The organism is Saccharopolyspora montiporae, assembly GCF_015209505.1.
Lineage (GTDB): Bacteria > Actinomycetota > Actinomycetes > Mycobacteriales > Pseudonocardiaceae > Saccharopolyspora > Saccharopolyspora montiporae.
Genome location: NZ_JADEYC010000019.1, coordinates 56,551 through 112,420, shown reverse-complemented (window position 1 = coordinate 112,420; position 55,870 = coordinate 56,551). Strand labels below are relative to the sequence as shown.

The following is a 55,870-nucleotide window of genomic DNA, read 5'->3' as shown; positions in this document are numbered from 1 at the left end:
CCAGGACCATGGTCGCGATGATCTCGGCCTCGTCCTCTTCTGCCTCGGCCGAGACCCGGCCGAGCAGGTGGGCGAACGCCGCGGGCGCCAGGTGCGGAGCGCGCTGCCGCGCTTCCTCCGCGGACAAGACGCAGCGGCCACGGTGCTCGGAGATCAGGTGCCCGATCTCGTGCAGGATGATGTGGTCCTGGTGCACACCGCTGGTGTTCTCGGTGTAGCCGATGACATCGCGATCACCGCGGCGCTGCCAGAATCCGGTGCTGTCGCCGACGGTCCAGCGCACCGGCACCAGATCGATGTCGCGGCCGCGGTAGCGCTCCAGCCGGTCGCAGAACTCGTTGATGTCCCACGGGGTGGGCAGACCACCGATCGCCCGCAGCAGGCGCTCGACCCGGGATTCGCACCGCGCGCGAAGGCAGTCCCTTTCCACGATCGCGCACCCCCTGCGGTCTGTCGGTCACGCAGGGGAAGGCTAGCCGCCGGCATCGCGGTTCACTCCGGGGCCGGGCGCATCGCGTCATGCACCCGCGCTGACCTCGGAGGAACGCGGGGTGGTGTCGATGGGGCGGGCGCTGAGCGCGCCGGCCGCAATGGGGACCGGCTCGGGGAGCCGGTGAGACCATGCCCGTCACGCCTGAACTCAAGCTCCACACTCAGGTGAGCCAGCCGCAATGGGGACCGGCTCGGGGAGCCGGTGAGACCGTTCTCGGTTTTCGGGGTGTGTGACCTGGGGTTTCAAAGATCGTTGCGAGCGGTTGCTCGTGGAGATCGCTGCGGGGAGCTTACCTGATCTTGGTCGACTCCGATAGGGCTTTGACCTGTGGTGATGGTGTTCGAGTGGTTCCGCCTGGGAGTGGGGGAGCCGAACCGCTCGCGTGGCCGGGCCAGTGGGGCCCGTGCGGCGGGTGTGGTGCTTGCCGCCGGTCGGAGCGGTGCGCATGTTCCTCCGCGTGATCGTCGGTGCGGTACGTTGCCGGTCGATCATGCGGCGTCACCGCGGGTGGTGCGCTGCGTCGGGTTTCGTCGTGTCGGGAGGGGAGGGGCGCCGGTGCAGCCGGTAGCCGAGGGCGTGGCCGGGTTGACCGAGCGGCTCGTGAGTTTCCGCTTCCCGGGCGGGATCCGGGTGGACGCCGACCGGTTCGGTGTGGTCGCCAGCAGCTTGCGGCACGCGGTGATGCAGCGGGTACCGGATCCGCTGCCGCCCGAGGTGTCCGGGCACGGGGCGCAGGACCGCCCGCACGTCGCGTACCTGCCGCTGCCGGACGTCGGGCACGCGCACGCCCGCGGGGACATCACCGGTGTCGCGGTGCTGTGCCCGGCGGACCGCACGGATCTGGGGCGGGTGATCCACCGGGCTCTCACGTCCTCGCCGGCGTTCGAGCTGCAGTTCTCCGGTGCGAGTCTCCGGCTGCGCGCCGAATCGGAGGTGGGTTCTACGGCGCGGGCGCTGGTCGGGCCCGCTCGAACCTGGGCGACGACGGCGCCGCTCGTGCTGGACCGCTTCCCCGGCAAGGGGAACGAGGGCGCGGAGATCCGCCGCGCGTGCGTGCGCAGCGGGTTTCCCGAACCGGATGAGGTTGGCACCGCGAGCGATTCCTTTCTCCGCGGCGGGATCCGGTTGCGGCGGAACGACTTCCCGCGCCGGGAGCAGCCGCCGCGCCCGTTCTGCCACGTGCGACTCCGCTTCCCGGAGCCGGTGCACGGCCCGGTGCTGCTCGGCGCGCAACGCTACTTCGGCATGGGGCTGTTCATTCCGGCCGACACATGAGTCAGTCCGGGACGCGGCCGACTGCGGCGAAGCACACGGCGCGTTCCGGGTGGTCTTCGGTGGTGACCGGGCGGTCTGGGCGCCATTGCGGGGTGTAGGTCACGCCCGGGTCGACCAGGTCGAATCCGTCCAACAGCGCCAGGAATTCCGCGCGGGTACGGGCGACGAAGCCCGGGTTCTGCGTGTGCGCGTAGGAGTTGATGAAGTCCATCGTCTGGCCGCGCACCGGTTCCGGCACGCCGTCGACCGTCGCGTGGCTCAGCGCGAGCAGGCTGCCCGGTGCGAGGGCGTCCCGATAGCGGGCGAGCAGCGCGACCGGGTTCTCCGCATCGGGCACGAAGTGCACCAGCGCGACCATGAGCACGCACACCGGCCGGTCGAAGTCCAGCAGTTCCCGGGTTGCCGCCGCGTGCAGCACCGATTCCGGGAAACGCAGGTCGCCGTGGATGATCGTGGCGCGGTCTTCGTCGCGCAGCATCATCTCGCCCTGGGTGACCGCCACCGGTTCGTTGTCCGCGTAGAGCACCCGGGCGTCCGGCTGGAATTCGCGGGCGACCTCGTGCACCGCGCCGGTGACCGGCAGACCGCAGCCGATGTCCAGGAATTGCGTGATACCGGCGGTTTCCGCCGCGTAGCGCACAGCTTGCCGGAGGAATGTCCGGTTCCGCCGGGCCACGTCCTTGACGTGCGGCAACAGTTCTTCGGCGCGGGCGGCGAACCGCCGATCGACCTCGAAGTTGTGCGCACCGCCGAGGTAGGCGTCGTACACCCGAGCGGCCGACGGCAGGCTCATGTCCACCGCCGGCGGAACCCAACTCGCCCGCGACGGGCGAACGACGCCCGAACCGCCGCTGTTACCAGGCATGATCATGATCCTGCCAGCCTGCGCAGCCCCGCGTACAGCACCCGACGGAGGGGTGGTTCGGTCCAGGTCCGGCCCTGTCCCGCGTTCGCGGGTCAACTCTCTCGGCTCGCCGGGTGGTAGTGCTGCAGGTCGGTGCAGCGGCGCACCAGCGCGCGCAACGACTCCGGGCTGCCGCGCACCGCGTCGGCCGCGCGGGACCAGCGCGTTGCCCACCGCGGTCGCCTCTCCCGGGTCCCGTTCGCTGCAGGCATCGCAGGGGTACGGAATGTGATCTGCGGCACTTTCCCGATCCCGTTCCGGCCCGGCGCGGTTGATCAGGGTGTCGAGGGACGAGCGCGGTGAACAGCCCGTGTCGCCGCCGGCGGCGGAGGACGGTTTCGATGGCTGACCGAAAATCTCACCGGTGGTGCGGCGCGGTGGCGGCGGTAGCCGCGGTGACCGCCGCGACGTCGGTAGCGCCCGCGGTGGCGAGCGAGCAGGAGCGCCATCAGGTGCTGAACTCCGGTCTGGCCTCGCTGCTGAACGCGACCGCGCGGCCGGGTGCCGCACCGGGCGGCGCCAACGACTGGTCGTGCGTCCCGGCGCCGGAGCACCCGGAGCCGGTGGTGTTGGTGCACGGAACCGTCGAGAACATGACCTACAACGGTTACTCGCTCGCACCCCGGCTGGCGAACGAGGGCTACTGCGTGTTCGCGTTCAACTACGGGCAAGGCACCGGTCTCGGCGTCGGCCTGCCGGGCGCGTATCCGACCGGCGGGACGGCGCCGATCGCAGCTTCAGCCGAACAGCTCAGCGGGTTCGTCGACTCGGTGCTCGCCGCGACCGGAGCCGACGAGGTCGACCTCGTCGGGCATTCGCAAGGCGGCATGATGCCGCGCCAGTACCTGAAGTTCCTCGGGGGCGCCGAGAAGGTGGACAAGCTGGTCGGGTTGTCGCCGTCGAACCACGGCACGGACGTCGACGGGCTGGCGTTGTTGCCCGGCGTCCCGCAACTCCTGCAGTCCGGTCTCGGCGATTCGGTGCGCGATCAGATGCACGACTCGGAATTCCTCGCGGAGCTCAACGCGGGCGGTGAGACGGTCCCCGGCGTGGACTACACGGTGATCCAGACGCGCTACGACGAGATTGTCACCCCGCACACCTCGGCGTTCCTGGACGGCCCGAACGTCAACAACATCCTGCTGCAAGACGGCTGCGAAGTGAACGCGACCGACCACCTCGGCATCTCGTTCGATCGCCGCGCCGAGCAGTTCGTCGTCAACGCGCTCGATCCCGAGCACGCGGCGGAGCCGCCGTGCGAGCCGAGCCCACCGATCAACGGTGCGACGAAGGACGCCATGGCCGCCGACCACCGGTAGGGGCGGCACCAGGGCGGGCCGCAGGCGCTCACGCCCGGCCCGTACTCGTGGGGTGGTAGTGCTGCAGGTCGGTGCAGTTCCGCACCAGAGCGCGCAGCGACTCCGGACTCCCGCGCACCGCCCCGGCGGCCCGCGCCTGGACCAGCACGTTGCCCAGCGCGGTCGCCTCGGTCGGGCCGGCGACCACCGGCCGGCCGGTGCGCTGCGCCGTGAGCTCGCACAGCAGCGTGTTCTGCGAACCACCGCCCACCACGTGCAGCACGGACACCGGTTCGCCGGTGAGCTGCTCGACCTGCTCGATCGCCCCCGCGTAGGCGCGGGCCAGGCTTTCCAGGATGCAACGCACGAACTCCCCGCGGGTGCGCGGGATCGGCTGGTCGTGCTCGTGCAGCCACTGCTCGATCCGGGTCGGCATGTCCCCGGGTGGCAGGAACCGGCCGTCGTCGGTGTCGAAGACGCCGACCCGGTCCGGCGGGACCTGCGCCGCTTCGGCCAGCAGGGGTTCCAGCTCGACCGACGGATCGGCGCGCTGCCAGTGCGCCAGCGATTCGGTCAGCAGCCACAGGCCCATCACGTTGCGCAGGTAGCGGATCCGCCCGTCGACGCCGAGTTCGTTGGTGAAGTTCGCGGCCCGTCCGCGTTCGGACAGCACCGGTCTGTCCACCTCGACGCCGACCAGCGACCAGGTTCCGCAGGAGATGTAGGCGAACGAATCCTCCGCGGCGGGCACGGCCGCCACCGCCGAGGCGGTGTCGTGCGAGCCGACCGCCGTCACCGGCAGCGGCCGGTCCCGCCCGAGGTCGGCGGAGATGTCCGGGGAGACGTCACCGATGTGCTCACCCGGATCCACCAGGTCGGCGAACAGGCTCCGGTCCAGCTCCAACCTGTCGAGCAGCTCCGCGGACCAGTCGCCGGTGCGCACGTCCAGCAGCCCCGTCGTCGAGGCGTTGGTGCGTTCGGCGACCTGCCGCCCGGTGAGCCAGTAGGCCAGCAGGTCCGGCAGCAGCAGCACCCGATCGGCCAGCTCCAGCATCCCGGCCCGCCGGTCCGCGGCCAGCTGGAACACCGTGTTGAACGGCAGGTGCTGCAGACCGTTGTGCCGGTACAGCTCGACGGGATCCACCACCTCGTGCACCGCGGCGACCGCATCGGCGGTGCGCTCGTCCCGGTAGTGGTGCGGGATGCCGAGCAGTCGCCCGCCGCGCAGCAACCCGTAGTCCACGGCCCACGAGTCGATGCCGACCGAGGCCAGATCCGGTTCGCGAACCGCCTGCCGCAGCCCCGCGCACAGCTGCCGGTAGAGCTCCAGCACGTTCCAGTGCAGGCCGTCCCGGGTGCGCACCGGTTCGTTCGGGAACCGCGCTGCGGTGCGCAACCGCACCTCGTCGCGGTCGACGTGCCCGAGCATCACCCGCCCGCTGGTCGCGCCGAGATCGACCGCGGCCACCGTCGTGCCCATGATCGCCTCCCGTTCAGCGCAGGAACGCCGCCGCGACCCCCGCGTCGACGGGGACGTGCAGGCCGGTGGTGTGGTCGAGTTCGCCGCCGGTGAGCGCGAAGACCGCGTTGGCCACGTGTTCCGGCAGCACCTCGCGCTTGAGCAGGGTGCGCTGCGCGTAGAAGGCGCCGAGCTCCTCCTCCGGGACGCCGTAGACCTTCGCGCGCTGCGCGCCCCATCCGCCGGCGAAGATCCCGCTGCCGCGCACCACGCCGTCCGGGTTGACCCCGTTCACCCGGATCGCGTGCTCACCGAGCTCGGCGGCCAGCAGCCGGACCTGGTGCGCCTGATCGGCCTTGGTGGCCGAGTAGGCGATGTTGTTCGGCCCGGCGAACACCCCGTTCTTGGACACGATGTAGACGATGTCGCCGCCGAGTTCCTGGGCGATGAGCACCTGCGCGGCGGCACGGCTGATCAGGAACGAACCCTTGGCCATCACGTCGTGCTGCAGGTCCCAGTCTGCGGATGTGGTCTCCAGCAGCGGTTTGGACAGCGACAGCCCGGCGTTGTTGACGATCAGGTCGAGTCCGCCGAACGCGAGCACCGCGGCGGACATCGCGGCCGACACCGCGTCTTCGTCGGTCACGTCGCAGCGCACGCCGATCGCGGTGTCGCTGGAGCCGATCTCGGCCGCGGCGTCCCGGGCCGCGTCGCCGTCCCGGTCGGCGAGCACGACGCAGGCTCCTTCGCGCGCCAGTCGTTGCGCGGTGGCCCGGCCGATGCCCGAGGCCGCACCGGTGACCAGCGCGATCCGAGTGGCCAGCGGTGCCGGTGCGGGCCGGCGCTGCAGCTTGGCCTCCTCCAGCGCCCAGTACTCGATGCGGAACTTCTCCCGCTCGTCGATGGGCGCGTACGTGGACAGCGCTTCGGCGCCGCGCATCACGTTGATCGCGTTGCGGTAGAACTCGCCGGCCACACGGGCGGTCTGCTTGTCCGAGCCGTAGCTGAACATGCCCACTCCCGGGACGAGCACGATCGCCGGGTCCGCACCGCGCATCGCGGGGGAATCCGCGTCGGCGTGCCGCCGGTAGTAGGCGGCGTAGTCCGCGCGGTACTGCTCGTGCAGCTCCGCCAGCCGCCGCGAGCACTCCTCGACCGTCGCGGTCGCCGGCAGGTCCAGCACGAGCGGCTTGACCTTGGTGCGCAGGAAGTGGTCCGGGCAGCTGGTGCCGAGCTCGGCGAGCCGCGGGTGCTCGGCGCGGGCGAGGAACTCCAGCACCTCCGGGGCGTCGGTGAAGTGCCCGACCTGGCGCTTGTCCGTGCTGGCCAACCCGCGCAGCACCGGGGCGAGCGCGGCGGCCTTGGCGCGCCGCTCGTCGTCCGGCAGCGCCTCGTAGCCGGGCAGGACCGCGCCGAACGGTTCCGGCTCGCCGTGCGCGTCGATGTGCGCGGCGGCGGTGTCGATGATCCACCGCGAATTGCGCTCGCACTCCTCGCTGGTCGTGCCCCAGGCAGTGACGCCGTGCCCGCCGAGGATCGTGCCGACCGCGTCCGGGTGCTCGCGCTTGATGGCCGCGATGTCCTCGCCGAGCTGCCAGCCCGGACGCCGCCACGGCACCCACACCACCGCGTCGCCGAAGATCTCCCGAGTGAGTTCCGGGCCGTCGGCGGCGGTCGCGATCGCGATGCCGCTGTCCGGGTGCAGGTGGTCGACGTGCTCGGCCTCGACGAGCCCGTGCATGGCGGTGTCGATGGACGGGGCCGCACCGCCCTTGCCGTGCAGGACGTGGTCGAACGCGGCCACCATCTCGTCCTCGCGCTCGACGCCCGGGTACACGTCGGACAGCGCGCGCAGCCGGTCCAGGCGCAGCACCGCGAGCCCGCGCGCGGTCAGGGTGCCCAGATCGCCGCCGGATCCCTTGACCCACATCAGGTCCACCGCTCCGCCGGTGACCGGGTCGGTGCCGGTTCCCTTCGCCGAGGCGTTGCCGCCGGCGTAGTTGGTGTTCTTCGGTTCGGCGCCGAGCCGGTTGCTGCGCGCGATCAGCTCGTCGACGATGTCGCCGGAATTCCCGGTGTCCACGGGTTTCCCCTCTCAGATCGGATTGCTCGTCCGGGGCGGGTCAGGCGCCCCAGCCGGCTTGCTGCCCGTCCGCCCGCTGCGCGGCGAGGTGCTGCTGGTGCCCGGACTCGGCGTAGGCGCGCACCGGATCGGCCGGGAACCCGCGCGCGGCGCGCCATTCGGCCAGCGCCGGGCGCACATCGGTCTGGAACGCGTCCATCAGCACCTCGTTGGCGCCCAGCACGTCGTGCTCGGCCTGCGCGCGGCCCAGCGCCTCCCGATCGACGAGCAGCGCCCGCGCCGTCATCTCCTGCACGTTGAGCACCGAGCGCAGCTGGCCGGGGATCTTGTCCTCGATGTTGTGGCACTGGTCGAGCATGAACCGGACCGGCGAGCCCTCGTCGAAACCGCCGCCGACGGCCACCTCGTGCAGGATGCGGAACAGCTGGAAAGGGTCGGCGGCCCCGACGATCAGGTCGTCGTCGGCGTAGAAGCGGGAATTGAAGTCGAACGAACCCAGCCTGCCCAGGCGCAGCAGCTGCATCACGATGAACTCGACATTGGTGCCCGGGGCGTGGTGCCCGGTGTCCAGGCAGGTGACGGCCTGCTCGCCCAGCGCGCAGACCTGGGCGTACGACGTTCCCCAGTCCGGCACGTCGGTGTGGTAGAAGGCGGGTTCGAAGAACTTGTACTCCAGGACCAGCCGCTGGTCCGGCGCGAGCTGGTCGTAGATCTCGGCCAGCGAGTCGGCGATCCGGTCCTGCCGGGCGCGCATCGAATCCTGCCCCGGGTAGTTCGTCCCGTCGGCCAGCCAGATCTTGAGGTCGGTCGACCCCGTGTCCGCCATGATTTCCAGGCACCGCAGGTGGTGGTCGATGGCTGTGCGCCGCACCGCCGGATCGGAGTGCGCGAGGCTGCCGAACTTGTAGATCTCGTCCTGGAACGTGTTGGAGTTGACCGTGCCCAGCTGCACGCCGAGACCTTCGGCGTGCGCGCGCAGCGCCGCGAAGTCCGCGACCTCGTCCCAGGGGATGTGCAGGGCCACCGTCGGCGCCAATCCGGTCAGTTCGTGCACCGTGGCCGCATCGGCGATCTTCTCTTGCGGTGTGCGCGCGGTTCCGGGTGTGCCGAAGACCTTGAACCGGGTTCCGGAGTTGCCGAACGCCCAGCTGGGCAATTCGATCGCCTGCCGGGCGAGGGTGTCGGTGATGCCGTCGAGGCGCGGCGCGGTCATGCTCCTCCTCCGTTTCGGGGTGCTGCTTCGTCGGGTGCGGCGATCCCGCCCGTGCCGCGGATGTCGGCGAGCTGGTCGTCGAGGTGGAAGACCTCGTCGAGAGCGGTGGCGGCTCGGTCGGCCCGGTCGTCGACGTCGATGAACAAGTCGGCCATGTGCGCCTCCCAGCGCGCCGCGACTCGGGAGGCGGCGAGGTACTCGGCGGAGTCCTGCGCGGAGTCGGTCTCGTAGTAGCCGATGAGCAGCCCGTCGGCACCGAGGAACAACGAGTAGTTGCGCCGCCCGCACGCTTCCAGTTCGCGCAGCATCTCCGGCCATACGGCGGTGTGGCGGCGGCGGTATTCGTCGAGCCGGTCCGGATCGACCTGCAGCCGGAAGCACACCCGGGTCACGGCGCGACCGCCTCGTGCTGCCCGGTCGTGGTCCCGTAGCGCTCCTGCTCGATCTGCTGCAGGCTCTTGCCGCGGGTGTGCGGGGTCCAGATGGTGCCGATGAGCAGCGCGGCGCCGAGCAGGCCGAGGATGAGCACGCCGAGTCCGCGCAGTCCGATCTGGGTGAGCAGCACCGGGAACCAGATGCTGAGCAGTCCGACGAGCACCCGGGCGGACAGGAACAGCACGCCCTGCGCGCTGGCCCGGTAGCGGGTCGCGAACAGTTCGCTGGTCCACAGCCCGTAGAACGCCTGCGCCCCGACGCCCGCGGACACGCCCCAGCCGATGGCGAACACCAGCATGGTGGCCGTGCTCGGCGGCGCGTAGATGAGCACGGCCCACGCCGCGATGCCCAGGGCGGCTCCGGAACAGTACAGCCACCGGCGGCTGACCCGGTCGGCGAGCAGCATGAAGCCCAGGTAGGTCGCCGCGCTGGTGCAGCCCCAGACCAGGACCTGCAGCAGGTACTGCTCGGTCACCGAGGTGATGCCCGCGGCGTCGTACACCCGCGGTTGGAAGATGCCGGTTTGCCCGGCCACCGTGTTCCACAGCGCGTAGACGCCGAACAGGAACGCCAGCGCCGTCAGGTTCGCCTTGGTGCTGAACAGGCCGCGCAGGCTGCTGAGGAACGAGACCCGGTCCTGGCCGGAATCCCGCCTGCTGGTCCAGATCCGCGATTCGGGTAGGCCGCGCCGCACCCACCAGGTGACCGCGGCGACCAGGAACAGGTGGGCGAAGATCAGCCGGCTGCCGAGCAGCCCGAGCGGTGCGACGACGACCGCCAGCAGATAGCCGATCATCGGCCCGATGGACCAGGCGAGCTGGGCGGTGCCCACGTGCGCGGCGCGCTGGTGCGGTGGTGCTTCCTCGGCGATGTAGGTCCACGAGGCGGTGACCCCGGCGCCGACCGCGATGCCGGTGAGCACGAACGCGGTGAGCAGCATGCCGTAGGACACGGCGAACACCGCCAGCAGCACGCCGAGCATGTACAGCAGCAGGTCGTAGGTGTAGATGAATTTGCGGCCGTAGCGGTCGCAGAGCGGGCCGCCGATGGCGGCACCGGCAGCGGCGCCGAACGCGTTGGCGCTCAACGACGCCAGCAGGCCGACCGCGAGGTCGTCCAACCCGAACCGCTCCTGCCACAGGGTCAGGCTCGTGGCGATCGCGATGATCGATCCGGCCTCGATGTAGTTGGACATGGCCACGGCGATGGTGGCTCGCCAGCCGGTCGTCCGTTTCCTGCCGATCTGGACCATTCCGCGGTCCTCCTGTCCATCAGCGTTGATGTCGCAGGGCCGATGCGGTGGCCGCACCGGCTTGAATCGTTTTAACAGGCGTTACGGTAAGAGCCGGCCGCGGTGCGGACAACCCCTTTCGTGCGCCGGCCGTCTCTGGTAGCCGGGCGCGTCAGCCGGTCAAGCTCGACCGGCGGACCACGAGCTCGGGTTCGAAGACCACGTGCCGGTGCGCGTGGTCGGTCCCGGCGTCGGCGGGTTCGCCGAGCAGGAGTTCGGTGGCCGTTTCGCCCATCCGGAACGCGGGCTGGCGCACCGAGGTGAGCGGGACCGCGGCCGCTGCGGCGAAGTCGATGTCGTCGTAGCCGACGAGGGCGATGTCCTCCGGCACCCGCACGCCCGCCGCGACCATCGCCTGCAGCACGCCCAGCGCGAGCAGGTCGTTGGCGCAGAACACCGCGGACGGGCGCGGACGCAGGCCCAGCACGCGGGAACCCGCATCGCGCCCGGAGGCGACGTCGAGCTGCGCCGTTTCCACGGTGACGATCGCATCGCGGTCGGCCGCGGCCTCGTCGCAGGCCCGCCACGCACCGCTGCGCCGGTCCCGGCACTGCGCCAGGGTCATCGGCCCGCTGACGTAGGCGATCCGCTCGTGGTCCTGTTCGAGCAGGTGCCCGACCGCGAGCGCGCCGCCGGTGACGTCGTCCACCGACACCGAGCACGCGTCCGCGCCCTCGGCGGTCCGGTCCACGTACGAGTAGGGAATCCCGTTGCGGCGCAACGAGTCCAGTCCCCCCGGAACGGCATCGGTCGGCGTCACCAGCACGCCCCGCACCCGCTGCTCGGCGAACAGCGAGAGGTAGAGCTCCTCGGCGCCCGGGTCCTGCGAGCTGTCGCAGAGCATCATGCCCAGGCCCTCGCGGCGCGCGGCCTGCTCGGCGCCGTGCGCGAGCCCGACGAAGAACGGGTTGCGCATGTCCAGCACCAGCAGGCCCAGGATGCGGCTGTGCCCGGCGCGCAACTGGCGGGCCGACTCCGAGCGCACGTAGCCGAGCCCGTCGATGGCCTCCTGCACGCGGCTGCGCGTGCTCGCCGAGAGCAGTTCGGGCCGGTTGAGCGCGTTGGACACGGTCGCGATGGACACGCCTGCTTCGCGCGCGACGTCCTTGATGCTCACGGTGCGCCCACCGCTTCCGTTCGCCGGCAAACCGGGCCTCCGAGTTCCTCGCGGGACGTGGTGCATCCTACCGCGCTGTGTAACGATTCAATCGTGCTCAGCGGCGGGGGAGGCCGACGGCGAGCTCCGTGGCGGCGCGGTGCAGCGCCGGCAGGCAGTGCCGCAGCTCGTCGAGGGAGCTGCGGAAGGACGGGGCCGCCGAGGACAGCGCGGCGACCGCGGTACCGCCGGGGTTGAGCACCGGGACGCCGACGGCCAGGATCCCCGGTTCGTGCTCCTCGTCGGCGAGGGCGTGGCCCCGCTCGCGCACCTGCGCGATCTCGGCGCGGAACTGCGCGCGGTCGGTGATGGTCTTCGGGCCGCACGCGGGGAGTTCGAGCTCGGCCAGCAGCTGCTCGCGCTGCTGCTCGGGGGCGAACGCGACCAGGCACTTGCCCATCGACGTGCAGTGCAGCGGGCCGCGCCTGCCCGGTTCCCCGGTGATCTGCACCTGCTGGACGCCTTCGACGTAGTGCACGTAGAGCTGGTCGTGGCCGTCGAGCACCGACATCAGCGTCGGCTCGCCGGTCCGCTTGCTCACCGCTTCGAGTACCGGCGTGACGACCTCGGTGAACCCGCGCGCGTGCAGCACCCGCTGCCCGAGCTCGAACAGGCGCAGCCCCAGGCCCCACCGGCGCTGCTCGTCGAGCACCGCGAACTGCTCCCGCGCCAACGAGTTCAGCAGCCGGTGCGTGGTGCTGACCGGGTATCCCGCGCGGCGGGCCAGGTCGGACAGCGTCGCGCCGCGCGGTTCGTCCCCGAGCAACACCAGCAGGTGCAGCGCTCGGGCCACCATGTCGCCGCGCGCCGGTGCTGGTTCGGCCGGTTGGTCCACCACCGGAAACTCCTCCTGTGCGCCGTGACCGGTATGTCCGGACCCTACCCGCGGGCGCGTTGACACCGGGCTGCCGGACTCCCTAGCGTTTTCCGCGATCAAAGAAAGTTTACCGCGACGCGGGAAACAGGACGAGGGAGTCCGGTTTGACCACACCCGTGGACCTGGGGCGGCAGCGCTGGATGCGGTTGCTGCCGGTGGCGTTCGTGACCTACTCACTGGCCTATCTGGACCGGTCGAACTTCTCCATCGGGGTCGCCGGCGGGATGCAGGAGGAGCTCGGGCTCTCCGGCGCGATGTCGTCGATGATCGGCGCCTCGTTCTTCCTGGGCTACTGCCTGTTCCAGATCCCGGGCACCATCTACGCCGAGCGGCGCAGCGTCCGCGGGCTCATCTTCTGGTGCACCCTCGTCTGGGGCCTGCTCGCCGCGGCGCAGGGGCTGCTCAGCAGCCCCGCGCTGCTGCTCGTGGTGCGTTTCCTGCTCGGCGCGGCCGAGGCGGCGGTCCTGCCGGCGATGGTCGTGTTCCTGGCCCGCTGGTTCACCAAGCGGGAACGGGGCAGCGCCAACGCGATCCTCATCCTCGGCAACCCGGTCACGGTCATGTGGCTCAACGCCGTCTCCGGCTACATCGTCGAGCTCAGCAGCTGGCGCGAGATGTTCATCATCGAAGGACTTCCCGCCGTGCTGTGGGCGTTCGTGTTCCGCGCTCTGGTCTCCGATCACCCGCAACAGGCGAAGTGGCTCCGCAGCCGGGAGAAGGAGGCCGTGCTGGCCGCTCTCGACGAGGAGCGAGCGCACGCCACTCCGCCCAGCACGTTCGCCGCCGCCTTCCGCTCCCGACCGGTGGTGCTGCTGTCCGCGCAGTACCTGCTGTGGAGCATCGGCGTCTACGGACTCGTGTTCTGGTTGCCCAGCATCGTGACTGCCGGTACCGGGCAGGGGATCGGGATGAGCGGGCTGCTGTCGGCGATCCCGTTCGCCGTGGCAGCGCTGCTCATGGTGATCAACTCGCGGATGTCCGACCGGGCCGGTACGCGTTCGGCCTACGTGTGGCCGTGGCTGGTGGCCGGTGGTGTCGGCTTCTACCTGTCCTACCTCGTCGGGCCGGACAACTTCTGGATCGCGTTCGTGCTGCTGGTGGCTGCCGGTGGCGCCATGTACGCGCCGTACGGGCCGTACTTCGCGCACGTCGCCGAAGTCCTGCCGCGCAACTTCGCCGGTGCCGGCATCGGCTGCGTCAACACCGCCGGTTCGGTAGGCGGGTTCCTGGGTACGTACCTGGTGGGTTGGCTCAACGACGCGACCGGGGGCACGGCGGTGTCGTTCGTCATGATGGCCGCGACGCTGCTGCTGGCCGCGCTGATCACTCCGTTCGTCCGCGCGAGCCGTTCCCGGGGCAGCGCAGCACCGGTGCGCGGGACGGCCTGAGAGCCCGGGTGCGCCGTCCCGCGCACCCGGGCAGCTGGTTCAGGAATCCAGGAAGGCCAGCATGCCGACCACGGCCGCCTCCACCATGCGCGGCAGCGTCGGGCCCGGATCCGGTGCGAACAGCGGCGAGTGGTTTCCCGGCACGTCCTCGGCCAGCTCCCGCGCGGCCGCGTGCACGTCGGGATTCGTGCCGCCGATGAACCAGAAGCAGGACGGCACGCCGATCGCCTCGCCCAGCACGCCGAAGTCCTCGCTGCCCATCAGCGGTTCCTCGGCCGCCGACACCCCGGAACCGCCGCGGTGCTCGGCCAGCGCCGCCATCGTGCGCGCGGTGGCCTCCTCGTCGTTGATCAGCCGCGGGAACCGGGACAGCTCGGTGATCGTCGGCTCCGGCGCGCCGGACGCCTCGGCCTCGGCAGCGATGATCCGGCGCAGCGAGGCCAGCACCCGCTCGCGCACCCGCTCGTCGAACGTGCGCACGTTGAGGGTGAACACGGCGGAGTCCGGGATGATGTTCTCCTTGAGGCCGCCGGAGATGCGCCCGACGGTGACGACCGCCGAGCGCGCCGGATCGACCTCGCGCGCGACCACCGCCTGGATGCGGGTGATCGTGTGCGCCACCTGCACGATCGGATCGATGCACCGCTGCGGCTGGGACCCGTGCCCACCGCGGCCGAACATGGTGACCTCCCAGGAGTCGGCCATCGACGCGGCGGTCCCGGTGCGGTAGTGCACCTCACCGGCCGAACCCGGACCGACGTGCTGGCCCAGCACGACCTCCGGGCGCGGGGCGCGGTCCCAGAGCCCGTCGTCGACCATCGCCCGCGCACCGGCCGCGGTCTCCTCGCCCGGCTGGAAGATCAGCACCGCGGTGCCCGACCACGCTTCGCGGGCGCGGGCCAGCAGCCGTGCGGCGATCAGCAGCGAGCTGACGTGCGTGTCGTGCCCGCAGCCGTGCATCACGTCGGTGGTGGTGCCGTCCGGCAGCGTGCCGGTGGCGGTCGAGGCGTGATCGAGCCCGGTCTGCTCGGTGATCGGCAGCGCATCGGTGTCCGCGCGGAAGGCCACGACCGGTCCGGGGCCGTTCTCCAGCACGCCGACCACCCCGGTTCCGCCGCAGCGGAAGGTCGGCACGCCCGAACTGGCCAGGTGCTGCTCGATGAGCTCCGCGGTGCGGTGCTCCTGCATGGACAGCTCCGGATGGGCGTGCAGGTGCCGGTAGAGCCGGTTCAGCTCGTCGTCGAGTTCGTCCAGGCCGGCCAGCGCGGTTGCGGCGGCAGTGCGGGTCGCGGTCATCGCAGGGCTCCCATCGGTCGGTGTCGCCGGTCGTTCGCCGCCTCGCGGCGGGCAGATCACGCGCGCACCTCGTCGGCGCGCGCGCTGTCCGGATCCCGGGTCTTCTCGCGCAGCAGCACCGACAGCACCACCGCGGCGATCGTGCTCACCGCCATCGCGTAGGACGACGCCGACGGAATCGCGCCGACCAGCCCGTACACGCCGAGAATCCCGCACAACAGCGCGATCGGAACGGTCCGGCGCTGGTGCAGCGCGCCGAGTACCGCCTGCACGAGCACGGGTCCGAAGATGGCGGGCACCACGTAGTCGAACGCCTGCTGGATCCCGGCCGGGATCACCGAGACCAGCCAGCCGCCGAGCAGACCGACGAACACCGCCAACGAGACCAGGTGCACCGCGGTGGCACCCACGATCGCGACCACGGCGGCGAGTTCGGCGCGCGGCGTGCCCTGCCGCGCACCGATCGCGGTCTGGGCCGCCAGCGCGGAGGGCAGCAGCTTGTTCGCGATGTTGCCGATCATGAACGCTTGGTACGTCGCGGCCTGCCCGAGCATCGGGTAGTAGGTGATCGGTTCGGCGACCCACAGCACGCCGAACACCGCGGCCACCGACAACCAGGCCTGCAGCACCGGTTCCCAGCCGGGCCAGTGGCCCAGCCCGAACATGAAGTACGCCGGGGCCAGCAGGGAGAAGGCGAGTCCGGCCAGCATCGTGGCCTGGCCCCAGCGGGCGGTGGTGGTGTGGAACGAGTCCATCGCGGGCTCCTCGGGTGCTCGGGAATCGGTGCCGGTGCGCGCGGGTCCGGTCAGGTCGCGGCCGCGGCCACTGCCAGCGCGGCGACCATGGAGATTCCCAGCGACCACTCCTTGATCCAGCGGGTGCGTAGCCGCGCGTTGAGGGCGTGCAGCGCGAGCATCACGCCGGCACCGGCGGTGAACGCGACCAGGTGGCCCGTGGACTTCTGCGTCTCGGCCAGGCCCAGGTAGCAGAAGGCCCCGATCATCCCGGCGCTCGGCGCGATCGCCATCACCGCCGGGTTCAGCGCGCGCACCTTGCGGTCGGTGCGCCGCAGCAGCGGGGTGAACACCAGGGTGGTCACCATCCAGGCCGCCCCGCCCGCGCTCATCGTGAACAGCACCAGGGCGAACACCGTGTCGTCGTAGCCCGGTCCGCCGAGCTCGACGCCCACGGCTCCGGCCGCGGTCTGCGCGGCCAGCGTCTCGAAACTGGCCGAACCGATCAGCCCGATGCGCACCAGCACCGCCGGGGTGCCGAAGACCGTGAGCAGGGTCAGCGCGATGAACACCACCGCGGCCGACGGGCCGATCGCCGAGACAGCGCCGGTGCGCAGCGCGGTGGTCAGCTCACCGCGGGTGATCTCGGCGCTGTCCGCCGCCCGCCGCGCCGCGCGCAGGTACACCACCGACTGCACGACGATCACGCTGAATACGCCGAGCACGGCCAGCCACAGCACCGGCGAACCGGTCAGCGCAGGTGCGTTCATCGTCGACCTCCTCGTTCGGGGCGCTCGCCGGGATCCGGCCCGCGCTTCGGTTGACGGGGAGCATGCGGTGATTCGCCACCAACGCCTTGAAATCGCAGGAATCTTCATTTGGAGTGGTCGGCATGCACGATTCTGCTGGCTTGGACGAGACAGACCTGGCGTTGGTGCACGCCCTGCAGCTGAATCCCCGCGTCTCCTGGGCGAGCCTGGCCGCCGTCCTGGACGTGGATGCCTCGACGTTGACGCGCCGCTGGTCACGGCTGGAGCGGGAGGGCCTGGCCTGGTTCAGCTGCTACCCGCTGGGCACCAAGGAATGGACCGGGCACCACTGGGAGGCCGGCGCGCTGGTGGAGGTCGAGTGCGTGCCGGGACGGCGCAGCGCGGTGATGGCCGAGCTGGCCGGCAACGCGTTCGTGTGGAACATCGACGCGACGTCCGGCAGCCGCGACCTCATGCTGACCGTGCTCGCGGCCAGCATCGTCGAGCTCGATGAGCAGGTGCTCGGTGCCGTGGCCGCGATCCCGGGGGTGCGCGCGACCCGCACGCACTTCTTCCGCTCGGTGATCCGCGACGGTTCCGGCTGGCGCCTGGACGCGCTGTCCCCGGCGCAGCAGCAGGTGGTGCGCACTGAGGGGCCCGTGTCCCCGGCCACCCGTCCCGCGGGGCGCGATCTGGAGGTGCTGCGGCTGCTCGGCCCGGATGCCCGGATCAGCGCGGCCCGCGTCGCCGCCGGGTTGGGTTGTTCGCCGGCCACCGCGGGCCGGTTGATCCGCCGTGTGGTCGAGTCCCGGTTCGCGGCGGTGCGTTGCGAGGTCGCCCATTTCGTCGCCGGATGGCAGGTCGCGGCGACCTTGTGGCTGGACGTGCCGCAGCGTGATCTGCAGGGTGTGGCCCGCGCGATCTCCCGGCTGCCGGAGATCCGGCTGTGCGCGACGGTGGGCAGCGAGGCGAACCTCGTCGCGCAGGTCTGGCTGCACCGGCTGGAGCACCTGGACCGGTTCGAAGCGCTGCTGGCGGCGCGGTTCGTCGGCACGCGCGTCCTGGATCGCTGGGTGACGCCGCAGTTCGGCAAGCGGCTCGGCCACCTGATCGGCCAGGACGGCAGGCGCACCGGATACGTGCCGGTGATCGCCGAATCGACCCTCGGGTAAGCGAGGTCAACCCCGCGGCGCGGGACGCCAGGACGGCTTGTTCCCGGTGTCCTCCAGCTCCCACCCGCCGCCGGGGTGCAGCCGGTCGTCGTAGTAGAAGACGTGCTCGGGCAGCGGGACGGACATCCCGCCCGCGTCGACGAACGCCTCCCGGGCCGCGTCCCGCAGGTCCGCGCTCGGCACGCCGAACGAGTCCCGCGCCAGCAGGGCGATCCGGTCCAGCGCGTGGTGGCCGAGGAAACTGTCGTAGACCAGGCTGTGCACCCGCTCGCGCGGTATGCGCATCCGGGAGAGCACGTTGACCGGCGGCGGGTCCGCGGTGCCGCCCGGCCGCAGCTCGTCGTCAAGGTACACGGCGCCGTCCCGGTAGAGCACCTCGCTGCGGCTGCCGTCGGCGGCGCAGCGCACGACCGCGTTCTGCCCGTGCATCTCCAGCAAGCAGCCGGTGGCCAGCGCGCTGCGCACCCAGGTGCGCACCAGCGGGACCACCAGCCGGTCGGCCACCCAGCGCAGGGGGTCTTCTCCGCTGCGCGCCACGAGCTGCTCCAGCAGCGCGGGATCCTGCGGGCGCAGCACATCGCGTCCGTACAGCGCGAACAGCGGGACGACGACCTCCCCGTCATCCGGCGGGAAAACCTCCCCGGGCGGGGCCGCCTCCCGCACCAGGAAGCCCCAGGAGTGCTCGGCATCGTCGCCGAGCACCGCGCCGGCCGTCTCGGGCAGCACCGGGATGCCGGCCGCGGTCAGCTCGCCCGTGGTCCACAGCGCCAGCGCGATGAACGGCCTGCGCAACCGGCGGGTGAACCGGGACAGGCGCTTGGGGTAGTGCAGTTTGACGAAATGCGGTGCCGGTTCGTGCGCACCGATCCGGTGCACGAAGACCGTGCGGGCGTTGGCCGAGGGGCTCACCAGCAGGTCCGGGCCGCGTCGGCGCTCCAGCAGCGCGTCGCGTCCCGGCAGGTCCGGTGCGGACAGGGCTTCGGGGTGCACCGGCAGCAGGAACTCCCCGTCGGCGAGGTAGTGCGCGGCGGCGGGGGAGGGGATTCCGCTGCCGAGCACCGCTCCTTCGGCGGCGGGGATGCGAAACGTCGGTGCGGTGAATGCGTCCGGCGCCCGCTGCGGGTGGTAGTCGTCGGCGATGTCCATGTCCGCGGCGAACCTGCTGTAGTCGCGGGTCCCCGCACCCAGGTACCGCTCGGCGTATTGCCAGGTCTGCCACCGGTCTGCGGCCGGATCCAGGAGCATGCCGCCATCGTTCCACGCCGTGCTGCGGCAGGCCGCCCGCCGCGGCCGGGATGTCGCGCGGGATTCAGCCCGGATCCTGCGCGTTGGACCGCAACCGGTCGAGCAGTTCTTCGAGCTGGGCGGTCTGCTGCTCGTCGAGTCCGCGGTGCAGCTGCGCGTCGAACTCGGTCGCGGCGCGGCGCATGCGGTGGAACGCCTCCTCGCCGTCGGGGGTGAGCTCCACCAGGTGCACGCGGCGGTTGCCGGGATCGCGCCGCCGGGTGAGCAACCCGCGGGACTCCATCCCGTCGAGGTGTTGGGTCAGCGTGGCGCCGCGGATGCCGACCGCTTCGGCGAGTTCGCGCTGGTTGGCCACGGTGCGGATCTTCAGCGACATCAGCACCAGCCAGCTCGGCCGGGAGCCTCCGACGGCGGCGAGCGCATCGTCGAACGCCTGGCTGACGGCCTTGGCGGTACTGGCCAGGCGCAATCCCAGCGGTGGTCCGGCGGGCGGTGTCGGCATACGGCGAGCCTAGCAGGGACCATAAGGCAACGAACGCATTGACGCCGAACCGTTCGGTACCTAACATTGTCGGTGTCCGGACCGGCACCGGATACCGGTCCGTTCCGCGCGGAGGTGCGCGATGAGCACCGCCACGACATCAGCACCGGTCTTGGATCGGCTCGGTCGCTGGGCGGCCGCCGAGGCCGCGGGCGACACCCGGGCGCTTCGAGACCTGCTCACCCGGGATTTCGCCGGGATCGGTCCCTACGGATTCGTGCTCGACCGCGGGCAGTGGCTGGACCGCTTCGACTCCGGAGACCTCGTCAACGAGGAGTTCGCGGTGCACGACACCGGTGTGCGCCACCTCGGGCAGGACGTGGCGCTGGTGACCGGCCTGCTCGACCAGCACGCCGCGTACCGCGGGCAGGCGCATCCGGGCCGGTACCGGTTCACCGCGATCCTGGTGCCGGACGGCGGTGCGTGGCGGCTGACTCACGTGCAACTGTCCCCGGTGCCCGGTCGGTAGGCGACGGGGAGGTGACGACCGTGCGCACCGCCACGACCGCCCCACCGCCACGGGTCGACCGGCGCGCGCAGCCCGCGCGCCGGCTCGGGAAAGTGCAGCGGCAGATCGTCCTGGTGGTGCACATCCTGTCGGCCGCGGTCTGGATCGGGCTCGATGTCGCGTTGGCCGTGTTGGTGGGCACCAGCCTGCTCACCGCGGATCCCGAGCTGGCCGCCGCCGGTTTCCGGGTGCTCGTCCTGCTGGCGGTGTGGCCGCTGCTCCTCGCCGGTTTCACCTGCCTGGCCAGCGGAATCGTGCTGGGGATCGGCACGAAGTACGGGCTGCTGCGCTACTGGTGGGTGGCGCTGAAACTGCTCATCAACGTCGTGTTCACCGCGCTGGTGCTCGTGTCGCTGCGCCCGACGGTGCTCACCGCGGCCGACCAGGCCCGGCAGCTGGCGGTCGTCGTGGATCCCGGAATGCTGCGCGCGCTGGTGTTCCCGGTGATCGTCTCCGCGATCGGGCTGACCGGTGCCGTGCTGCTGTCCGTGGTCAAGCCGTGGGGCCGGATTCGCGCGCGGCTCAGCCGATGAGCGCGCTGAGCAGGGCGGCGGTGGCGAACCCGACGACCGATAGCAGGGTCTCCAGCACCGTCCACGTCTTGAGCGTCTCGGCCACCGGGATCCCGAAATACCGCGAGATGATCCAGAATCCGCCGTCGTTGACGTGCGAGGCGATGATCGAGCCGGAGGCGATGGCGATCGCGATGAGCGCCAGCTGCGGCTGGGAGAGGTCCGCGCCGGCCAGCAGCGGCGCCACGATACCGCCGGTGGTCACGATCGCCACCGTCGCCGAGCCCTGCGCGATGCGCAGGCCGGCGCTGATGACGTAGGCGGACACGAGCATCGGCAGCCCGACCGCCTGCAGCGAGCCGGCCAGCGCGTCACCGACCCCGGTGGCCTCCAGCACTTCACCGAAGAAGCCGCCTGCGCCGACCACGAGCAGGATCATGCCTAACGGCTTCAGCGAGGCACCCGTCAGCGACGACACCTCCTGGGCCGACATGCCGCGGCGGAAGCCCAGCAGCCAGGACGCGCACAGCACGGCCAGGGTCAGCGCCACCACCGGGTTGCCGAGGAAGGTCAGCGCAGTGCGCACCGGACTGGTCTCCGGCAGCGCGATGCTGGTGAACGTGGCGCCCAGGATCAGCACCATGGGCAGCCCGATCACGAACGCCACGGTGCCCAGCGCGGGTTCCGGGCGTCCGGCGTCGGTGTCCTGCTCGTCGGTGGCGAGCATGTCGTCCGGGACCGGCAGGTGGATGCGCTTGCCGATCCAGGCGGGGAACAGTACGCCGGCGATGGCGAACGCGGGCAGCGCGCACACCGCGCCGAGCAGGATCAACCAGCCCAGGTCCACGCCGAGCAGCCCCGCGGCCACGACCGGACCGGGATGCGGCGGCAGGAACGCGTGCGTCACGGACAGCCCTGCCGCCAGCGGCAGGCAGTACAGCAGGATGGACCGGCCGCTCTGCCGGGCCGCGACGTAGACCAGCGGGGCCAGCACGAACACCCCGATGTCGAAGAACACCGGGATGCCGAACACCAGCCCGGACAGGCCCATCGCCAGCGGTGCCCGCCGCTCACCGAACGCGCGCAGCAGCCGCCGGGTGAGCAGCTGGGCGCCACCGGAGGCCTCCAGCAGCGAACCGAGCACGCTGCCGAGCCCGACGATCGCGGCGATGTGCCCGAGCGTGCTGCCGATTCCGCTCTCCAGCAAGGAATCCCCGCTGTCCTGGGCGTTGCCGACGAGCTCCTCGACCGGGATGCCCGCGGTGAGCGCGATGAGCATCCCGACGACGATGAGCGCGATGAACGGCTCCACCCGGAGCCGGATGATGAGCAGCAGCAAGACGGCGATGCCGGTGGCGCTGAGCGTCAGCAGGCCGGCGGTGTCCTGTTGCAACCAGTCGACGAATCCGGGCATGGGTGTCTCCGGTGGGTGCGGGGGAGAGGGGCAGGATGTGCGGGAAAGTGGACGGTCAGCGGCTGCGGCGCAGCGCTCGCCCGGGCTGGGCCCCGGTGCGGTGCCCGTCCTCGATCACGGGTACGCCGTTGACGAACACGTGCGGGATGCCGGCGGCCTGCTGGCGCGGGTTCTCGAAGGTGGCGGTGTCGGTCACGCGGTCCGGGTCGAAGAGCACGAGATCGGCCGCGCAGCCTTCCCGGATGCGGCCGCGGTCGGTCAGGCCCAGCCGGTCGGCGGCGCGGCCGGTCATGTGCTGGACGCACTCTTGAAGGCCGAGCACACCGAGTTCGCGCACGTAGTGGCCCAGGTAGCGCGGGAACGTCCCCCACGCGCGCGGGTGCGGGCGGTCGCCGACCAGCAGGCCGTCGCTGCCCGCGGTGTGCACCGGGTGCCGCATGATCGCGCGGACGTTGTCCTCGTGACCGACGTGCATGAGGCAGGACGTGCCGAGGCGTTCGGCCACCAAGGTGTCGAAGTACAGGTCGCTGGGCCGGATCCCGGCCACCCGCGCGGATTCCGCCACGCTGCGGCCGACGAGGTGCCCGTGCCGCTGCGCGTCGCGGACCCCGTTGATCTCGATGGTGTCCCAGTCGATCGGCACGCCGTGGCATCCGTCGGCGCCCTCGACCTCCATGACCGTGCGGATGCGGTCGCGCTGCACCGGATCGCTCAGCCGCTGCAGCGCGGCCTCGACGCCGCCTTCGGCGACCCAGCTGGGCAGCAGGGCGTGCAGCGAGGTGCACCCGGGCAGGTAGGGGTAGCTGTCCAGCGTGATGTCGCACCCGTCGGCGATCGCGGAGTCCAACATGGACAGCAGGTCGCCGGCGCGCCCCGCGTTCGGGCCGAAGTTCATGGTGGCGTGCGCAAGGTGCAGCGGGCAGCCGGAACGCCGGGACACCTCGATCATCTCGGCGTAGGCGTCCAGCGCGCCTGCCCCGTAGCTGCGGTGGTGCGGGCTGTAGAACCCGCCGTGCTCGGCCACGACCGCGCACAGCGCGGCTAGTTCGCCTGTTCCCGCGTACATGCCGGGCGTGTAGGTCAGCCCGGAGGACATGCCGAACGCGCCCTCGGCCAGCGACTGCGCGAGGGTCGCGCGCATCCGGTCCAGCTCGTCCTCGGTGACCGGTCGGTCCTCGTAGCCGGCGCAGAGCATGCGCAGCGTGCCCTGCGGCACGAGGTAGGCCGCGTTGGCGGCGATCCCGGCGTCCAGCCGGTCGAGGTACTCGGCAACGCTGCGCCAGTTCCAGTCGAATCCGGGCGGATCGTCGTTCCACCCGGCGATCTGGGTGCGCAGCGTCGCCAGCACCGCGTCGTCGACCGGCGCGTAGGACAGCCCGTCCTGGCCCAGGACTTCCAGCGTCACGCCCTGGGAGACCTTCGCGGTGTGCTCGGGTTCGGCGAGGATCTGCAGGTCCGAGTGCGCGTGCATATCGATGAAGCCGGGCGCGAGCACCAGCCCGGACGCGTCGAGGGTGCGCCGAGCCGACAGCGCGCCCGGGGCGGCGATCTCGGCGATGCGGCCGCGGTCGATCCCGACGTCGGCGGTGCGGCCGGGAGCGCCGGTGCCGTCCACGACGAGCGCTCCCCGGATGGCGATGTCCACGGTCGTTCCTCCCGATCGGTCAGAAGAAGGTGCGCACGAGGTCGGTGACCCGGTCGCCGTCGACGACCGGGATGAGCGGCCACTTGTCGAACACCGTGCAGGGATGGGACAGGCCGCAGCCGATCCAGTCGCCCACCTGCAGGTCGGTGCCGGGCGGGGTGGCCAGGAACGCGTGCTGGTCGGCCAGCGAGGTCACCCGGTACGCCCCCGGCGCGAGCGGTTCGATCCCGCCGTCCGGTCGGCGCCGCACCTGCGGTTCCGGGAGGTGCTGGTCGAACGAGACGTCCCGGCGGCCCATGGTCAGCAGCGCCAGCCCGGGTTCGGGCTGCGAGGTGACCTGCGCCCAGATCCGCAGGGCCGGGCGGAACGGCTGCTCCTCGCCCGCGAGTCGGTGCGGCCTGCCGAACGGGGACATCCTGCGGTACAGCCCGTCGTCGTGCGTGAGGTAGGCGCCGCTGCGGATCACCGGCACGACCGGGGACGCGGTGTGCCACTCGGCGGTGAGCGCCTCGGCGACCTGGTCGAAGTAGGAGCTGCCGCCGCAGGTGGCGATGATCTCCTCGCGCCCGGTGAACAGCCCGGCCCCATCGATCCGTTCGGCGAGGTCGCGCAGCCCGGCCAGGTAATCGTCCACAGTGGACGTGTCTTGTTCGGTGAGGCCGTGCGCCATGGCCGCCTCGTAGCCGCCCACCCCAGCGAGGTCGAGCACGGGGCTGTCCGCCACGGCCGCGGCGACCGCCATCGCATCCCCGGTACTGCGTGCCCCGGTGCGCCCGTGCGCGCCGCCGAGCTCGACGAGCACCGGCAGCTGCCGCCCCGCTCCGGCGGCGGTGAGCGCCTCGGTCATCAGCCGCACGCCGGCAGTCGAATCGACGAAGCAGCACAGCTCGAAACCGGGATCGCGGTCGAGCTCGGCGGCCGCCCACGCCAGTGCGTGCGGATCGAGCAGCTGGTTGGCCAGCAGCACGCGGCTGACGCCGAAGGCCCGGTAGACGCGCAGCTGGGCCGCGTTGGCAGCGGTGATCCCCCAGGCGCCGTGCTCGATCTGGCGCTGGAACAGCTGCGGAGCCATCGTCGTCTTGCCGTGCGGGGCCAGCTGCACTCCGGCGCGGGTGCACCAGTCGGCCATGGTGCGCAGGTTGTGCTCCAGGGCCGCGTCGTCGAGGACGAGCAGCGGGCCGATGAACCCGGCGTCGGTGAGACCGGGCTGCTGCTGGAGGAATTCGGCGACCGTGGTGCCGAAGGCCGCGCTCGGCATGCCCTTGAACCGCCAGTCGATCCGTTCCGCGCGAAGTCCGCGCAGCGCGTGCTGATCCAGTGAAGCCGTCCGCACAGTCGCTCCCAGGTGGTGGCTATATTGCATAGAGCGCAACGCCCGTTGCGCATGTTGATGGAGACTGTGTAGCATTCGGCCACCGGGCCGTCAACGAAGGAGCTGCATGGACGAGGAGCGGGCGATCTCCCCGCGTGCGGACGTGGTCTGCCTCGGTGAGACGATGGCCTTGTTCGTGCCGGATGCCGCCGGGGAGCATTGGCGGCGCACCGCGGGCGGCGCCGAGTCCAATGTGGCCTGTCACCTCGCCCGGTCCGGAGTGCGCAGCCGCTGGGTCAGCGCGGTCGGCGACGACCCGTTCGGCCGGGCCGTCCTGGACCTGGTCTCCGCATCCGGCGCCGACACCTCCGGAGTTCGGGTGGATCCGCAGCGGGCTACCGGGCTGTACTTCAAGGACCCCGACCCGTCCCGCGGCCGGGTGCACTACTACCGGCGTGGTTCGGCGGCCTCCGCGCTCGGGCCGGACCTGCTCGGCGAACTCGACCTGTCCGGTACCGCGCTGCTGCACCTGACCGGGATCACCCCGGCGCTGTCGCCGTCGTGTCGCGCGCTGGTCGAGGAGTCGCTGGAGCTGCCGCGCGGACCGGAGGTGTCCTTCGACGTGAACTGGCGCCCCGCGGTGTGGCGGGGGTCCGATGTGGACGATCCCGCCGATCTGCTGCGCCGACTGGCCGACCGGGCCGGTACCGTGCTCGTCGGCGACGACGAAGCCGCCGCGCTGTGGGGCTGCCGCACGGTGACCGAGGTCCGTGCCGTGCTGCCGGGGCCGCGCGCCCTGGTGGTCAAACACGGTTCGCGCGGTGCCACGCTCGTCGAGGACGGTGCGGAGGTGTTCCAGCCCGCGCTGCGGGTGCGGGTCGTGGATCCGGTCGGGGCCGGGGACGCCTTCGCGGCCGGGTACCTGGCCGCCACGCTGTCCGGGCAGGACCGCAGGCACCGGCTGCGCGCCGGGCACCTGCGCGCGGCGGCGGTGCTCTGCACCGGTGACGACATGAGCGCACCGCTGCCCGCCGCCGACGTGCGGCGCATGCTCGCCGCCGACGCACCGGCCTGGAGTTCGGCCGTGATCGAGGAGGGGAGGCTCACCGGATGAGCCAGAGTCTGGAACGCGGGTTGACCGTGCTGGGCGCGCTCGGCGACGGACCGCAGACGCTGGACGGGTTGGCCACCGCGGCCGGGGTGCACAAGTCCACCGCGCTGCGCCTGCTGCGCACGCTGGAGGCCAACCGCTTCGTGCGCCGGGAGGGCGCGCACCACTACCGGCTCGGCAGCGCGCTGTTCGACCTGGCCAACCGCGCGCTGGAGGACGTCGACGTGCGGGACGCCGCGCGCGGTCCCATCCGCGAGCTGGCCGAGAACACCGGCCACACCATCCACGTGGCGGTCCAGGAGGGCGACGAGGTCGTCTACGTGGATAAAGTGGACAGTCGGCACGCGGTTCGCATGTACTCCCGGGTGGGCAGGCACGTGCCGCTGCACTGCACCGCGGTCGGCAAGGCGCTGGTCGCCGAGTGCCCGCCCGCGGTGCGCGAGCAGCTGGCGCACCGGATCGAATACCCGCGGATGACGGCGAGCACCGTCGGGTCGGCCCCGGAGTTCCTCGCCGAACTCGACCGCGTGCGCCAGCGCGGATTCGCCGTGGACCGCGGCGAGCACGAGGACTTCATCCACTGCATCGCCGCCCCGGTGCGCGATGGCAGCGGAGAGGTCGTGGCAGCGGTGTCGTTGTCCGTACCGCAGGTGCTGCTCGACATCGACGGCCTGCTGGCGCTCGTCGACGACCTGCTGCGCACGACCGGGCAAGTGTCCGCCGAACTGGGCGGACGGCACGAACCGACCAACGGAGAGGAAGACCGATGACCAGGACCGTGGTCCGCACCGACAACGCCCCGACACCACCGGCCGCGATCCCGCTGTCGCAGGGTGTGCGCAAAGGCGGCATCCTGCAGGTCTCCGGGCAGACCGCGGTCGACCCCGCCACCGGCAAACCCGTCCCGGGCGGGGTCGCCGAGCAGACCGAGCAGGCGTTGCGCAACGTGATCGCCATCCTGGAAGCCGACGGATCCGGGTTGCAGGACGTGGTGATGCTGCGCGTCTACCTCACCGATGTCGCGCAGTTCGCCGAGATGAACGAGACCTACGCGCGGGTGGTCGGCGAGCCGTTCCCCGCGCGCACGACCGTCTACGTAGGACTGCCGGAAGGCCTGCTCGTCGAGATCGACGCGCTGGCCATCGTGGAGTGACGCCGCCCGGTTCCGGGACGCGCTGCGATGTGCGGGTCCCGGAACCGGTGTCACCAGGCCGTTTTCGGCTCCGGCCACCAGCCGGCGCGGGTCATCGGCGTCGCGGGGGAGCCGGTGATCCGGGAGACCGCGTCGGTGACCGCGGACAGCTCCCCGCCGGCGATGGCCTGGTACCAGGAGATCCACGCCTCGATCTGCGCCCCGCTCTCGCCCCTGCGCCACCGCCACGCGAACGCGTCCTCCAGTGTCTCCGGCACGTAGCGGTAGGGCCGCCCGGTGGCCTCGGCGATCCGCTGGACACCCTCCGCCAACGTCAGCGCCTCCGGGCCGGTGACCTCCAGGATGCTGCTGTCGTGCTCGGTGCCGTCCTCGGCGGCCAGCGCCGCGATGACCGCGGCCAGGTCGTCGTGCGTGACGAAGGCGACCCGACCCGTTCCGCCGGGTCCGCGCACCACGAGCTCGTCATCGGCCAGCGCCGCCGGGGTGGAGGCGTAGAAACCGGCGCGCAGCACCGTGTGCCGCACACCGGATCCGGCCAGGTACTGCTCGGTGAGCCAGTGGTCGCGGGCGTTGCGGTAGGTCGCGGTCGGCGAGGCGCCCAGCAATGAGACGTACAGCACCCGCTGCACGCCGACCGCCGCAGCGGCCTCGACGGCCGAGGCGTGCTCCTCCAGCCGGCGGCCGGTCGGATGCGCGGACACCAGCACCAGCGTCGACGCGCCGTCCAGCGCGGTCCGCATGTCCGCGGTGTCGAGGTAGGCAGCCGGGCCCCGCCGTTCGGCCCCGGGCAATTCCGGCAGTCGCGCCGGGTCCCGGCCGACGAGCAGCTGCGGAACGCCGCGCTGCGCCAGCCGCGCGGCCACCCGGCCGCCCAGCGCGCCGGTGGCGCCGGTCACCGCCACCGCGGGCCGTTCCGGTGCAGTCATCTGCTTCCCTCCGTTCCCTCCGTCCGAACACGACATTCGGGACCCGCGCAGGTTCCGGGCCCGAGTGTAGGTCCGGATGATCGCGCCCGCGGCCGCCGGCGGCGAGGTTCGGCCGCCGGGGCCGCCGGGCGGCGCCGGTACGGTGAACCCGGACCGGCGCGCCGGCCGCACGCGGCGCGACCGCACCGGTACCGGGCGTGCGCAGCGGGGAGGATCGCGCGTGGAGCGCAAGCAGCTGGAGTACTTCCTGGCCATCGCCGGGCACGGCAGCTTCACCGGTGCCGCCGCCGCGCTGCGCGTCGCCCAGCCCTCGCTGTCCTACGCGATCCGCGCGTTGGAGAAGGAGATCGGCGTCCCGGTGTTCCGCCGCCTCGGGCGCGGTGTGGCGCTGACCCCCACCGGCGAGGCGTTGCTCACCCCGGCGCGGCAGATCGTGCGCGAGTTCGCCAAGCTGCACACCGAAGCGCTGCGGGTGACCGAGCTCGCCTCCGGTCGGCTGGACATCGTGGCGGTGACCACGCTGACCGTGGACCCGCTGGCCTCGTTCGTCGGCGAGTTCCGCAGCCGCTACCCCGGCGTGGAGATCAACATCGTGGACCCGGAGAACTCGGCCGCGGTGGTGGACGCCGTGCGCCGCGGCGACTGCGAGCTCGGGCTGACCGAGATCGACATCCCGGCGGAGGGCATGGAGGTCCTGGACTTGCCGGAGCAGGAGATCTTCGCGGTGTTCCCGCCGGACGGCCGGTCCCGCGGCCGGACACCGGTGCCGGCCCGGGAGTTCGCCAAGCACGACGTGGTGACCACGCCCACCGGTACGACCACGCGCAGCACCATCGATGCCGTGCTGGCCGATGCGGGCGCGAAGGCCCGGATCGCGGTCGAGGTCACGCACCGCGCGGCGATCGTCCCGTTGGTGCTGGCCGGTGCCGGGGCGAGCATCCTGCCCAGCCGGTTGGCGCACGATGCCGCCGCGCTCGGTGCGGTCATCGCGCCGCTGGATCCGCCGGCGACCCGGCACGGCGTGGTCGTGCACCCGTCCGGACCGCTGTCCCCGGCGGCGCAGGCGTTCGTCGACCTGGTCCGGGAGAGCTGCTGAGCCGGTACCGCGACCGCGGCGCGGGCCCCGGCCACACCGAGCCAAAGAGAGCCTCTATGGCTTCGTTCCGAAATCCGTCTAGGTCCGCCGACTGGATCGCGTTGATCCCGGTGCGCCCCCGTGGCAACCTCTTCCGAGATCGCAGCCGCGGCAGTGTTCGGGAGAACGCGCCGCTGGGCGCAGTGCGGGACGGCAGCTCGACGGGGAGCCGCCGGGCGGTGCATCCCGGAGCGGGTGCTCGCCCCCGGGCCGGACAGGAGCCGCCGAACGAATCGTGACCTCTCGTTCACACTGCGCGTGCTGCGCGGCAACACGAGAAGGATGGTTCATGGCGTCGCGGACGCGCACACACATCGTCGCCGCACTGGCGGTGATCGCGCTGGTGGTACCGGCCGGGTGCAGCTGGGAGAAGGGGTTCCAGGGCGCCGAGCCCGAGCCGGACGAGGTGCGCCTGGTCCAGCAGCCCTGGGAGGACCTCGTCGTGGAGAACGAGATCGTCCGCCAGGTGCTCGGCGAGCTCGGCTACCGCACCCGGGTGCAGGAGCTCTCGGTACCGCTGGGCGCGCAGGCGCTGGCCAACGACCAGGCCGACGCCTACCTGGGCAACTGGTGGCCGAGCCAGGAATCGGTGTTCGAGCGCCACCTGGCCACCGAGAAGGTGGACGTGGCCGGAACGATCGTGACCGGCTCGGAGTACGCACCCGCGGTGCCCGAGGCCGTCGCCGAGAAGTACGGCGTGCGGTCGCTGGCGGATCTGGACGAGAAGGGCGACCTGTTCGACCGGCAGATCCTCGGTATCGAACCGGGCAGTCCCGGCAACGACTACATCGCCAACGCCATCGAGGCCGACGCCTACGGGCTCGGCGATTGGCAGCTGGTGCAGTCCAGCACGGCCGCGATGCTCAGCGAGGTCGAACGCCGGGTGGACGAGGGAAAACCCATCGTGTTCCTCGGGTGGAAGCCGCACTGGATGAACCTGGAGTGGGACCTGCACTACCTCGACGACCCGGAGCGCGTCTGGCCGGGCGCCGGCGGGATCCGCACGGTGTTCAGCGAGGACTTCGCCGCCCGCGAACCGGACATCGCGCGGTTCCTGTCCCAGATCCGGGTCGATCAGGGCACCGCGTCGACCTGGATCCACCAGCTCAGCAAGGAGCAGATCCCGAAGGAGAAGATCGCAGCCGACTGGATTCGTGCGAACCCCGACGAGGTGCGCAGCTGGCTGCGCGGGGTGCGGGCCGCCGACGGCGGCCCGGCCGCGGGCTGAACGCGCACCGGACCGATTCCCGCAACGCGACCCGGTGATCCGATGTGGACGCATCCGATCCCGGAATGAGGCGCACCGCGCGAATTCTCGCGCGCAGCATCGTGCTGCGACCGCGAACCGCGGCAGTGCGCGAGGAGGACACCATTGCTCCAGGCGATGAACGTGACCAAGGTGTTCGGGCTGCCCCCTGGCAGGGCCCGAGACCTGCTGCGCGGCGGTGGGGGAGACCACCGTGCGGCGGTCATCGGGGCCGGCGGGGTCATGGCCGTGGACGACGTCTCATTCGACGTCGAACGCGGTGAGATCTTCGTCATCATGGGGCTTTCCGGATCCGGCAAGTCGACGCTGATCCGGATGGTCAACCGGCTGGTGGACAGCACGGCGGGCGAGATCCGCTTCGACGGCGAGGACATCGCCGCGATGAACCGCACGCAGCTGCGCGAGCTGCGCAACCGGCGCTTCAGCATGGTCTTCCAGCACTTCGCGCTGTTCCCGCACCGCAGCATCCGGGACAACGCCGCCTACGGACTCAAGACCCGCGGGGTCGCGCGCGGTGCGCGGCTGGAGCAGGCCGACCGCGCGCTGGAGCAGGTGGGTCTGCACACCTGGGGCGATGCGCGCCCCGACGAGCTCAGCGGCGGCATGCAGCAGCGCGTGGGCCTGGCCCGGGCGCTGGCCACGGACCCGGACGTGCTGATCATGGACGAGCCGTTCAGCGCGCTGGATCCGCTCAACCGGCGCGCGATGCAGGAACAGCTGCTGGACCTGCAGACCCGGCTGGGCAAGACGATCCTGTTCGTCACGCACGACCTCAACGAGGCGATGCGCATCGGCGACCGGATCATGGTGATGCGGTCCGGTTCGGCGGTGCAGCTGGGCCGCGGTGCGGAGATCATCTCCGAGCCGGCCGACGACTACGTGCGCGAGTTCATCGCCGATGTGGACCGCACCCGCGCGCTCACCGCCGGTGCGGTGATGACCGAACCCGCGGTCACCGCGGATCCGGGGGAGACCGGGGCCGACGTGCGCGAGCGCCTGCGGCGCGCCGGTACGCCCGCGGCCTACGTGCTCGACGAGCAGCGGCGGATCACCGGAGTCCTGCACGCCGCGGACCTCGGCGCCCACGAGCGCCCCGCGGCCGAGCTGGCCGACCAGGAGTACGCGCGGGTCCCCGTCACGGCGCCGCTGGCCGACTTCTGTCACCTGGCGGGTCGGCACAGCGCGCCCGTGGCCGTGGTCGATGACGAGCGCAGGCTGCGCGGCGTCGTCGAGCGTGCGGCGCTGCTGGATGCCATCGCGTCCCCGACCGAGGAGGCCGCCCGTGCCTAGGATTCCGCTCGGTGAGCTCATCGATGCCGCCATCCAGTGGCTGACCGTGCACGCCGACGGCCTGTTCGACGCGGTCTCGGCGGTGCTGCTGTTCCTGGTCAACCTCGCCTACGGGGTGCTGGCCGCACCACCGGACCTGGTGCTGGTGCTGCTCCTGGCGCTGGTGGCCGCGTGGAGCACGCGCCGCGTGCTCAGCGGGATCGCCGCGGCGGCGGCGTTCCTGCTGGTGCTCGGCATCGACCTGTGGACGCAGACGCTGCAGACCCTCGCGGTGGTGCTGGTGGCCGCGCTGGCGGCCGTGCTTTTCGGCGTCCCGCTGGGGATCCTCGGCGCCAAGAGCGCCCGGGTGAGCGCCGTGCTGCGCCCGGTGCTCGACTTCATGCAGACGCTGCCGGTGTTCGTCTACCTGGTCCCGGCGGTGTTCTTCTTCGGTATCGGCGTGGTTCCCGGTATCGTGTCCACAGTGGTCTTCTCCATCCCGCCCGCGGTGCGGCTCACCGAGCTCGGCATCCGCCAGGTGGACGGCGAAACCGTCGAGGCGGCACACGCTTTCGGTGCCCGGCCGCGCCAGGTGCTGCGCGAGGTGGAGATCCCGCTGGCGTTCCCGTCCATCATGGCCGGGATCAACCAGGTGATCATGCTGGCGCTGTCCATGGTCGTGGTCGCCGGGCTCGTCGGAGCCGAGGGGCTCGGGTCGGTCGTCGTGGAAGGGGTCACCCAGCTCAGCATCGGTTCGGCCTTCGAGGGCGGTATCGCGGTGGTGATCCTGGCGATCTACCTGGACCGGGTCACCGGTGCGGCGGGCCGCGCCCGGCCGCGGTCCGGGCGTTGGTCCGCGCGGCTGCGGCGGCGCACCGCCCCGGCGAGCTCCACGACGTCGGACATCGACGGAACTGATCGGTAATCGATGCGGTGCGGTCCGGATCCGGGCCCGCACCGCACCTTCCGCCCGACCGGGCGGAGCGCACGAACATCCCGCGAACAGGAGTCCCCATGCCCGAGCGGCCACCCGACCGCACCCGGCTGCCGATCGCCGACGACCACCAGCCGGACGCCACCTCGCTGGACGTGCGCGACCAGGACCCGGCGTTCGAACCTCGGCAGCCGGTCCGCGCCCCGAAGGGGGCGCCCAACGTCGTCGTCGTGCTGCTCGACGACATGGGCTTCGGCGCGCCGAGCGCCTTCGGCGGACCGTGCCGGATGCCCACCGCCGAGCGGCTCGCCGACGGCGGGCTGCGCTACAGCCGCTTCCACGTCACCGCCATCTGCTCGCCGACCCGGCAAGCGCTGCTGACCGGGCGCAACCACCACTCGGTGGGCATGGGCGTGACGACCGAGATGGCGAGCTCATCACCGGGTTACACGGGAATCCGGCCGCTGAGCGCGGCCACCCTCGCCCAGACCCTGTCCGGCAACGGCTACAACACCGCTGCCTTCGGCAAGTGGCACCAGACCCCGGCCCGCGACGTGAGCGCTGCCGGCCCCTTCGACCGGTGGCCCACCGGGGAGGGTTTCGAGAAGTTCTACGGGTTCCTCTGCGCGGAGATGAACCACTGGTACCCGGTGCTGTTCGACGGCACCAGCCCGGTCGAACCCGAGCGCAAGCCGGAGGACGGCTACCATCTGTCCGAGGATCTCGTGGACCGGGCCATCGACTGGATGCAGGACCAGCGCTCACTGAAGCCGGACAGCCCGTTTTTCATGTACCTGCCGTTCGGCGCCACGCACGCCCCCTACCACGTGCCGCGCGAATACCGGGACAAGTACCGCGGCAGCTTCGACCACGGCTGGAACGAGCAGCGCGAGATCACCCTGCGCAAACAGAAGGAACTCGGCGTGGTGCCGCAGGACGCCGAACTGGCACCCTGGGCGGAGGGGGTCCCGCACTGGGACGACCTCTCGGCCGCCGAGCAGCGTTCCGCCGCCGCGCTGATGGAGCTCTACGCCGGGTTCGCCGAGCACACCGACGACCAGGTGGGACGTCTCGTCGACGCGCTGGAGGAAGCCGGCTCGCTGGACGACACGCTGTTCGTCTACGTCCTCGGCGACAACGGGGCCTCCGCGGAAGGGGGGCTCGGCGGCACGCTCAACGAGCACCGGTTCGCCAGCGGCATCCCGGACACCCCGGAGTTCATCCTGGACCACCTGGACGAGCTCGGGGACGCCACCACGCACGCGCACTACCCGGTGGGCTGGGCGCTGGCGATGAACACGCCGTACCAGTGGACCAAGCAGGTGGCCTCGCACTTCGGCGGGACCCGGGACGGCATGGTGGTGCACTGGCCGAACGGCATCGCCGAGCCGGGCGGGGTCCGCGACCAGTTCCACCACGTGATCGACATCGTGCCGACCGTCCTGGAGGCGGCGGGCATCCCGCACCCCTCAGCGGTGGGCGGCGTGGCGCAGCAGCCCATCGAGGGCACCAGCATGCTCTACAGCTTCAACGAACCGCACGCCCCGGACCGGCACCGGCTGCAGTACTTCGAGATGGTCGGCAACCGCGGGATCTACCGGGACGGCTGGACCGCGGTCACCCGGCACGGCACGCCGTGGGAGATGGTCCAGGACGGACGCCGCTACTTCGACGACGACGAGTGGGAGCTCTACGACACGAACACCGACTGGACCCAGGCGCACGACATCTCCGCCGAGCACCCCGGCAAGCTCGCGGAGCTCAAGCAGCTGTTCCTGGTGGAAGCCGCGCGGCACAACGTGTTCCCGCTCGACGACCGGATGACCGAGCGGGAGAACCCGCAGGAGGCCGGCCGGCTGGACCTGATGGGCGACCGGCGCTCGGTGACCTTCCACGCCGGCGCCAAGCGGCTGACCGAGGAGACCGCACCTAACGTCAAGAACCGCTCGCACGTGCTCACCGCGCAGGTGACGGTGCCGGACGGCGGTGCCGAGGGCGTGCTCCTCGCGCAGGGCGGCCGGTTCGGCGGCTGGTCGGTGTACCTGCACGAGGGTCGGTTGTGCTACGCGTACAACTACTTCGGGCTGCAGGTGCACACCGCGCGGTCCGCGGATCCGGTGCCCGCCGGGCCTCACGAGCTGCGCGTCGAGTTCGGCTACGACGGCGGGGGAGTCGGCAGGGGCGGTACCGCCGCGCTGTCCGTGGACGGTGCCGCGGCGGGCGAGGTGGTCGTGCCGGCCACGATCCCGTATTACTTCGCCTTCGACGAGACCTTCGACATCGGCGTGGACCGGGCGTCCCCGGTCACCGATGACTACCCGGTGGTGGACAACGCGTTCACCGGAACCCTGCACCGGGTGCGCGTCGACCTGGGCGAGGACCTCTACGACGATGCGGACGCGGCGCAGCAGCGCGCCCTGTTCCGAGCCGGCCATGAGTGAGGGGTGCTGCAGCCCGGGAACCGGGCGCTCGGTCCCGGACGTGCCCGCCGCGTCCGGGACCGCGGGCAGCACGCGCGGCATGGTCGCGCTCGGTGGCGAGTCGTTCCTGATGGGCTGCGCCGACGAGCACGCCTACCCGGAAGATGGGGAGGGGCCGCCGCGCACCGTGCACGTGGACGCGTTCTGGATGTCGGTCGCGGTGGTGTCCAACGCGGATTTCGCCGCGTTCGCCGCGGAAACCGACTACCGCACCGATGCCGAGCGGTGGGGCTGGTCGTTCGTGTTCGCCGGGCTGCTGCCGGACGACTTCCCGCCGACCCGCGGGGTCGCCGCGGCCCCGTGGTGGCGGCAGGTCGAGGGTGCGCGCTGGGACCGCCCGGAAGGCCCGCAGTCCGATGTGGACACGAGGTGGGACCATCCGGTGGTGCACGTCTCCTGGCGCGACGCCCAGGCGTACTGCGCGTGGGCGGGCCTGCGGTTGCCGACCGAGGCCGAGTGGGAGTACGCCGCGCGCGGCGGGCTGCGCGGGCAGCCCTTCCCGTGGGGCGGCGAGCTGGAGCCGGGCGGCGTGCCGCGGATGAACGTCTGGCAGGGGGTGTTCCCGCAGCGCAACGATCTCGCCGACGGGTGGTACGGGACATGCCCCGTCGACGGGTTCCCGCCGAACGGCTACGGGCTGCACAACACCACCGGCAACGTCTGGGAGTGGTGCGCCGACGAGTTCGCGGTGCCGCAGCGCCCCGACCCGGCGCACGCGGGCCGGCGCAGCGCGCGCGGCGGATCGTTCCTGTGCCACGAGTCGTACTGCCGCCGCTACCGGGTCTCGGCCCGGCAGGGGCTGACCCCGGACACCACGACCAGCAACACCGGCTTCCGCTGCGCGCGCGACGCGTGATCGGTGCAGGCGCCACCGGGCCACTTTCCAGGTGCGGCCCGGTGGCAGCCGGTACATCGGCGATACCGCCCGCAATGTTTCAACAGCGTGTTGACGGCCGCCGCGGTCGTTTCGGAAGTGATCCGGCGCACTCCTCACTCGAACGGGGAATAGCGAGCTCCGCGGTCGACTTGTGGCCGGACGTGATGAACACCGCCCGGTATTGCCTGCTGACCGCGCGGGCGCACGTCGACCTGCGCCGCCAGGCGAGCGCGCTGTAGTCGCCGCCTGCGAATCCGCCGTGCTGCGGATCGCCCGGCGCCCCCGCTCACCGCCCGACCGCGCATCCGGCGGGTCGGCGAACCCAGGAGACACCTGTGTCCACTTCGGACGAATCCGCGGCGCCTGCCGCCCGGCGCCCGCGGATCAGCCCGCGCGCCTTCGCCGTCGCCATCCTGACCTCGCTCGTGCTCGGTGCCGTCCTCGGCTGGGCCGCGCGCCGCACCGACGCCGAATGGCTGGTCACGACGCTGGACCTGGTCGGTTCGACGTTCACCGACCTGCTCACGTTCACCGTGCTGCCGCTGATCTTCACCGCGATCGTCGTGGGGATCGACAGCCTCCGCGCCGTCGGCGGCGGCCGCACCGCGGCCCGGCTCGGCGGCAAGACCGCGCTGTGGTTCGCGATCACGTCGCTGGTCTCGGTCGTGATCGGGCTGCTCGTCGCCACCGCGTTGCGGCCGGGTGCGGGGGTGCGCCTCGTGCCGGATGACGCCGATCTGCGCGAGGTGTCCGACCAGGAGGCCGGTTCCTGGTCGGACCTGGTCACCGGTCTCGTCCCGGACAACCTGATCAGCGCCTTCGCCGACGGCGAGACGCTGCAGGTCGTGTTCATCGCGCTGCTGATCGGCGCGGCCTGCTACGCGCTCGGGGACACGGCGAGGCCGTTCGTCGAGGTCAACCGGTCACTGTTCGAGGTGATCCAGCGCGTGCTCGGCTGGATCATCCGGCTGGCGCCGCTGGGCACGCTCGGGCTCATCGGCAACGCGGTGGCCACCTACGGCGGGGAGTTCTTCGCCCCGCTGCTCCGGCTCACCGCGGGGACGTACCTGGCGTGCGCGGTGGTGCTGTTCGGCGTCTACCCGGTGCTGCTGCGCGGCATCGCCCGGGTGAGCCCGCTGCGCTTCTTCGCGAAGAGCTGGACCGTCCTGCAGTTCGCCTTCGTGTCCCGTTCGTCCAGCGCGACCCTGCCGCTGAGCAGGCAGGCCGCGGAGAACCTCGGCGTGCACCCCTCGTACGCGAGCTTCGCCGTGCCGCTGGCGACCACCACGAAGATGGACGGGTGCGCGGCCGTGTACCCGGCCATCGGCGCGGTGTTCATCGCGGACCTGTTCGGCATCCCGCTCGGCTGGCCGCAGTACCTCACCATCGTGCTGGTCGCGGTGTTCGGCGCGATCGCCACGGCCGGCGTCACCGGCTGGTTCACCATGCTGACCCTGACGCTGGCCGCGCTGGGCTTCCCGCCGCAGGTCGTGGCCACCGGCATCGCGGTCGTCTACGCCGTCGACCCGATCCTGGACATGATGCGCACCGCGACCAACGTCGCCGGGCAGATCGCGATCCCGACCGCGGTGGCCCGGACCGAAGGACTGCTCGACGACGAGGTTCTCGCCAGCCCGTCCGGACCACCGCTGCTGGAGCAGCCGGCCGGGACCCGCGGCTGAGCGCTCAACCGCGGGCCGGCTCGGGGGTCTCCGCAGCGGTCTCCCGGTCCTCCTGCCGGCGTTCCCGGTGATGCGCGGACCCGGTCAGCACCGCGAGGCCCAGGCCGACCGCGGCGAGCACCGCGCCGATCCAGGCCGGCGAGGTCAGGCCCCATCCCGCGCCGATGCCCAGCCCGCCGAGCCAGGCACCACCGGCGTTGGCGAGGTTGAACGCCGAGTGGTTGGACGCGGCGGCCAGGGTCGGCGCGGTGCCCGCGCGGTCCATCACGAACACCTGCAACGGGGCGGTGACCCCGAATCCGGCGGCACCGAGCACGATGATGCCCAGCACCGCGGTCAGCGGGGTGTGCACGGCGAACGTGAACAGCACGAGCACGACCGCCAGCGCGGCCAGCGAGCCGTAGATCGTCGGCAGCAGGGCGCGATCGGCCAGCGGGCCGACCAGCAGCGATCCCAGCGTCATGCCCACGCCGAACAGCGCCAGTACCACCGGGATCGCACCGCCGTTCAGCCCGGCCAGCTCGGTCATCATCGGCGACACGTAGCTGTAGACGGCGAACACCCCGGCGAACCCGAAGACCGCGGTGGTCAGCCCGAGCACCACGGGGCGCCGGCCCAGCGCGGAGAGCTCGCTGCGCAGACCACTGCCGGGTGCGGCTTCCACCCGCGGGACGAACGCGGCGACCCCGAGTGCGGCGAGACCACCGAGCGCGGCCACGACCAGGAACGCCGCGCGCCAGCCGAGCAGTTGGCCGAGGTAGGTGCCGCCGGGCACGCCGACGATGTTGGCCACGGTCAGGCCCAGCAGGACGCGGGACACGGCGGTCGCCTGCTTGGCCGGGCCGACCAGCCGGGCCGCGACCAGGGTGGCCAGGCCCAGGTACGCGCCGTGCGGGAGCCCCGCCACCACGCGGGCGGCGAAGACCGTCGCGTGCTCGGGGGCCAGCACGGTGGTCAGGTTGCCCACCACGAACAACCCGAGGAACAGCAGCAGCGCGCTCTTGCGCGGCAGGCGGGTGCTCAGCGCGGTGAGCAGGGGTGCGCCGATGACGACCCCGAGCGCGTAGGCGGAGATGAGGTGGCCTGCCGAGGACAGCGGCACGCCGAGATCGGCGCCGACCTCGGGAAGCAGGCCCATGATGACGAACTCGGTGGTGCCGATGGCGAATGCGCCCAGAGCCAGGGCGAGCAGCGCCACAGCCATGCGGTGTCTCCTCGTCGAACGGTGGGTTCGGCACGGCGGGCAGCAGTGGTGCGGGCCCGGCATCCACGGCGGTCCCGGCAACGGTTTAGCACGTGCCAAATCCAGGGTCGCAGCTCGCGCCCCGCGCAGCCAAACCCGCGGGCTGTGACACCCCTCGCTCCGCGGCCGGTGTGGATCCGCAGCGGACCGGCGCGGATACCATCGCCGGCGCGGGGCGGTGCGGCCCCCGCATCCGACGAGCCTGGAGGCGCCGATGGCCGACGGCGAGCCCGCGCGCGGCGGAAACCGTCCTCGCGGCAGGCGCACGACCATGGCCGACGTCGCCGCGCACGTGGGGGTGTCCCGGCAACTCGTCTCGCTGGTGCTCGGCGACCGGCCCGGCCCGAACCCGAAGACCCGCGAGCAGATCCTGCGCGCCGCCGAAGATCTCGATTACCACGCCGACACCGCCGCCCGGCTGCTGCGCAGGCAGCGCAGCCGCCAGCTCGGGGTGCTGTTCACCATGGAGCACGCCCTGGACGCGCACATCGTGGAAGGCATCTACACCGCGGCCGCGCGGTTCGACTACGGCGTCGTGCTCAGCGCGATGCTGCCCGCCCGCAGCCTGCGCGCGGCCCTCGACGACCTGCTCGGCCTGCGCTGCGAAGCCCTGGTGCTCATCGGACTGTCCGCGGAGGCACCCGCGCACCTGGCCAAGATCGCCGAGCAGCTCCCCGTCGTGGAGATCGGCCAGCACACCGGCGCCGCGGGCACCGACAGCGTGCGCACCGACGACGTCGCGGGAGCCCGGCTGGCCGTCGACCACCTCGCCGGGCTCGGCCACCGGGACATCCTGCACGTGGACGGTGGTGAGCTGCCCGGGGCCGCGGAACGCCGGCGCGGCTACACCGACGCGATGCGCGCCCGCGGGCTCACCGAGCACACCGAGATCCTCGGCGGGGACTACACCGAGGAGTCCGGCGCCCGGGCGGCCCGCGCGCTGCTGGACCGGGACCGGCTGCCGACCGCGGTGCTGGCGGGCAACGATCCATGTGCGCTCGGGCTGCAGGAGACGCTCGTGCGCGCGGGAGTGCGCGCGCCGCAGGACATTTCCATCATCGGTTACGACGACAGCAGCACGGCCGCGCTGTCCTTCCTCGACCTGACCTCGGTGCGCCAGGACGCCCAGCAGTACGCGGACCTGGCGGTGCGCTGCGCCGCCGAGCGCCTCGACGACGGCCGCACCGCGCGCCGGGACATCGTGCTGTCCCCGACGTTGACCGAACGCGGCAGCACCGGCCCGCCGCGCCCGTAGCGGGACCTGCGCTCACGGACGCGGATCGGCCGGGGCGCCGACCCGCAGCAGCAGGTGCGCCACCCCGCCGATGCGCAGTTCGGCCGCGAGCTCCTCGCGCACCGCCGGGAACCGCAGCGGCCGGGTGATCATCGTGGCCACGAGTCCGATCCGCACCGCCTCCAGCCAGGCTTGCTGCGCGGCGGCACCGGCGCGCAGCTGGTCCAGCGGACCGTCGATGAGCGAACTGACGACCAGCACCGAACCACCTAGCGCGGCTTGATCCGGATCCCGCGGGTCCGGGATCCGCGGCGTCATCGCGGTGAGCGGTCCGGCATCGGCGAGCTGCCCGCTGCGCGGCGGCGGGATGTCGAGTTCCCCCGCGGCTTCCTCCACCGCCTCCCAGCCGGCCCGCTGCAGCGCCCGGGCCAGCACCTCGTGCTGCTCGGCGCCGGTCACCCAGATCGCCCGCCGTCCCGCGGCCGCCCGCACGTCCTCGCGCAGCGGAGCGGGTACCGGAGGAGCCGACAGCACCCGGTGCTCGTCCGGATGGGTCTGCATCGCCCGGGCCAGCTGCCGGTCGGTCTCGTCGGGGACATGCCGGTGCGTGGGGGTCACCGTGGCCGCCGTGTGTTCTTCGTCGGCGTGCCAGCGCACCCGGGAGTCCCAACCGAGCAGCCGCATCGCCACGCTCAGGTTCGCCGCCGCGGCCCCGCAGGACAGCCGCCGGTCGCGCGCCTGCCAGTCCCGCTCGCGCGGTCCGTCCGCGGAATGCTCGCTGAGCACCACCGAACGGCCCCGCCGCTGCGGCGACCACGGGCGCTCGTCGACGCCCGGCGGTAACCGGCGCAGCGCGTCGAGCAGCGCCGGCTCGTCCGCTCTGGGCCAGGGGCCGCGTTCGCGCCCCCGCTCGCGCCGGTGGAACCAGTGCATCCGACGACCAGCACCTCTCGCGTCGGGCCAGGAGACCACCGTGCCGGTTGGGCGTGTGTCCGGACAGGGGCATTCGTCCCGGCCCTGACCAGGCATCCCGCCATCGTGTGAAGATCGGCTCAGCGCACGCCGTCCGGCAGGCCCATCTCCTCGCGGAGCACGCGCCGGACCTCCTGCTCATCCGTGAGTTCACGGGTGCGCGCGGTACCGGTGTGCTCATCGGTGATGGTGAGCTCGCGCCCGGACAGCGAGCGGTGCACGCCCGGTTCGGTGCGCTGCACGGCCGGACGGTCGCGGAACGGCGAGCGCGGGTGGGTGGCGATGTACCAATTGGCCACGTCCAGATCGATCCGCGCCGCGGGTTCGGCGCTGAGCGCGTACTGCGGGACCCACCGGTCACCCGCGCGCGCCTCCAACACCCAGCTGTCGTACCCGTCGGCACCGGGCCACCGGCTCAGCCGGTGCCGCCGGGTGCCGGCAGCGCGTTCGGCGCCCGCGGTGAACGGGAGGGGCTCGATCGGCGCCCCGATCGAGCCGAACCCGACATCGGTCAGGAACCGGGTGTCTTCCCCGGGGACGTCGACCAGCAGTGCCGCGTGGGTGCGCGGCCGCGAGGCGGGGTCGTCGGTGCCGACGAGCACCCGGCCGGTGAGTAGCCGCACACCGAATCCGACTCGTTCCAGCACGGCGGCCAGCAGCAGGTTGTGCTCGAAGCAGTAGCCGCCCCTGCCCCCGCGCACCAGTTTGTCCTGCAGGTCGGCGAGCGCGAGCGAGGGCACGGATCCGCCGACCACGTCCAGGTTCTCGAACGGGATGCTCATCAGGTGCCCGCGCTGCAGCGCGGACAGGGTGCCCAGGTCCGGGGCGTCCGGCGGGCCGGGGAACCCGATGCGCTCCAGGTAGGCGGGAAGGTCCAGTGCGGACGCGGTCGGCGCGGTCATCGGTGGGCGTGTTCTCCTCTGCGTCTCCCCGGCGGCGCTGCTGCCGCCTCCTCTCGTTCTACTCCCGCCTGGACACCGCGGTCGAGTGTGGTCCAGGCCGCCTCGGCGGGCGGTGCTAGCGTGCGAGTACTGGGAACGTGCCGATGGAAACGTGGAAAGGGTGGTGGCGATCGTGCAGGTGGCGGTCCTCGGAGCTACCGGAACCGCCGGGGCCCGGACGTTGGCGCAGCTGCGTGGACGCGGGATCGCGGCGACCGGGTTGTCCCGCGCGTCCGGTGTGGATCTGCTGACCGGTGCGGGGCTGCACGAGGCGCTGGCTGAGGCGGATGCGGTGATCGACGCGTCGCAGCCGCTGCCGTCCGACGGTGGGTCGGGGATGCGCGAGGCGCTGGCCGCGGCCACCCGCAACGTGGTGCGCGCGTGCGCCGACCAGAACGTGGGGCACCTGGTGTTCCTGTCGATCCTCGGCATCCACGATCCGCGGCTTGCCGGGTTCGAGTACTACGCGGGCAAACGGGATCAGGAGGCGGAGCTGGCGGACAGCCCGGTGCCGGTGACGCTGGTGAAGACCACGCAGTGGCACGAGTTCGCGACCAACCCGTTCGCCGTGTCGTTCGGCGCGGACGAGGTCGCGGTGCAGGACTGGCTCGTCCAGCCGGTGGCCGCCGACAGCGTCGCCGGAACCCTCGCCGACGCCGCGGTCGGCGATCCGGACACCGCGACCCGGCGCATCGCCGGTCCGGAGGTGCTGCGGCTGCCTGAGCTCACCGAGCGCGTGCTGGCCCGTACCGGCGATCCGCGCCCGGTGCGGAGCGTGCCCGCCGACCCCGTCGCGCTCGGCGAGGGTGCGCTGCTGGCCGGGGATGACGCGGAGATCCTGCCGCCGGACGTGCCGACCTGGCTGGCGGGCGCCTCCGGCTGAGGCGGGGGCGTCAGTTCTGCTGCTTGTCCCGCGTCTCGTCCTCCGCGGCCGCGCCGGAGCGGTCGGTCGCGGAGCCGCCGCCCGCGGGCAGCGCGTCGGCGCTTTCGGACCGTTCGCTCTTCGCGCGCTCCTCGTCCTGGCTGAGCCCGCGGGCCTCGGCCTTGAGGACCCGGGCGGACTGACCGAGGGAGCGGGCCATCTTCGGGAGCTTGGAGGCGCCGAACACGGCGACCAGAACCAGCACCACGATGAGGATTTCCCAGGTACCAGGCATGTGAACCTCCGTGAAGCGCGGATACCCGCCGGATCCTACCCGCTGCGTTCCCTCGGGGATCCGCCAACCCGCGCCGTGACCCGAAAATCGCGCGCCTATGTCCGAAACACGCCGGAATGTCCGGCATCTCGATGTCCGGCGAGTGCGCTGGTCGGGCCCGGCGCGGAACGAGGCGGAGTCAGTCCGAGCCGGGGACTGCCATCTCGCCCAGCAGCGACCAGTCGTCCTGGTCCACCGTCGTGTTGACCACCCGGGGCGTGCGCACCAGGTACGGCGGCAGCGCGTCCTGGGCGGCCTTGAAGTGGTCGGACTGCACGTGGGCCGCGCCCGCCTCCCCGTCCCGGAAGGCTTCGACGAGCACGTACTCGGTCGGGTCTTCGACGCTGCGCGACCAGTCGAACCACAGGCAGCCGGGCTCGGCGCGCGTGGCCCGAGTGAAGTCCGCGGCGATCTCCGGCCACCGGTCGGCGTGCTCGGGCACCACGGAGAACTTTGCGGTAATGAAGATCATGGGTTCCTCGATCCGTCGGGGTCGGGCCCACGGTAACGCACCCCGCCGCTCCGTCGGTCCACCGAGGACCGCCGGGTCGATCCACAGTGGATCCGACCGTCCCGATCGCGCGGTGGTCGCCGCGGAGCGCGGCGTTCTGCGTTGCGCCCGGCCGCACGGGTCGTCGATGCTGCCGGGATGGCGATTCGACTGCGCGCGCTGGAACGCGACGATCTGCGGTTCGTGCACGGGCTGAGCAACAACTCGCAGATCATGTCCTACTGGTTCGAAGAGCCGTACGAGGCGCTGGTGGAACTGCAGGACATCTACGACCGGCACATCCACGACGTCCGGGAGCGCCGCTTCGTGATCGAAGTGGACGGGGAGCGCGGCGGGCTCGTCGAACTGGTGGAGATCGACTACATCCACCGCAACGCGGAGTTCCAGATCATCGTCGCACCGGACCACGAGGGGCGCGGTGTCGCCGGCCGGGCGACCCGGATGGCGCTGGATTACGCCTTCTCCGTGCTGAACATGCACAAGATCTACCTGCTGGTCAGCACGGAGAACCCGAAAGCCATCCACATCTACCAGAAGGCGGGTTTCCGGACCGAGGGCGAGCTGCGCGAGGAGTTCTTCGCCGGCGGGCGCTACCACAACGCGCTGCGGATGGGTGCTTTCCAGCGTGATCACCTCGGGCGGCAGTAGCCCGGGTGTTTGCGCCACGGCGGGTGGGGGAACACCGCCGGTCGGAGATCGAGAGCACAGGAGGTGCGCATGACAGCCGATATCACCGGTCGCGCGGTCGCGTTCCTGGTCGCGCCGGAGGGCATCGAGCAGGTCGAGCTGACCGAGCCCTGGACGGCGGTCGAGCAGGCGGGCGGCGATCCGGTCCTGGTGTCCACGCAGTCCGGCCGGGTGCAGGGCTTCCACCACCTGGACAAGGCGGACACGTTCCCGGTGGACGCGGTCGTGGGCGAGACCGGCGCGGACTCCTACGACGCCCTGGTGCTTCCGGGTGGCGTGGCCAATCCCGACTACCTGCGCACCGTGGGCGACGCGGTGCGATTCACGCACGCGTTCTTCGAGCAGGGCAAGCCGGTCGCGGCGATCTGCCACGCGCCCTGGCTGCTCGTCGAGGCCGACGTGGTGCGCGGACGCACGGTGACCTCGTTCCCGAGCGTGCGCACCGACCTGGTCAACGCCGGAGCCGAGTGGGTGGACCGCGAGGTGGTGACCGATCGCGGGCTGGTCACCAGCAGGACGCCGAAGGACCTGGCGGCGTTCAACGCGAAGCTCGTGGAGGAGATCGCCGAGGGTGAGCACCGGGCCCAGGCCCGCAGCGCTGAGCGCGTCTCGGCAGGGCCGGCAGGCGGTCACAGCCGGAAGTAGGTGTGCTTGTCCTCCGGCACGAGGTCGAGGTACTCGCGGTGCCCGTCGATGAAGCTGCGCACGAACGGGCAGTACGGCAGCACCGCCAGTCCGCGGCGCCGCGCCTCGTCCAACGCACCGCGCACCAGGGTGCTGCCGAGGCCGCGCCCTTCGAACCGCGGGTCGATCTCGGTGTGGATGAAGGCGATCGCCCCGCGCTGCAGCCGGTACTCGGTGAATCCGGCGACCTCGTCCCCGGTGCGCACCTCGAAGCGGTGCTGTTCGGGGGCGTCGACGACCTCGGTCGGGGGCACGTGACCTCCTCGGGGATCGGTGCCGCTCACACCGCGGTTCGCACCACGACGACCGGGCAGGCCGCGTGGTGGGTGATGTAGGCGGTAACCGATCCCAGCAGCGCTTTGCTGAACCCGCCGCGCCCGCGGTTGCCCAGCACCAGCAGTTCGGCGTCCTCGGCACTGCTCAGCAGCGCCTTGGCCGGGTGGCCGTTGGCCACCTCGCGCCCGATGGTGATCCCGCCCTGGTCATCGGCGACCTCGGCGATGACCTCGCCGAGGATGTGCGCGGCGTTGGTGTTCAGGTCGTCCCGGCTGGGCGCGGCTTCCCAGCCGTAGATCGGCGGCGCGTCCCAGGAGATCACCGCGGACACCCAGCCACCGGTGAGCCCGGCTTGCCGGAGGGCCCAGCGCAACGCCGCTTTGGACGGTTCCGAGCCGTCCACACCGACCACGATCTTGCCGCCCGATGCCGCGCTCATGAGCACCTCCGGTCGAGCACCTGTTCCGATGCGAGCTCACTGTGCCCCGAACCCGGGCACGGCGCACGGCGGATGGGCCGCGGTGCCGCTCACCGGGTCAGTCGCGCGAAGTCCGCGGGGGCGATGTTGCCCCCGGAGAGCACGACCCCGATCCGCTCGCCCGGCTGCGGCCTGCCGCCGAGCAGCGCCGCCACCGCCACCGCCGCGCTCGGTTCGATCACCAGCTTGAGCCGTTCGAACGCCAGCAGCACCGCCGCGCGCACCTCGTCCTCGGGCACGGTGCGGATCTCGTCGATCAGCCGCCGGTTGACCTCGAAGGTCAGCTCGCCCGGTTCCGGTGCGGCCAGTCCGTCGGCGATGGTGTCCGGGACGGGGATGCGCACCCGCCTGCCCGCGCGCAGCGACCGGCTGGTGTCGTCGGCGGCCAGCGGTTCGGCGGCCACGATCCGCAGATCGGGCTGCACCGAGCGGGCGGCCGTGGCACAGCCGGCGATGAGCCCGCCACCGCCGACCGGGACCACCAGCGCGTCCAGCGGCCCGGCGTCGGCGAGCAGTTCCAGCGCCGCGGTGCCCTGCCCGGCCATCACGTCCGGGTGGTCGAACGGCGGGATGAGCACCAGCCCGCGCTCGGCCGCCAGCCGCCGCCCGATCGCGGTGCGGTCCTGGGTGTGCCGGTCGTAGGTGACCACCTCGGCGCCGTATTCGCGGGTGGCGGCGACCTTGCCCGCGGGGGCATCGGTGGGCATGACCACGACCGCGGTCGCACCCAGCAGCCGGCAGGCCAGCGCCACGGCCTGGGCGTGGTTGCCGGAGGAGTACGCCACGACGCCCGCGCGCCGCTGCTGCGCGTCGAGCCGGGCGATCGCGTTGTAGGCGCCGCGGAATTTGAAAGCTCCTGCGCGCTGCAGGTTCTCGCATTTGAAGAACACCCGGGAACCGGTGAGCTCGTCCACCGCGCGCGAGGTGTGCACCGGGGTGCGGTGGGCGGTCCCGTCCAGGCGCCGGGCCGCCGCCCGCACGTCCTCGGCGCGCAGCACGGCGTCCACGTCGTTCCTCCCGCGGTCGTCGATCACCAGCTCCCCGGGCCGCCGCTGAAGCGCTCCGGGATGCCCGCGGTGGCCAGGTCGACGGCCTCGCGCACCAGCTCCAGCATCCGCTCGGCGTCCCGGCGCGGATCGGCGCACATCGCCTCCAGACCGATCCGCAGGCCGGCGAAGACGACGCCGACCAGCACCCGGGGGCGGAGGTCCGCGGCGGGGTCCAGGTCCTGCCGCCGGGCGATCTCGGCGGTGAGCTGCTCCTCGACTTCGGCGCTGCGCCGCAGGTTGCCGGCCAGCAGGGCCGGGTTCTTGGTGATCAGGTGCTGGGTCAGCAGGTACCGGTGCACCCCGTCGCCGTCCGCGGCCGCGTGCAGCATCTCCAGCACGGCTCCGCGCAGCGCCGCCAGCGGCGGTTCGGCCGCCGGCCTGCCCGCCAGCGCGTCGACCACGAGCACGTCGAATTCCGCGCCCTTGGCCAGGGCGAGGTCCTCCTTGCTGGCGAAGTAGCGGAAGAAGGTGCGCGGGGAGACGTCGGCGGCCGCGGCGATCTCGTCGACGGTGGTCGATTCGTAACCGGACCCGGCGAACAGGTCCAGTCCGGCGTCGATCAGGGCGGCGCGGGTGCGCTGCTTCTTGCGGGCGCGCAAGCCGTCCTGATCGGTCGGGGCGCTCATGGGGCCATTGTGCACCACGGCGTCGACTGCCAAAAGTCAGTGTCCGCCATGTGGCAGAAACTGCCAGAATTGATACGGTGGGCCGCGTCGCAGACCCGCTAGGAGTGATGATGAACAACGGCCTGGAGATCCGCCTCGCCGCCCGCCCGCAGGGATGGCCCACCCGGGAGACCTTCGACGTCGCCGAGGTCCCGGTGCCCGAGCCCGGCCCCGGGCAGATGCTGGTGCGCAATCTCGTGATGAGCGTGGATCCCTACATGCGCGGCCGGATGAACGCCGGCAAGTCCTACGTGGCCCCCTTCCAAGTGGGCTCGGCGTTGGACGGCGGCGCCGTCGGGCAGGTCGTCCAGTCCGATGCGGAAGGATTCGCCGCCGGTGACTTCGTGCTGCACTCCGCCGGATGGCGGGACTACGCGGTGCTGGACGGCCGCTCCGCGACCAAGGTCGACCCGGACATCGCGCCGCTCAACGCCTACCTGTACGTGCTCGGCATGCCCGGGATGACCGCCTACGCGGGGCTGGTCGACGTCGCGCGGCAGCAGGAGGGCGACACCGTGTTCGTCTCCGGCGCGGCCGGTGCGGTCGGCTCGCTGGCCGGGCAGATCGCCAAGCTGCGCGGCGCGAAGCGGGTGATCGGCAGCGCCGGCTCCGCGGAGAAGGTCCGCTACCTCACCGAGGAGATCGGATTCGACGCCGCGTTCGACTACCACGACGGCCCGGTCGCCGAGCAGCTCGCCGCAGCCGCACCCGACGGCATCGACGTCTACTTCGACAACGTCGGCGGCGAGCACCTGGAAGCCGCCATCGGCGCGCTCAACGACTTCGGCCGCGTCGCCGAGTGCGGGATGATCTCGCAGTACAACAACGCGACGCCCGAACCCGGCCCGCGGAACATGTTCATGCTGGTGAGCAAGCGCCTGCGGCTGGAGGGCTTCATCGTCGGCGACCGGATGCACGTGCAGGACCAGTTCCGCGCCGACGTGGGTGGCTGGCTGCGCGACGGCAAGATCAGCTACCGGGAGACCGTCGTCGACGGCCTGCGGTCGGCCCCGGACGCGTTCCTCGGCCTGCTGCGCGGGGAGAACACCGGCAAGATGCTGGTCAAGATCGCCGATCCCGCCTGATCAACCGGCCGCCCGCCGGGCTATTCGGCCGGGTGGGCGGCCAGCCAGTCCTGCCAGGTCGTGGTCCCGCGCCTGCCGGACGGCGCGGTCATCCGCTGGGCAGCTCGCTGCATCCGAGCCGGCGCAGGGACTTTCAGCACCCGCGGCCGGTTTTCCCTGGCGCGGCACCACATCTGCAGCGCCTGGCCCAGCGTCAGCAGCTCGGGCCCGCCGAAATCCTCGACGCGGCCGGCAGGGCCTTCGAGCAGCCGCTCCACGAGAAACGCGGCGAAATCGGCTGCGTCGACCGGTTGCACCGGCAGCGCCGCGGGCAGCGGCAGGAGCGGCAACCGGCCGGCCGCGCCCAGCATGCGGTCCACCAGCCAGTGGAACTGGGTCGCGCGCAGGATCGTCCACGGCACCTCCGAGATGGTGACCAGTTCCTCGGCGGTGTGCTTGAGCTGCAGGTAGGGCAGTGCGGGCCGGTCCACGCCGACGATCGAGACGTATGCGAAGTGGTCCACCCCGGCCTGGGCCGCCGCGTCGAGCAGCCGACTCGTTCCGTCCACGTCGACGTCCGGCGGACTGCGCCGGAAATCCACCGGGCGCAGGAAACCGCGCTGCGCGGCGGGCGAGAACGTGGCCGCGTGCACGACGGCGTCCACCCCGTCGACCGCATCGGCGAGACCCTCCCCGGTGACCAGGTCGCCGCGCACCTGCTCGCCCGCGCCGCCGGTTCCGGGCCGGCGCGTGAGCACCCGCACCCGGTGAGTCGGCGCGAGCAGCTGCACGACCTCGCTGCCCAGATGACCGGTTCCCCCGGTGACCAGCACCGTCTGCATAGCGCACCACCCCGGTTCGACTGTCCCACCGCCCCGGGGACCGCGCGACGCGTCCGCCGCCTCCCGCGGGCCGAGCGGCCCGAGCGGGCGAACCGCGCGCGTCCGCACCACCACGGACGGCACCCGGATGCCGCAGTCACGTGTGGTTGACTTCACTCGTCCGGCCACTAATGTGGTTCGTGCGCCGCGCGGGGTTCCGCCCGCCGCACGATCGTTCTGCACCGCGATCACCGCTGCGCGACCGCCGACCGAAGCATCCGACTCCCTGGCCGCACCCGGACGAGGAGGCGCTCGTGGCGAAGAAGACCACCGTCAGCATCCTGCACTGCGGATCCATGCACGCCGATCTCACCTGGCTGCTGCTGGCTCCGGGAAAAGCCATGCGGCGCAGGCAGGACCGGCACCTTCCCGCACCGTGGACCGAAATCCCCACGCTGTGCGCACTCGTGGACACCCCGGATGGAAAACTGCTGTGGGACACCAGTTGCCCGCGCGACTGGGAAACCAGGTGGGAACCGACCGGCCTGCAGGACTTCTTCCCCTACGACGCGGTCGGCGAGGAGGAATACCTGGACTCACGGTTGAGGCAACTCGGCCTCGGGCCCGGCGACATCGATTACGTTGTCCTATCGCACCTGCACTTCGACCACGCGGGCGGGATCGACCTGTTCCGCGGAACCGGGGCGCAGCTGGTGTGCTCGACGCGGGAGCAGGAGTTCGCCTTCGGCTTCGACGGACCGTTCCGCGGCGCGCACCTCAAGGCCGATTACGCCGCGGACGAGTTCGCCACGGTCGACGGTGACCAGGAGTTCCTGCCGGGTGTCACCCTGCTGCAGACGCCCGGGCACACCCCGGGATGCATGTCCATGCAGGTCGACCTGCCGGACACCGGCACGATGATCTTCACCTCGGACGCGGTCTACATGGGCGAGAGCTACGGACCGCCGACCGTGCCCGCCGCCATCGTGGACAACCTGGAACAGTTCTACTCATCGGTGGAGAAGCTGCGCGGGATCGCCGAACGCACCGACGCCACCATGGTCTTCGGCCACGACCCCGACCAGGTCCACCAACTGCGCACCGCTCCGGAAGGGGTCTACACGTGACCGGCGAGACCGAGGAAACCATCTTCACCTGGGGCGCTCCCCCGCTGAAGTTCGGCGCCGGCGCGGCCGACGAGATCGGGTTCGACCTGCGCCAGTACGACGTCCACCGGGTGCTGGTGGTCACCGACCCCGGCGTGGCCGCCACCGGGATCCCGCAGCGGGTGTCGGAGAACCTCAAGCGCTTCGGCATCGCTGCCGAGCTCTACGACCGGGCGCACGTCGAGCCCACCGACGAGAGTCTCGTGCAGGCCGCTGACGCCGCCGCCGACCGCGGGCCGTGGGACGGGTTCGTCGCCGTGGGCGGCGGATCGGCCATCGACACCGCCAAGGCGGTCAACCTGCTGACCAGTCGGCCCGGCAGGCTCATGGACCACGTCAACAAGCCGGTCGGCGCGGCCCTGCCGCCGGACGGTCCGCTGGCCCCGCTGGTGGCGGTGCCCACCACGGCCGGGACCGGGTCGGAGAGCACCGCGATGTGCATCCTGGACGTGCTGTCCATGAAGGTGAAGACCGGCATCAGCCACTGGCGGCTGCGCCCGGCGATGGCCGTCGTCGACCCGCTGCTGACGCTGGGCCTGCCGCCGGAAGTCACCGCCGCGGCCGGCATGGACGTCGTCTGCCACGCCCTGGAGTCCTACACGGCGCGCAGCTACACCGACTTCCCGCGCAAGCAACCGGAGCAGCGCGTCACCTACTGCGGGTCCAACCCGGTCTCCGACCTGTGGTGCGAGAAGGCACTCGCGCTGATCGCCGGATCGCTGCGCCGCGCGGTGCACGACGGGAGCACCGACCTGCAGGCGCGCTCGGACATGATGCTGGCCGCGACCTTCGCCGGGATGGGGTTCGGCAACGCCGGGGTGCACCTGCCGCACGCCAACGCCTACCCGGTCGCGGGCATGGTCACCGACCACTTCCCGCCCGGATACCCGTCGGACGAACCGATGGTCCCGCACGGGCAGGCGGTGTCGCTGACGGCCCCGGAGGCGTTCCGGTTCACCTATCCGGCCGCCCCGGACCGGCACCTGCGCGCCGCCGAACTGCTGGCTCCCGGGCACGGGAGCACCGACGACGCCGAGCGGCTGCCCGCCGCGCTGACCGCGTTGATGCGCGATATCGGCATGCCCAACGGAATCGGCGCGGTCGGCTTCGGCGAAGGCGACGTGCCGCAGCTCGTCGAGGGAACCATGAAGCAGCAGCGGCTGCTGGCGACGAGTCCGCGGGAGGTCGACGAGGAGTCCGCCGCCCGGGTCCTGACCGGGTCGATCAGCATTTGGTGAGGAGCGGCCATGCCGATCCACGAGTACCGGTGCGCCTGCGGACGCCGATTCGAGGGCCTGCTGCGCCGGACCGATTCCCCCGATCCCGCGTGCCCGGGCTGCGGGGCCGCCGCGCACCGGATCCCCTCCGCGGCCGCGCTGTCCGGGCAGGCCGACCCGGGCCCGTCCCGCGAGCAGATGCCGCAGACCTGGCGCGGGACCTACTGCGGCGACCGCGAGTACGTCACCGGGCTGCGCCGCCGCTGGGAGCGGCGTGCCGAGCTCGAACAGCGACACCCGGAGCTGGCCGGCGACACCCGGCCGGTGCACGCGCACGAAGGCCGCTTCCACGGCGCGCCGCTGCGCAGCGGTGATCCGCTGCCCGCCGAGCCCGGTCACCGGCACGCGGAGGGAACGTGAGCATCTACGACGAGCGCCCCTGGCTGGCCCACTACGACCCCGGCGTGCCCGCCGACCTCGACCCCGGGTTCACCGATGTGCTGCAGATGTTCGCCGACTCGGTCGCCCGCGCACCGCACGCCGAGGTGCTCCGCTACTTCGACGGGCGGATCAGCGCGGCCGAACTCGACCGGCTCGCCGACGCATTCGCCTGCGCGCTGCTGGACAACGGGATCCGCGCCGGCGACCGCGTCGGGCTGTACCTGCAGAACGTCCCGCAGTTCGTGATCGCGATCCTGGGCACCTGGAAGGCCGGGTGCGTCGCGGTGGCGATCAACCCGATGAACAAGCACCGCGAGCTCGCCGGGCTGCTGCACGACAGCGGGGCGAGCGCGCTGGTGTGCTTGGAGACGCTGTACCGGGACGTGGCCGCCGAGGTGCTGCCGGAGACCGACGTGCGGTGGACCGTCACCACGTCCGAACTCGACCACCAGTCCCGGGACGATCCGCGCGCATTCGGTGCTGTGCGGCGTATTCCGGGACTGCCGACCGCGGACATGGCCCGCCTGCTGGAGGAATACCGCGGCCGCCGGCCGCCGCCGGTGCGCTTCGCGCCGGACGACGTCGCGGTGCTCACCTACACGTCCGGGACGACCGGCCCGCCGAAGGGCGCGATGAACACCCACCGCAACGTGGTGGTCAACGCGCACGTCTATCGGGACTGGATCGGCCTGGACGGCGGCGACGTCATCCTGGGCGTGGCGCCGCTGTTCCACATCACCGGTCTGATCGGGCACATCGGGCTGAGCCTGCTGCTGCCCGCACCGCTGGTGCTGACCCACCGGTTCCACCCCGGGCTGACCGCCGAGACCGTCCGCGAGCACGGCGTGACGTTCACGGTCGGCGCGATCACCGTGTTCATCGCGCTGCTCAACGACCCGGAGGTGCGCGCGCAGGACCTGGCCGGGCTGCGGAAGGTCTACTCAGGCGGCGCGCCCATCCCGCCGAGCACCGCCGACGCCTTCGAGCAGCACTTCGGCGCCTACATCCACAACACCTACGGGCTGACCGAGACGAGTTCGCCGGCCACGGATGTCCCGCTGCGCGCCAGAGCTCCGGTCGATCCCGCTTCCGGGGCGCTGTCGGTGGGCGTGCCGGTGTGCAGCACGGTGATGCGCGTCGTCGACGAGCGGGGTGCCGACCTGCCCGCGGGCCGGATCGGCGAGATCGTCGTGCAGGGCCCGCAGGTCGTGCCCGGGTACTGGAACAAGCCGGAGGAGACCGCCGCGGCGCTGCCCGGTGGTGCGCTGCGCACCGGCGATGTCGGCTACATGGACGAGTCCGGCTGGTTCTACCTGGTGGACCGCAAGAAGGACCAGATCAACGCCGGCGGGTACAAGGTGTGGCCGCGCGAGGTCGAGGACGTGCTCTACGAGCACCCGGCGGTACGCGAGGCCGCGGTGGTGGGGGTCGCGGACGACTACCGTGGGGAGACCGTGCAGGCGTTCGTGAGCCTACGCCCGGGCCGGACCGCCTCGGCCGAGGAGCTCATCGAGTTCTGCCGCGGACGCATGGCCGCCTACAAGTACCCGCGCCTGGTGGAGATCCGCGACGAGCTGCCCAAGACGCTGACCGGCAAGCTGCTGCGCCGCGCGCTGCGCGGGACGTGAGCACCGGGGGCGGTCACCGCGCGAGGTGGAAACCCCGGTACCCCTCGTCGGCCACCTCCCGGCAGATTTCCCGGTAGGTGCCGACCCCGCCGATGTAGGGCAGGAAGATCCTCGGCTTGCCGGGGATGTTCGCACCCATGTACCAGGAAGCAGCCTGCGGGTACAGGGTTTCGCCTGCGACCTCGTTGACGTGCGCGACCCACTCGTCCTCGGCGCCCGGATCCGCCTCGGTGCGGGTGAGCCCGCGGTCCCGGAGATGTTCGAGGTGCTCGGCGATCCACTCCACGTGCTGCTCGATGGACACGATCATGTTGCTGAGCACCGAGGGGCTGCCCGGTCCGGTGATGGTGAACATGTTCGGGAACCCCGCGCCGGCCAATCCGAGGTAACTGCGCGGTCCGGCGGCCCACTTGTCGCGCAGCAGGCTGCCGTCCGCGCCCCGGATGTCGATGCGGTTGAGCGGGCCGGTCATGGCGTCGTAGCCGGTGGCGAACACGAGCACATCGAACGCGAATGCGCGGTCCCCGACCTGCACGCCGCCGTCGGTGATCCGGCTGATCGGCTGTTCGCGCACGCTGACCAGGTCCACGTTGTCCCGGTTGTAGGTCGCGTAGTAGTCGGTGTCCACGCAGATCCGCTTGGTGCCGATCGGGTGGTCGGTGGGGCAGAGGAGGTCGGCGGTGGCGGGATCGTCCACGATCTCGCGGATGCGGGCGCGCACGAACTCCGCGGAGATCTCGTTGGCCGCCGCGTCGGTGAGGGTGTCCGGGAAGGCCGAGGTGAACGTGGTCCCGCCGTGCCCCCATCTCCGGTGCAGCTCGGATTCCACCTGCCGGCGGGGGAGTTCGGTCGCGTTGTCCGGCAACTGGTCCTGCAGGATCCCGCTGCGCGAATGCCGCGCCTCATCGCGCAGGCGAGCGTAGTCGGCCTTGACCGCGGCTTGTTCGGCGGGATCCAGCGTCCGGTTCCACGCCGGGATGCTGAACTGCGCGGTGCGCTGGAAGACGGTGACCTGCCGGGCCTGCTGCGCGATCAACGGGATGGCCTGGATCGCCGAGGAACCGGTGCCGATGACGCCGACCCGCTTGCCGCCGAAGTCGACGTCGCGGTGCGGCCACCTGCCGGTGTGGTAGGACTCGCCGCGGAAGTCGTCGATACCGGGGAAGTCCGGTGTCTGGGTGGCCGACAGGCAGCCCACCGCGGTGATCAGGTGACGCGCCGTCGTGCTGCCCCCGGCGGTGCGCACCCGCCAGCAGCGGTGCCGCTCGTCGTAGGCGGCCTCGTGCACGGTGGTGCTGAAGGTGATGTCGCGGCGCAGGTCGAAGCGGTCGGCGACGTGCCGGGCGTAGCGCAGGATCTCCGGCTGCGAGGGGTAGCGCTCGGTCCACTCCCATTCCTGCTGGAGCTGCTCGGAGAACGAGTAGCAGTAGTAGAGGCTCTCCACGTCGCACCGGGCGCCCGGGTAGCGGTTCCAGTACCAGGTCCCGCCGACGTCGTCACCCGCCTCGAAGACGTGCGCGGCGAAACCCCGCTCGCGCAGTTTCGTGAGCATGTACATGCCGGCGAAACCGGCGCCGATGATGATCGCGTCGTACTCGGGTGGCTGCTCGGTCATCGGGCGGGCTCCTCATCTGCGTCGGCGGGGAGTCGAGCGGACGCGCTGGGAACTGAATGATCGATCGCTCAGTGCAGCTTGCACGTGCGGGCAGCGGGAACGCAATGGCCGCATCGGGCCCCGGTGCACCGATGCGGCGCTTTCGGTG

54 protein-coding genes (1 of these 54 cut by a window edge) are annotated in these 55,870 nt (G+C 71.9%); 25 read left to right on the top strand and 29 right to left on the bottom strand.

Features of this window, described 5'->3' with window-relative positions; genetic code table 11:
- On the bottom strand, positions 1-430 hold the 5' portion of the coding sequence (locus IQ251_RS12625; RefSeq protein WP_193928724.1) for a hypothetical protein. The gene continues 110 nt to the left of window position 1, outside the view; 430 of the gene's 540 nt are visible here — the first part of the coding sequence; the start codon lies at positions 428-430; its stop codon lies off the left edge, out of view.
- Positions 431-1,048: 618 nt separating this feature from the next.
- Between IQ251_RS12625 and csb2 the strand changes: the two genes are divergently transcribed.
- A complete protein-coding gene (csb2, locus tag IQ251_RS12620) occupies positions 1,049-1,768 on the top strand; it encodes a type I-G CRISPR-associated protein Csb2 (protein ID WP_193928723.1) in 720 nt (239 codons plus the stop codon).
- 1 nt (position 1,769) lies between these two features.
- Here csb2 and IQ251_RS12615 read toward each other — a convergent pair whose 3' ends face one another.
- The gene (locus IQ251_RS12615; RefSeq protein ID WP_193928722.1) at positions 1,770-2,633 is read right to left on the bottom strand and encodes an SAM-dependent methyltransferase; all 864 of its coding nucleotides are present in this window, start codon (positions 2,631-2,633) and stop codon (positions 1,770-1,772) included.
- Positions 2,634-3,049: 416 nt separating this feature from the next.
- On the opposite strand from IQ251_RS12615, the gene IQ251_RS12610 reads away from it, so the two are divergent.
- Positions 3,050-3,991, top strand: coding sequence for an esterase/lipase family protein (locus tag IQ251_RS12610; RefSeq protein WP_370591368.1), 942 nt, complete (start codon positions 3,050-3,052; stop codon positions 3,989-3,991).
- Positions 3,992-4,019: 28 nt separating this feature from the next.
- Here IQ251_RS12610 and IQ251_RS12605 read toward each other — a convergent pair whose 3' ends face one another.
- From IQ251_RS12605 to IQ251_RS12575, 7 genes are all read right to left on the bottom strand, one after another.
- The gene (locus IQ251_RS12605) at positions 4,020-5,450 is read right to left on the bottom strand and encodes a rhamnulokinase (RefSeq protein ID WP_193928720.1); all 1,431 of its coding nucleotides are present in this window, start codon (positions 5,448-5,450) and stop codon (positions 4,020-4,022) included.
- 13 nt (positions 5,451-5,463) lie between these two features.
- Positions 5,464-7,512, bottom strand: a complete 2,049-nt coding sequence (locus IQ251_RS12600) for a bifunctional aldolase/short-chain dehydrogenase (protein WP_370591367.1) — start codon at positions 7,510-7,512, stop codon at positions 5,464-5,466.
- 40 nt (positions 7,513-7,552) lie between these two features.
- Positions 7,553-8,725, bottom strand: a complete 1,173-nt coding sequence (gene rhaI, locus IQ251_RS12595; RefSeq protein WP_193928719.1) for an L-rhamnose isomerase — start codon at positions 8,723-8,725, stop codon at positions 7,553-7,555.
- Positions 8,722-9,117, bottom strand: a complete 396-nt coding sequence (locus IQ251_RS12590; protein WP_193928718.1) for an L-rhamnose mutarotase — start codon at positions 9,115-9,117, stop codon at positions 8,722-8,724. Before IQ251_RS12590 ends, rhaI begins: the two co-directional genes overlap by 4 nt.
- On the bottom strand, positions 9,114-10,412 hold the full coding sequence (locus IQ251_RS12585) for an MFS transporter (RefSeq protein WP_228046657.1): 1,299 nt from the start codon (positions 10,410-10,412) through the stop codon (positions 9,114-9,116). Before IQ251_RS12585 ends, IQ251_RS12590 begins: the two co-directional genes overlap by 4 nt.
- Before the next feature lie 151 nt (positions 10,413-10,563).
- On the bottom strand, positions 10,564-11,562 hold the full coding sequence (locus tag IQ251_RS12580; RefSeq protein ID WP_370591373.1) for a LacI family DNA-binding transcriptional regulator: 999 nt from the start codon (positions 11,560-11,562) through the stop codon (positions 10,564-10,566).
- 103 nt (positions 11,563-11,665) lie between these two features.
- The gene (locus IQ251_RS12575; protein WP_370591366.1) at positions 11,666-12,445 is read right to left on the bottom strand and encodes an IclR family transcriptional regulator; all 780 of its coding nucleotides are present in this window, start codon (positions 12,443-12,445) and stop codon (positions 11,666-11,668) included.
- Between the two features lie 143 nt (positions 12,446-12,588).
- Between IQ251_RS12575 and IQ251_RS12570 the strand changes: the two genes are divergently transcribed.
- The gene (locus IQ251_RS12570) at positions 12,589-13,872 is read left to right on the top strand and encodes an MFS transporter (protein ID WP_228046656.1); all 1,284 of its coding nucleotides are present in this window, start codon (positions 12,589-12,591) and stop codon (positions 13,870-13,872) included.
- A 39-nt stretch (positions 13,873-13,911) separates the two neighbouring features.
- Here the strand turns inward: IQ251_RS12570 and IQ251_RS12565 are convergent, their stop codons facing one another.
- Genes IQ251_RS12565 through IQ251_RS12555 form a run of 3 tightly spaced genes read right to left on the bottom strand, consistent with a single transcriptional unit; the run spans position 13,912 to position 16,672 of the window.
- The gene (locus IQ251_RS12565; protein ID WP_193928716.1) at positions 13,912-15,168 is read right to left on the bottom strand and encodes an amidohydrolase; all 1,257 of its coding nucleotides are present in this window, start codon (positions 15,166-15,168) and stop codon (positions 13,912-13,914) included.
- Positions 15,169-15,224: 56 nt separating this feature from the next.
- Positions 15,225-15,923, bottom strand: a complete 699-nt coding sequence (locus IQ251_RS12560) for a hypothetical protein (RefSeq protein ID WP_193928715.1) — start codon at positions 15,921-15,923, stop codon at positions 15,225-15,227.
- A 50-nt stretch (positions 15,924-15,973) separates the two neighbouring features.
- Positions 15,974-16,672, bottom strand: coding sequence for a DUF5058 family protein (locus IQ251_RS12555; RefSeq protein WP_193928714.1), 699 nt, complete (start codon positions 16,670-16,672; stop codon positions 15,974-15,976).
- Between the two features lie 122 nt (positions 16,673-16,794).
- On the opposite strand from IQ251_RS12555, the gene IQ251_RS12550 reads away from it, so the two are divergent.
- Positions 16,795-17,823 (top strand): Lrp/AsnC family transcriptional regulator, encoded by a 1,029-nt coding sequence (locus tag IQ251_RS12550; RefSeq protein WP_193928713.1) that lies wholly within the window; start codon positions 16,795-16,797, stop codon positions 17,821-17,823.
- Positions 17,824-17,829: 6 nt separating this feature from the next.
- On the opposite strand, the gene IQ251_RS12545 is transcribed toward IQ251_RS12550, so the two are convergent.
- Positions 17,830-19,068 (bottom strand): hypothetical protein, encoded by a 1,239-nt coding sequence (locus IQ251_RS12545; protein WP_193928712.1) that lies wholly within the window; start codon positions 19,066-19,068, stop codon positions 17,830-17,832.
- Between the two features lie 64 nt (positions 19,069-19,132).
- Entirely contained in the window at positions 19,133-19,570 is a 438-nt protein-coding gene (locus IQ251_RS12540) for a MarR family winged helix-turn-helix transcriptional regulator (RefSeq protein ID WP_193928711.1), read from the bottom strand.
- Positions 19,571-19,691: 121 nt separating this feature from the next.
- Here IQ251_RS12540 and IQ251_RS12535 point away from each other — a divergent pair, with 121 nt between their 5' ends.
- Both IQ251_RS12535 and IQ251_RS12530 read left to right on the top strand, forming a co-directional pair.
- Complete coding sequence (locus tag IQ251_RS12535) at positions 19,692-20,078, top strand: nuclear transport factor 2 family protein (RefSeq protein WP_193928710.1); 387 nt, start codon at positions 19,692-19,694, stop codon at positions 20,076-20,078.
- Between the two features lie 20 nt (positions 20,079-20,098).
- Complete coding sequence (locus tag IQ251_RS12530) at positions 20,099-20,650, top strand: hypothetical protein (protein WP_193928709.1); 552 nt, start codon at positions 20,099-20,101, stop codon at positions 20,648-20,650.
- Here the strand turns inward: IQ251_RS12530 and IQ251_RS12525 are convergent.
- From IQ251_RS12525 to IQ251_RS12515, 3 genes are read right to left on the bottom strand one after another with little or no spacing between them, the layout of a single operon-like run.
- The gene (locus IQ251_RS12525) at positions 20,640-22,043 is read right to left on the bottom strand and encodes a GntP family permease (protein ID WP_193928708.1); all 1,404 of its coding nucleotides are present in this window, start codon (positions 22,041-22,043) and stop codon (positions 20,640-20,642) included. The genes IQ251_RS12530 and IQ251_RS12525 overlap by 11 nt on opposite strands.
- Before the next feature lie 55 nt (positions 22,044-22,098).
- The gene (locus tag IQ251_RS12520) at positions 22,099-23,688 is read right to left on the bottom strand and encodes an N-acyl-D-amino-acid deacylase family protein (protein ID WP_193928707.1); all 1,590 of its coding nucleotides are present in this window, start codon (positions 23,686-23,688) and stop codon (positions 22,099-22,101) included.
- Between the two features lie 19 nt (positions 23,689-23,707).
- Complete coding sequence (locus IQ251_RS12515) at positions 23,708-25,051, bottom strand: amino acid deaminase (RefSeq protein ID WP_193928706.1); 1,344 nt, start codon at positions 25,049-25,051, stop codon at positions 23,708-23,710.
- 76 nt (positions 25,052-25,127) lie between these two features.
- Here IQ251_RS12515 and IQ251_RS12510 point away from each other — a divergent pair, with 76 nt between their 5' ends.
- The 3 genes from IQ251_RS12510 to IQ251_RS12500 are packed head-to-tail and all read left to right on the top strand — an operon-like array spanning position 25,128 to position 27,264.
- The gene (locus IQ251_RS12510; RefSeq protein ID WP_193928705.1) at positions 25,128-26,114 is read left to right on the top strand and encodes a sugar kinase; all 987 of its coding nucleotides are present in this window, start codon (positions 25,128-25,130) and stop codon (positions 26,112-26,114) included.
- On the top strand, positions 26,111-26,881 hold the full coding sequence (locus IQ251_RS12505; protein ID WP_193928704.1) for an IclR family transcriptional regulator: 771 nt from the start codon (positions 26,111-26,113) through the stop codon (positions 26,879-26,881). Before IQ251_RS12510 ends, IQ251_RS12505 begins: the two co-directional genes overlap by 4 nt.
- Positions 26,878-27,264, top strand: a complete 387-nt coding sequence (locus IQ251_RS12500; protein WP_193928703.1) for a RidA family protein — start codon at positions 26,878-26,880, stop codon at positions 27,262-27,264. The genes IQ251_RS12505 and IQ251_RS12500 overlap by 4 nt, the downstream gene beginning before the upstream one ends.
- 50 nt (positions 27,265-27,314) lie before the next feature.
- Here the strand turns inward: IQ251_RS12500 and IQ251_RS12495 are convergent, their stop codons facing one another.
- Positions 27,315-28,190: an NAD(P)H-binding protein gene (locus IQ251_RS12495; protein ID WP_193928702.1), complete on the bottom strand. Its 876-nt coding sequence runs from the start codon at positions 28,188-28,190 to the stop codon at positions 27,315-27,317.
- Between the two features lie 220 nt (positions 28,191-28,410).
- On the opposite strand from IQ251_RS12495, the gene IQ251_RS12490 reads away from it, so the two are divergent.
- The 7 genes from IQ251_RS12490 to IQ251_RS12460 all read left to right on the top strand — a co-directional run bounded on the left by IQ251_RS12490 (position 28,411) and on the right by IQ251_RS12460 (position 37,834).
- Positions 28,411-29,286 carry a LysR family transcriptional regulator gene (locus IQ251_RS12490; RefSeq protein ID WP_193928701.1) on the top strand — a complete coding sequence of 292 codons (876 nt, stop codon included), beginning with the start codon at positions 28,411-28,413 and terminating at the stop codon, positions 29,284-29,286.
- 328 nt (positions 29,287-29,614) lie between these two features.
- Positions 29,615-30,553 (top strand): ABC transporter substrate-binding protein, encoded by a 939-nt coding sequence (locus IQ251_RS12485; protein ID WP_193928700.1) that lies wholly within the window; start codon positions 29,615-29,617, stop codon positions 30,551-30,553.
- A gap of 144 nt (positions 30,554-30,697) precedes the next feature.
- Positions 30,698-31,882, top strand: coding sequence for a quaternary amine ABC transporter ATP-binding protein (locus IQ251_RS12480; protein ID WP_193928699.1), 1,185 nt, complete (start codon positions 30,698-30,700; stop codon positions 31,880-31,882).
- Positions 31,875-32,786, top strand: coding sequence for an ABC transporter permease (locus IQ251_RS12475; protein ID WP_370591365.1), 912 nt, complete (start codon positions 31,875-31,877; stop codon positions 32,784-32,786). Before IQ251_RS12480 ends, IQ251_RS12475 begins: the two co-directional genes overlap by 8 nt.
- 89 nt (positions 32,787-32,875) lie before the next feature.
- Positions 32,876-35,236, top strand: coding sequence for an arylsulfatase (locus IQ251_RS12470; RefSeq protein WP_193928697.1), 2,361 nt, complete (start codon positions 32,876-32,878; stop codon positions 35,234-35,236).
- A complete protein-coding gene (locus tag IQ251_RS12465; protein WP_502362405.1) occupies positions 35,229-36,131 on the top strand; it encodes a formylglycine-generating enzyme family protein in 903 nt (300 codons plus the stop codon). The genes IQ251_RS12470 and IQ251_RS12465 overlap by 8 nt, the downstream gene beginning before the upstream one ends.
- A gap of 356 nt (positions 36,132-36,487) precedes the next feature.
- Complete coding sequence (locus IQ251_RS12460; protein ID WP_193928696.1) at positions 36,488-37,834, top strand: dicarboxylate/amino acid:cation symporter; 1,347 nt, start codon at positions 36,488-36,490, stop codon at positions 37,832-37,834.
- A 4-nt stretch (positions 37,835-37,838) separates the two neighbouring features.
- Here IQ251_RS12460 and IQ251_RS12455 read toward each other — a convergent pair whose 3' ends face one another.
- Positions 37,839-39,038, bottom strand: coding sequence for an MFS transporter (locus IQ251_RS12455; protein ID WP_193928695.1), 1,200 nt, complete (start codon positions 39,036-39,038; stop codon positions 37,839-37,841).
- A 253-nt stretch (positions 39,039-39,291) separates the two neighbouring features.
- On the opposite strand from IQ251_RS12455, the gene IQ251_RS12450 reads away from it, so the two are divergent.
- Positions 39,292-40,332, top strand: coding sequence for a LacI family DNA-binding transcriptional regulator (locus IQ251_RS12450; RefSeq protein ID WP_228046655.1), 1,041 nt, complete (start codon positions 39,292-39,294; stop codon positions 40,330-40,332).
- A 12-nt stretch (positions 40,333-40,344) separates the two neighbouring features.
- Here IQ251_RS12450 and IQ251_RS12445 read toward each other — a convergent pair whose 3' ends face one another.
- The gene (locus IQ251_RS12445) at positions 40,345-41,244 is read right to left on the bottom strand and encodes a hypothetical protein (protein WP_193928694.1); all 900 of its coding nucleotides are present in this window, start codon (positions 41,242-41,244) and stop codon (positions 40,345-40,347) included.
- A 119-nt stretch (positions 41,245-41,363) separates the two neighbouring features.
- On the bottom strand, positions 41,364-42,185 hold the full coding sequence (locus tag IQ251_RS12440) for an arylamine N-acetyltransferase family protein (RefSeq protein ID WP_193928693.1): 822 nt from the start codon (positions 42,183-42,185) through the stop codon (positions 41,364-41,366).
- A gap of 163 nt (positions 42,186-42,348) precedes the next feature.
- Here IQ251_RS12440 and IQ251_RS12435 point away from each other — a divergent pair, with 163 nt between their 5' ends.
- On the top strand, positions 42,349-43,107 hold the full coding sequence (locus tag IQ251_RS12435) for an SDR family oxidoreductase (protein ID WP_370591364.1): 759 nt from the start codon (positions 42,349-42,351) through the stop codon (positions 43,105-43,107).
- A 10-nt stretch (positions 43,108-43,117) separates the two neighbouring features.
- Here the strand turns inward: IQ251_RS12435 and IQ251_RS12430 are convergent, their stop codons facing one another.
- Together IQ251_RS12430 and IQ251_RS12425 are read right to left on the bottom strand one after the other, a co-directional pair.
- On the bottom strand, positions 43,118-43,381 hold the full coding sequence (locus IQ251_RS12430) for a twin-arginine translocase TatA/TatE family subunit (protein WP_193928692.1): 264 nt from the start codon (positions 43,379-43,381) through the stop codon (positions 43,118-43,120).
- 178 nt (positions 43,382-43,559) lie between these two features.
- The gene (locus tag IQ251_RS12425; RefSeq protein WP_193928691.1) at positions 43,560-43,892 is read right to left on the bottom strand and encodes a putative quinol monooxygenase; all 333 of its coding nucleotides are present in this window, start codon (positions 43,890-43,892) and stop codon (positions 43,560-43,562) included.
- A 177-nt stretch (positions 43,893-44,069) separates the two neighbouring features.
- Here IQ251_RS12425 and speG point away from each other — a divergent pair, with 177 nt between their 5' ends.
- Together speG and IQ251_RS12415 are read left to right on the top strand one after the other, a co-directional pair.
- Positions 44,070-44,579, top strand: a complete 510-nt coding sequence (gene speG, locus IQ251_RS12420) for a spermidine N1-acetyltransferase (protein WP_193928690.1) — start codon at positions 44,070-44,072, stop codon at positions 44,577-44,579.
- A gap of 69 nt (positions 44,580-44,648) precedes the next feature.
- Positions 44,649-45,263 carry a type 1 glutamine amidotransferase domain-containing protein gene (locus IQ251_RS12415; protein ID WP_193928689.1) on the top strand — a complete coding sequence of 205 codons (615 nt, stop codon included), beginning with the start codon at positions 44,649-44,651 and terminating at the stop codon, positions 45,261-45,263.
- On the opposite strand, the gene IQ251_RS12410 is transcribed toward IQ251_RS12415, so the two are convergent.
- The 4 genes from IQ251_RS12410 to IQ251_RS12395 all read right to left on the bottom strand — a co-directional run bounded on the left by IQ251_RS12410 (position 45,248) and on the right by IQ251_RS12395 (position 47,731).
- Positions 45,248-45,556 carry a GNAT family N-acetyltransferase gene (locus tag IQ251_RS12410; protein WP_193928688.1) on the bottom strand — a complete coding sequence of 103 codons (309 nt, stop codon included), beginning with the start codon at positions 45,554-45,556 and terminating at the stop codon, positions 45,248-45,250. The two genes, IQ251_RS12415 and IQ251_RS12410, sit on opposite strands and share 16 nt — an antisense overlap.
- 26 nt (positions 45,557-45,582) lie before the next feature.
- The gene (locus IQ251_RS12405; RefSeq protein ID WP_193928687.1) at positions 45,583-46,017 is read right to left on the bottom strand and encodes a universal stress protein; all 435 of its coding nucleotides are present in this window, start codon (positions 46,015-46,017) and stop codon (positions 45,583-45,585) included.
- Between the two features lie 89 nt (positions 46,018-46,106).
- Entirely contained in the window at positions 46,107-47,090 is a 984-nt protein-coding gene (locus IQ251_RS12400) for a pyridoxal-phosphate dependent enzyme (protein ID WP_370591363.1), read from the bottom strand.
- Positions 47,087-47,731: a TetR family transcriptional regulator gene (locus tag IQ251_RS12395; protein ID WP_193928686.1), complete on the bottom strand. Its 645-nt coding sequence runs from the start codon at positions 47,729-47,731 to the stop codon at positions 47,087-47,089. The genes IQ251_RS12400 and IQ251_RS12395 overlap by 4 nt, the downstream gene beginning before the upstream one ends.
- A gap of 110 nt (positions 47,732-47,841) precedes the next feature.
- Between IQ251_RS12395 and IQ251_RS12390 the strand changes: the two genes are divergently transcribed.
- Positions 47,842-48,855 (top strand): NADP-dependent oxidoreductase, encoded by a 1,014-nt coding sequence (locus tag IQ251_RS12390; RefSeq protein ID WP_193928806.1) that lies wholly within the window; start codon positions 47,842-47,844, stop codon positions 48,853-48,855.
- A 20-nt stretch (positions 48,856-48,875) separates the two neighbouring features.
- Here IQ251_RS12390 and IQ251_RS12385 read toward each other — a convergent pair whose 3' ends face one another.
- The gene (locus IQ251_RS12385; protein ID WP_193928685.1) at positions 48,876-49,676 is read right to left on the bottom strand and encodes an SDR family oxidoreductase; all 801 of its coding nucleotides are present in this window, start codon (positions 49,674-49,676) and stop codon (positions 48,876-48,878) included.
- 293 nt (positions 49,677-49,969) lie between these two features.
- Here IQ251_RS12385 and IQ251_RS12380 point away from each other — a divergent pair, with 293 nt between their 5' ends.
- Genes IQ251_RS12380 through IQ251_RS12365 form a run of 4 tightly spaced genes read left to right on the top strand, consistent with a single transcriptional unit; the run spans position 49,970 to position 54,107 of the window.
- Positions 49,970-50,782, top strand: a complete 813-nt coding sequence (locus IQ251_RS12380) for an N-acyl homoserine lactonase family protein (RefSeq protein ID WP_370591362.1) — start codon at positions 49,970-49,972, stop codon at positions 50,780-50,782.
- The gene (locus tag IQ251_RS12375; RefSeq protein ID WP_193928684.1) at positions 50,779-52,059 is read left to right on the top strand and encodes a hydroxyacid-oxoacid transhydrogenase; all 1,281 of its coding nucleotides are present in this window, start codon (positions 50,779-50,781) and stop codon (positions 52,057-52,059) included. Before IQ251_RS12380 ends, IQ251_RS12375 begins: the two co-directional genes overlap by 4 nt.
- A gap of 9 nt (positions 52,060-52,068) precedes the next feature.
- Complete coding sequence (locus tag IQ251_RS12370) at positions 52,069-52,458, top strand: FmdB family zinc ribbon protein (RefSeq protein WP_193928683.1); 390 nt, start codon at positions 52,069-52,071, stop codon at positions 52,456-52,458.
- Positions 52,455-54,107: an AMP-binding protein gene (locus tag IQ251_RS12365; RefSeq protein ID WP_193928682.1), complete on the top strand. Its 1,653-nt coding sequence runs from the start codon at positions 52,455-52,457 to the stop codon at positions 54,105-54,107. Before IQ251_RS12370 ends, IQ251_RS12365 begins: the two co-directional genes overlap by 4 nt.
- Before the next feature lie 13 nt (positions 54,108-54,120).
- Here the strand turns inward: IQ251_RS12365 and IQ251_RS12360 are convergent, their stop codons facing one another.
- Positions 54,121-55,722, bottom strand: a complete 1,602-nt coding sequence (locus tag IQ251_RS12360; protein WP_193928681.1) for a flavin-containing monooxygenase — start codon at positions 55,720-55,722, stop codon at positions 54,121-54,123.
- Positions 55,723-55,870: the final 148 nt, after the last annotated feature.

Excerpts from the sequence above, each read along its gene's own strand:
- IQ251_RS12370 (WP_193928683.1), top strand. The coding sequence starts at position 52,069 with ATGCCGATCCACGAGTACCGGTGCGCCTGCGGACGCCGATTCGAGGGC.
- IQ251_RS12440 (WP_193928693.1), bottom strand. The coding sequence starts at position 42,185 with ATGACCGCGCCGACCGCGTCCGCACTGGACCTTCCCGCCTACCTGGAG.
- IQ251_RS12430 (WP_193928692.1), bottom strand. The coding sequence starts at position 43,381 with ATGCCTGGTACCTGGGAAATCCTCATCGTGGTGCTGGTTCTGGTCGCC.
- IQ251_RS12405 (WP_193928687.1), bottom strand. The coding sequence starts at position 46,017 with ATGAGCGCGGCATCGGGCGGCAAGATCGTGGTCGGTGTGGACGGCTCG.
- IQ251_RS12585 (WP_228046657.1), bottom strand. The coding sequence starts at position 10,412 with ATGGTCCAGATCGGCAGGAAACGGACGACCGGCTGGCGAGCCACCATC.
- IQ251_RS12510 (WP_193928705.1), top strand. The coding sequence starts at position 25,128 with ATGGACGAGGAGCGGGCGATCTCCCCGCGTGCGGACGTGGTCTGCCTC.
- IQ251_RS12450 (WP_228046655.1), top strand. The coding sequence starts at position 39,292 with ATGGCCGACGGCGAGCCCGCGCGCGGCGGAAACCGTCCTCGCGGCAGG.
- IQ251_RS12465 (WP_502362405.1), top strand. The coding sequence starts at position 35,229 with ATGAGTGAGGGGTGCTGCAGCCCGGGAACCGGGCGCTCGGTCCCGGAC.
- IQ251_RS12495 (WP_193928702.1), bottom strand. The coding sequence starts at position 28,190 with ATGACTGCACCGGAACGGCCCGCGGTGGCGGTGACCGGCGCCACCGGC.
- IQ251_RS12535 (WP_193928710.1), top strand. The coding sequence starts at position 19,692 with ATGAGCACCGCCACGACATCAGCACCGGTCTTGGATCGGCTCGGTCGC.
- speG (WP_193928690.1), top strand. The coding sequence starts at position 44,070 with ATGGCGATTCGACTGCGCGCGCTGGAACGCGACGATCTGCGGTTCGTG.
- IQ251_RS12425 (WP_193928691.1), bottom strand. The coding sequence starts at position 43,892 with ATGATCTTCATTACCGCAAAGTTCTCCGTGGTGCCCGAGCACGCCGAC.
- IQ251_RS12605 (WP_193928720.1), bottom strand. The coding sequence starts at position 5,450 with ATGGGCACGACGGTGGCCGCGGTCGATCTCGGCGCGACCAGCGGGCGG.
- rhaI (WP_193928719.1), bottom strand. The coding sequence starts at position 8,725 with ATGACCGCGCCGCGCCTCGACGGCATCACCGACACCCTCGCCCGGCAG.
- IQ251_RS12545 (WP_193928712.1), bottom strand. The coding sequence starts at position 19,068 with ATGCTCCTGGATCCGGCCGCAGACCGGTGGCAGACCTGGCAATACGCC.
- IQ251_RS12555 (WP_193928714.1), bottom strand. The coding sequence starts at position 16,672 with ATGAACGCACCTGCGCTGACCGGTTCGCCGGTGCTGTGGCTGGCCGTG.
- IQ251_RS12515 (WP_193928706.1), bottom strand. The coding sequence starts at position 25,051 with ATGCAATATAGCCACCACCTGGGAGCGACTGTGCGGACGGCTTCACTG.
- IQ251_RS12390 (WP_193928806.1), top strand. The coding sequence starts at position 47,842 with ATGAACAACGGCCTGGAGATCCGCCTCGCCGCCCGCCCGCAGGGATGG.
- IQ251_RS12415 (WP_193928689.1), top strand. The coding sequence starts at position 44,649 with ATGACAGCCGATATCACCGGTCGCGCGGTCGCGTTCCTGGTCGCGCCG.
- IQ251_RS12525 (WP_193928708.1), bottom strand. The coding sequence starts at position 22,043 with ATGCCCGGATTCGTCGACTGGTTGCAACAGGACACCGCCGGCCTGCTG.
- IQ251_RS12615 (WP_193928722.1), bottom strand. The coding sequence starts at position 2,633 with ATGCCTGGTAACAGCGGCGGTTCGGGCGTCGTTCGCCCGTCGCGGGCG.
- IQ251_RS12445 (WP_193928694.1), bottom strand. The coding sequence starts at position 41,244 with ATGCACTGGTTCCACCGGCGCGAGCGGGGGCGCGAACGCGGCCCCTGG.
- IQ251_RS12540 (WP_193928711.1), bottom strand. The coding sequence starts at position 19,570 with ATGCCGACACCGCCCGCCGGACCACCGCTGGGATTGCGCCTGGCCAGT.
- IQ251_RS12470 (WP_193928697.1), top strand. The coding sequence starts at position 32,876 with ATGCCCGAGCGGCCACCCGACCGCACCCGGCTGCCGATCGCCGACGAC.
- IQ251_RS12395 (WP_193928686.1), bottom strand. The coding sequence starts at position 47,731 with ATGAGCGCCCCGACCGATCAGGACGGCTTGCGCGCCCGCAAGAAGCAG.
- IQ251_RS12500 (WP_193928703.1), top strand. The coding sequence starts at position 26,878 with ATGACCAGGACCGTGGTCCGCACCGACAACGCCCCGACACCACCGGCC.
- IQ251_RS12485 (WP_193928700.1), top strand. The coding sequence starts at position 29,615 with ATGGCGTCGCGGACGCGCACACACATCGTCGCCGCACTGGCGGTGATC.
- IQ251_RS12565 (WP_193928716.1), bottom strand. The coding sequence starts at position 15,168 with ATGACCGCGACCCGCACTGCCGCCGCAACCGCGCTGGCCGGCCTGGAC.
- IQ251_RS12505 (WP_193928704.1), top strand. The coding sequence starts at position 26,111 with ATGAGCCAGAGTCTGGAACGCGGGTTGACCGTGCTGGGCGCGCTCGGC.
- IQ251_RS12455 (WP_193928695.1), bottom strand. The coding sequence starts at position 39,038 with ATGGCTGTGGCGCTGCTCGCCCTGGCTCTGGGCGCATTCGCCATCGGC.
- IQ251_RS12385 (WP_193928685.1), bottom strand. The coding sequence starts at position 49,676 with ATGCAGACGGTGCTGGTCACCGGGGGAACCGGTCATCTGGGCAGCGAG.
- IQ251_RS12550 (WP_193928713.1), top strand. The coding sequence starts at position 16,795 with ATGCACGATTCTGCTGGCTTGGACGAGACAGACCTGGCGTTGGTGCAC.
- IQ251_RS12560 (WP_193928715.1), bottom strand. The coding sequence starts at position 15,923 with ATGGACTCGTTCCACACCACCACCGCCCGCTGGGGCCAGGCCACGATG.
- IQ251_RS12360 (WP_193928681.1), bottom strand. The coding sequence starts at position 55,722 with ATGACCGAGCAGCCACCCGAGTACGACGCGATCATCATCGGCGCCGGT.